47 protein-coding genes are annotated in these 50,904 nt (G+C 68.9%); 27 read left to right on the forward strand and 20 right to left on the reverse strand.

Annotated features, from left to right (window positions below; translation table 11 throughout):
- Nucleotides 1–43: 43 nt before the first annotated feature.
- Nucleotides 44–772 (forward strand): ABC transporter permease, encoded by a 729-nt coding sequence (locus HV742_RS28710; protein WP_083037075.1) that lies wholly within the window; start codon nucleotides 44–46, stop codon nucleotides 770–772.
- Here HV742_RS28710 and HV742_RS28715 read toward each other — a convergent pair.
- On the reverse strand, nucleotides 769–1,359 hold the full coding sequence (locus HV742_RS28715; RefSeq protein ID WP_175147005.1) for a surface-adhesin E family protein: 591 nt from the start codon (nucleotides 1,357–1,359) through the stop codon (nucleotides 769–771). The two genes, HV742_RS28710 and HV742_RS28715, sit on opposite strands and share 4 nt — an antisense overlap.
- A 149-nt stretch (nucleotides 1,360–1,508) precedes the next feature.
- On the opposite strand from HV742_RS28715, the gene HV742_RS28720 reads away from it, so the two are divergent.
- Nucleotides 1,509–2,882, forward strand: a complete 1,374-nt coding sequence (locus HV742_RS28720) for a hypothetical protein (RefSeq protein WP_175147006.1) — start codon at nucleotides 1,509–1,511, stop codon at nucleotides 2,880–2,882.
- Nucleotides 2,883–2,917: 35 nt separating this feature from the next.
- On the opposite strand, the gene HV742_RS28725 is transcribed toward HV742_RS28720, so the two are convergent.
- The gene (locus HV742_RS28725; RefSeq protein ID WP_054416941.1) at nucleotides 2,918–3,607 is read right to left on the reverse strand and encodes a GntR family transcriptional regulator; all 690 of its coding nucleotides are present in this window, start codon (nucleotides 3,605–3,607) and stop codon (nucleotides 2,918–2,920) included.
- Between the two features lie 161 nt (nucleotides 3,608–3,768).
- Here HV742_RS28725 and araD point away from each other — a divergent pair, with 161 nt between their 5' ends.
- From araD to HV742_RS28740, 3 genes are all read left to right on the forward strand, one after another.
- Nucleotides 3,769–5,499, forward strand: coding sequence for an L-arabinonate dehydratase (araD, locus tag HV742_RS28730; protein WP_175147007.1), 1,731 nt, complete (start codon nucleotides 3,769–3,771; stop codon nucleotides 5,497–5,499).
- Nucleotides 5,500–5,546: 47 nt separating this feature from the next.
- Nucleotides 5,547–6,257, forward strand: a complete 711-nt coding sequence (locus HV742_RS28735) for a ribonuclease activity regulator RraA (protein ID WP_006385340.1) — start codon at nucleotides 5,547–5,549, stop codon at nucleotides 6,255–6,257.
- 64 nt (nucleotides 6,258–6,321) lie between these two features.
- Nucleotides 6,322–7,311 (forward strand): Bug family tripartite tricarboxylate transporter substrate binding protein, encoded by a 990-nt coding sequence (locus HV742_RS28740; protein ID WP_063581780.1) that lies wholly within the window; start codon nucleotides 6,322–6,324, stop codon nucleotides 7,309–7,311.
- Between the two features lie 72 nt (nucleotides 7,312–7,383).
- On the opposite strand, the gene HV742_RS28745 is transcribed toward HV742_RS28740, so the two are convergent.
- Both HV742_RS28745 and HV742_RS28750 read right to left on the reverse strand, forming a co-directional pair.
- The gene (locus HV742_RS28745) at nucleotides 7,384–8,358 is read right to left on the reverse strand and encodes a tripartite tricarboxylate transporter substrate binding protein (protein ID WP_175147008.1); all 975 of its coding nucleotides are present in this window, start codon (nucleotides 8,356–8,358) and stop codon (nucleotides 7,384–7,386) included.
- 13 nt (nucleotides 8,359–8,371) lie between these two features.
- Complete coding sequence (locus tag HV742_RS28750; RefSeq protein WP_175147009.1) at nucleotides 8,372–9,274, reverse strand: dihydrodipicolinate synthase family protein; 903 nt, start codon at nucleotides 9,272–9,274, stop codon at nucleotides 8,372–8,374.
- Between the two features lie 277 nt (nucleotides 9,275–9,551).
- Between HV742_RS28750 and HV742_RS28755 the strand changes: the two genes are divergently transcribed.
- Nucleotides 9,552–10,274, forward strand: a complete 723-nt coding sequence (locus HV742_RS28755) for a GntR family transcriptional regulator (protein WP_421436969.1) — start codon at nucleotides 9,552–9,554, stop codon at nucleotides 10,272–10,274.
- 211 nt (nucleotides 10,275–10,485) lie between these two features.
- Here the strand turns inward: HV742_RS28755 and HV742_RS28760 are convergent, their stop codons facing one another.
- Entirely contained in the window at nucleotides 10,486–11,472 is a 987-nt protein-coding gene (locus HV742_RS28760; RefSeq protein ID WP_049073987.1) for a Bug family tripartite tricarboxylate transporter substrate binding protein, read from the reverse strand.
- An 82-nt stretch (nucleotides 11,473–11,554) separates the two neighbouring features.
- Complete coding sequence (locus HV742_RS28765) at nucleotides 11,555–12,679, reverse strand: muconate/chloromuconate family cycloisomerase (RefSeq protein WP_175147010.1); 1,125 nt, start codon at nucleotides 12,677–12,679, stop codon at nucleotides 11,555–11,557.
- Between the two features lie 107 nt (nucleotides 12,680–12,786).
- On the opposite strand from HV742_RS28765, the gene HV742_RS28770 reads away from it, so the two are divergent.
- Nucleotides 12,787–13,671, forward strand: a complete 885-nt coding sequence (locus HV742_RS28770; RefSeq protein WP_049073985.1) for a LysR family transcriptional regulator — start codon at nucleotides 12,787–12,789, stop codon at nucleotides 13,669–13,671.
- An 82-nt stretch (nucleotides 13,672–13,753) separates the two neighbouring features.
- On the opposite strand, the gene HV742_RS28775 is transcribed toward HV742_RS28770, so the two are convergent.
- The 3 genes from HV742_RS28775 to HV742_RS28785 form a co-directional block, all read right to left on the reverse strand.
- Nucleotides 13,754–16,891: a CheR family methyltransferase gene (locus HV742_RS28775; protein WP_175147011.1), complete on the reverse strand. Its 3,138-nt coding sequence runs from the start codon at nucleotides 16,889–16,891 to the stop codon at nucleotides 13,754–13,756.
- Between the two features lie 148 nt (nucleotides 16,892–17,039).
- On the reverse strand, nucleotides 17,040–17,708 hold the full coding sequence (locus tag HV742_RS28780) for a class I SAM-dependent methyltransferase (protein ID WP_054475074.1): 669 nt from the start codon (nucleotides 17,706–17,708) through the stop codon (nucleotides 17,040–17,042).
- 179 nt (nucleotides 17,709–17,887) lie between these two features.
- On the reverse strand, nucleotides 17,888–19,045 hold the full coding sequence (locus tag HV742_RS28785) for a TGL-type protein-glutamine gamma-glutamyltransferase (RefSeq protein ID WP_175147012.1): 1,158 nt from the start codon (nucleotides 19,043–19,045) through the stop codon (nucleotides 17,888–17,890).
- A 295-nt stretch (nucleotides 19,046–19,340) separates the two neighbouring features.
- Between HV742_RS28785 and HV742_RS28790 the strand changes: the two genes are divergently transcribed.
- Nucleotides 19,341–19,949 (forward strand): class I SAM-dependent DNA methyltransferase, encoded by a 609-nt coding sequence (locus tag HV742_RS28790; RefSeq protein ID WP_059270327.1) that lies wholly within the window; start codon nucleotides 19,341–19,343, stop codon nucleotides 19,947–19,949.
- A gap of 25 nt (nucleotides 19,950–19,974) precedes the next feature.
- On the opposite strand, the gene HV742_RS28795 is transcribed toward HV742_RS28790, so the two are convergent.
- Nucleotides 19,975–20,550: a hypothetical protein gene (locus tag HV742_RS28795; RefSeq protein WP_175147013.1), complete on the reverse strand. Its 576-nt coding sequence runs from the start codon at nucleotides 20,548–20,550 to the stop codon at nucleotides 19,975–19,977.
- Between the two features lie 318 nt (nucleotides 20,551–20,868).
- The gene (locus HV742_RS28800; RefSeq protein WP_175147014.1) at nucleotides 20,869–21,807 is read right to left on the reverse strand and encodes a LysR family transcriptional regulator; all 939 of its coding nucleotides are present in this window, start codon (nucleotides 21,805–21,807) and stop codon (nucleotides 20,869–20,871) included.
- Nucleotides 21,808–21,947: 140 nt separating this feature from the next.
- On the opposite strand from HV742_RS28800, the gene HV742_RS28805 reads away from it, so the two are divergent.
- Nucleotides 21,948–22,346 (forward strand): RidA family protein, encoded by a 399-nt coding sequence (locus tag HV742_RS28805; RefSeq protein ID WP_054416951.1) that lies wholly within the window; start codon nucleotides 21,948–21,950, stop codon nucleotides 22,344–22,346.
- A gap of 84 nt (nucleotides 22,347–22,430) precedes the next feature.
- On the opposite strand, the gene HV742_RS28810 is transcribed toward HV742_RS28805, so the two are convergent.
- Together HV742_RS28810 and HV742_RS28815 are read right to left on the reverse strand one after the other, a co-directional pair.
- Entirely contained in the window at nucleotides 22,431–23,972 is a 1,542-nt protein-coding gene (locus HV742_RS28810; RefSeq protein ID WP_175147015.1) for a hypothetical protein, read from the reverse strand.
- Between the two features lie 248 nt (nucleotides 23,973–24,220).
- The gene (locus tag HV742_RS28815) at nucleotides 24,221–24,787 is read right to left on the reverse strand and encodes a hypothetical protein (RefSeq protein WP_049073977.1); all 567 of its coding nucleotides are present in this window, start codon (nucleotides 24,785–24,787) and stop codon (nucleotides 24,221–24,223) included.
- Between the two features lie 305 nt (nucleotides 24,788–25,092).
- On the opposite strand from HV742_RS28815, the gene HV742_RS28820 reads away from it, so the two are divergent.
- The gene (locus HV742_RS28820; RefSeq protein ID WP_064525336.1) at nucleotides 25,093–25,926 is read left to right on the forward strand and encodes a DUF4189 domain-containing protein; all 834 of its coding nucleotides are present in this window, start codon (nucleotides 25,093–25,095) and stop codon (nucleotides 25,924–25,926) included.
- 83 nt (nucleotides 25,927–26,009) lie between these two features.
- On the opposite strand, the gene HV742_RS28825 is transcribed toward HV742_RS28820, so the two are convergent.
- Nucleotides 26,010–26,936: a LysR family transcriptional regulator gene (locus tag HV742_RS28825; protein WP_175147016.1), complete on the reverse strand. Its 927-nt coding sequence runs from the start codon at nucleotides 26,934–26,936 to the stop codon at nucleotides 26,010–26,012.
- A 93-nt stretch (nucleotides 26,937–27,029) separates the two neighbouring features.
- On the opposite strand from HV742_RS28825, the gene pcp reads away from it, so the two are divergent.
- The 17 genes from pcp to HV742_RS28910 all read left to right on the forward strand — a co-directional run bounded on the left by pcp (nucleotide 27,030) and on the right by HV742_RS28910 (nucleotide 43,749).
- A complete protein-coding gene (gene pcp, locus HV742_RS28830) occupies nucleotides 27,030–27,677 on the forward strand; it encodes a pyroglutamyl-peptidase I (RefSeq protein ID WP_024068945.1) in 648 nt (215 codons plus the stop codon).
- 13 nt (nucleotides 27,678–27,690) lie between these two features.
- Nucleotides 27,691–28,578: an alpha/beta fold hydrolase gene (locus tag HV742_RS28835; protein WP_175147017.1), complete on the forward strand. Its 888-nt coding sequence runs from the start codon at nucleotides 27,691–27,693 to the stop codon at nucleotides 28,576–28,578.
- Nucleotides 28,579–28,791: 213 nt separating this feature from the next.
- Nucleotides 28,792–29,817: a Bug family tripartite tricarboxylate transporter substrate binding protein gene (locus HV742_RS28840; protein WP_081335367.1), complete on the forward strand. Its 1,026-nt coding sequence runs from the start codon at nucleotides 28,792–28,794 to the stop codon at nucleotides 29,815–29,817.
- 105 nt (nucleotides 29,818–29,922) lie between these two features.
- Nucleotides 29,923–30,762 carry a transporter substrate-binding domain-containing protein gene (locus HV742_RS28845; protein WP_054416957.1) on the forward strand — a complete coding sequence of 280 codons (840 nt, stop codon included), beginning with the start codon at nucleotides 29,923–29,925 and terminating at the stop codon, nucleotides 30,760–30,762.
- 34 nt (nucleotides 30,763–30,796) lie between these two features.
- A complete protein-coding gene (locus HV742_RS28850) occupies nucleotides 30,797–31,657 on the forward strand; it encodes a transporter substrate-binding domain-containing protein (RefSeq protein ID WP_049073966.1) in 861 nt (286 codons plus the stop codon).
- 61 nt (nucleotides 31,658–31,718) lie between these two features.
- Entirely contained in the window at nucleotides 31,719–32,963 is a 1,245-nt protein-coding gene (locus HV742_RS28855) for an aminotransferase class I/II-fold pyridoxal phosphate-dependent enzyme (RefSeq protein WP_175147018.1), read from the forward strand.
- Complete coding sequence (locus HV742_RS28860; protein WP_054416961.1) at nucleotides 32,960–33,697, forward strand: amino acid ABC transporter permease; 738 nt, start codon at nucleotides 32,960–32,962, stop codon at nucleotides 33,695–33,697. The genes HV742_RS28855 and HV742_RS28860 overlap by 4 nt, the downstream gene beginning before the upstream one ends.
- Complete coding sequence (locus HV742_RS28865) at nucleotides 33,687–34,505, forward strand: amino acid ABC transporter permease (RefSeq protein ID WP_054504219.1); 819 nt, start codon at nucleotides 33,687–33,689, stop codon at nucleotides 34,503–34,505. The genes HV742_RS28860 and HV742_RS28865 overlap by 11 nt, the downstream gene beginning before the upstream one ends.
- On the forward strand, nucleotides 34,492–35,343 hold the full coding sequence (locus HV742_RS28870) for an amino acid ABC transporter ATP-binding protein (protein WP_175147019.1): 852 nt from the start codon (nucleotides 34,492–34,494) through the stop codon (nucleotides 35,341–35,343). The genes HV742_RS28865 and HV742_RS28870 overlap by 14 nt, the downstream gene beginning before the upstream one ends.
- A 25-nt stretch (nucleotides 35,344–35,368) precedes the next feature.
- Nucleotides 35,369–35,995: a cysteine dioxygenase family protein gene (locus HV742_RS28875; protein WP_175147020.1), complete on the forward strand. Its 627-nt coding sequence runs from the start codon at nucleotides 35,369–35,371 to the stop codon at nucleotides 35,993–35,995.
- Nucleotides 35,992–37,197, forward strand: a complete 1,206-nt coding sequence (gene metC, locus HV742_RS28880; RefSeq protein ID WP_175147021.1) for a cystathionine beta-lyase — start codon at nucleotides 35,992–35,994, stop codon at nucleotides 37,195–37,197. The genes HV742_RS28875 and metC overlap by 4 nt, the downstream gene beginning before the upstream one ends.
- Nucleotides 37,198–37,319: 122 nt before the next feature.
- Nucleotides 37,320–37,667 carry a VOC family protein gene (locus tag HV742_RS28885; RefSeq protein WP_054417062.1) on the forward strand — a complete coding sequence of 116 codons (348 nt, stop codon included), beginning with the start codon at nucleotides 37,320–37,322 and terminating at the stop codon, nucleotides 37,665–37,667.
- Between the two features lie 40 nt (nucleotides 37,668–37,707).
- Nucleotides 37,708–38,637, forward strand: a complete 930-nt coding sequence (locus HV742_RS28890) for a CysB family HTH-type transcriptional regulator (protein WP_054504216.1) — start codon at nucleotides 37,708–37,710, stop codon at nucleotides 38,635–38,637.
- 178 nt (nucleotides 38,638–38,815) lie between these two features.
- Complete coding sequence (locus tag HV742_RS28895; RefSeq protein ID WP_175147022.1) at nucleotides 38,816–41,023, forward strand: rhodanese-like domain-containing protein; 2,208 nt, start codon at nucleotides 38,816–38,818, stop codon at nucleotides 41,021–41,023.
- A gap of 256 nt (nucleotides 41,024–41,279) precedes the next feature.
- The gene (locus tag HV742_RS28900; RefSeq protein ID WP_223308532.1) at nucleotides 41,280–42,155 is read left to right on the forward strand and encodes a sulfurtransferase; all 876 of its coding nucleotides are present in this window, start codon (nucleotides 41,280–41,282) and stop codon (nucleotides 42,153–42,155) included.
- Nucleotides 42,156–43,469 (forward strand): YeeE/YedE family protein, encoded by a 1,314-nt coding sequence (locus HV742_RS28905; protein WP_437340608.1) that lies wholly within the window; start codon nucleotides 42,156–42,158, stop codon nucleotides 43,467–43,469.
- A 55-nt stretch (nucleotides 43,470–43,524) separates the two neighbouring features.
- Nucleotides 43,525–43,749: a hypothetical protein gene (locus HV742_RS28910; protein WP_175147023.1), complete on the forward strand. Its 225-nt coding sequence runs from the start codon at nucleotides 43,525–43,527 to the stop codon at nucleotides 43,747–43,749.
- A gap of 36 nt (nucleotides 43,750–43,785) precedes the next feature.
- Here the strand turns inward: HV742_RS28910 and HV742_RS28915 are convergent, their stop codons facing one another.
- The 6 genes from HV742_RS28915 to HV742_RS28940 all read right to left on the reverse strand — a co-directional run.
- The gene (locus HV742_RS28915) at nucleotides 43,786–44,439 is read right to left on the reverse strand and encodes a PepSY-associated TM helix domain-containing protein (RefSeq protein ID WP_175147024.1); all 654 of its coding nucleotides are present in this window, start codon (nucleotides 44,437–44,439) and stop codon (nucleotides 43,786–43,788) included.
- Complete coding sequence (locus tag HV742_RS28920) at nucleotides 44,436–45,554, reverse strand: YncE family protein (RefSeq protein ID WP_175147025.1); 1,119 nt, start codon at nucleotides 45,552–45,554, stop codon at nucleotides 44,436–44,438. The genes HV742_RS28915 and HV742_RS28920 overlap by 4 nt, the downstream gene beginning before the upstream one ends.
- Before the next feature lie 2 nt (nucleotides 45,555–45,556).
- Complete coding sequence (locus HV742_RS28925; protein WP_175147026.1) at nucleotides 45,557–47,962, reverse strand: TonB-dependent siderophore receptor; 2,406 nt, start codon at nucleotides 47,960–47,962, stop codon at nucleotides 45,557–45,559.
- A 127-nt stretch (nucleotides 47,963–48,089) separates the two neighbouring features.
- Entirely contained in the window at nucleotides 48,090–49,079 is a 990-nt protein-coding gene (locus tag HV742_RS28930) for a FecR domain-containing protein (protein ID WP_175147027.1), read from the reverse strand.
- Nucleotides 49,049–49,564 carry a sigma-70 family RNA polymerase sigma factor gene (locus HV742_RS28935; protein ID WP_175147028.1) on the reverse strand — a complete coding sequence of 172 codons (516 nt, stop codon included), beginning with the start codon at nucleotides 49,562–49,564 and terminating at the stop codon, nucleotides 49,049–49,051. Before HV742_RS28935 ends, HV742_RS28930 begins: the two co-directional genes overlap by 31 nt.
- A 247-nt stretch (nucleotides 49,565–49,811) precedes the next feature.
- Nucleotides 49,812–50,904, reverse strand: a 1,093-nt coding sequence (locus HV742_RS28940) for a phospholipase A2 family protein (protein WP_217482430.1), incomplete at its 5' end; no start/stop codon positions are given.

Here is a 50,904-nt window from a genome sequence, read left to right on the forward strand (position 1 = left end):
GTCCCCGCCACGCGCGCGGCGCGACGGCGCGGCCGCGCGCGCCGTGCTGGGCCTGGGCGGCCTGGCGGCGCTGTTGGGGCTGTGGTGGCTGGGCACCGAGGTGCTGGCGCCGGCCGGCGGCATGGCGCGGCGCTTTGCGCCTGGCGCCACGTTCGCGAGCCTGTGGCAGTTGCTGACCGGCTCCGACCTGCCGCTGCACGTGCTGGTCAGCCTGCGCCGCGTGGCCGTGGGACTGGGGCTGGCGCTGGCCATCGGCGTGCCGCTGGGCCTGGCCATCGGCAGCTACCGGCGCCTGGAGGCGGCGTTGTCGCCGGCCATGCAGTTCCTGCGCATGATCTCGCCGCTGTCATGGATGCCGATCGCGGTGATGGTGTTCGGCGTGGGCGACGACCCGGTGTATTTCCTGCTGGCGTTTGCCGCGGTCTGGCCCATCGTGCTGAACACCGCCGCCGGCGTGCAGCAACTGGACGCGCGCTGGCTGCAACTGGCGCAGAGCATGGCCGCGACCCGCTGGGAGACGCTGCGCCATGTGATCCTGCCGGGGGTGCTGGGCCATATCCTGACCGGGGTGCGGCTGGCCATCGGCATCCTGTGGATCGTGCTGGTGCCCTGTGAAATGCTGGGCGTGTCGGCGGGGATGGGCTACTTCATCCTGGATACGCGCGACCGGCTGGCCTATTCGGAGCTGATGGCCATGGTCTTGCTGATCGGCGCGCTCGGCTTCGCGCTGGACGCCGCGGCGCGGGCGCTCTACCGCTATTGGCGCGGCTAGGGCGTGGCATCCCGGCTCGCCGCCGTGCCCTGGGGCCGGGCGCGGCGGCCGTCGGCCGGGCAGATCACGGTGCGCAGCGAGCGCTGCACGGGATCGCGCACCACCGGCGCGTTCGTCATGCCGGCCACGGGCAGCGATTCCACCAGGCTGCCGGTGGCATTGGGACCGGCAAAATGCTGGGTCTCGGTGACGGTGTAGGTATTGTTGCTGCAATTCATGATCACGGCCTGCGTCACCGAGCCGTAGGGCTGGCCGTTGGTCTCCGAAACCCGGGGTTGCGCATAGAACCAGGCCACCGTCGCCAGCATCACCACCGGCCGTTCGGACAATTGCGTGATCGAGGCGCCGTCGTAGAACACGCCCGGCATGCTCTGCGGCGCCAGCGGCTGCCAGTCCGAGCCGTTGACGGACGCGGGCGCGGCGTCTTCGGCCTGGTGTGGCGGGCCGCCGACGTCGCACGGCCGCGCGTTGCCGTCGCGCTCCGTCAGCGGCGCGCAGCCGCCGGCCGCCGTGACGGCCGGCTGGGCCCAGGCCGATCCCGCCAGCATGGCCAGGATCAGGGTGTGTAGCGCGTGCCTTGCTGTCATGAGGGCGTTTCCCGAGCGGCTTCCGTGTCAGTGTGGCCCCAGTATAGAGAAAGATCCGGTCATGACCGGCGCGCGGGTATAGTCTCGTCCGTCCGGACGCCAACGTGGCCACACGCCGCGGCAGTCCGGTTCCAGGAGAAACGAGCACGATGAATATCAGGGGGTTCGCCGGCGTGGCCGCGATTGCCGCGACCGGCCTGCTGGCCTACGGCCTGCACCAACTGGTGCCGGAAGGCCAGCCATTGACGCGCAGCGAGGTCATCGGCGAACTCGACGGCCCGCCGCTGGCCGGCTATTCCCGCACGCGCCTGTACCGCTATGGCGATCACCAGTACCTGACCGGACAGTTGATCTCGGGTGACCGCGAGCTGGCCGGGCTGGGTCGGGCACCGGTGCTGGATGCGCTGGTGCCGGCCGCGGCCGGCGGCGACCGTCCGCCCGCGCCGGCGGCGCAGACGCCTGAGGGCGCGCCGGCCAGCGGCCGGGCGCAAGCGCTGCTGCGCAGCGGGGCGGCCGCGCGCGAGGTCCGCAACCTGATCTATGGCGGCCGCGACAACGGCCGCTACGCGCTGCTGGGTTCCATCGGCGGCGATGCTGGCGTGACGCTGATCGGCACGCCTGGCCAGGCCCTGTACCTGGTCACCGGCACCTTGCGCCGGCCGGCCGAGGGCGAGCAGCCGCCGGCCCGGGAGGTCTTGCGTTCCGACGACCAGGGCGCCAGCTGGCGCCGGGACCCCGAGGTGGCGCTGGGCGCGCCGCAGCGCCACACCATGTTCCTGAGCGACGCGCGCGCCCTGGCGCTGGCGGAAGGCGCCGATGGCGAACGTTTGCTGGTGAGCGAAGACGGCGCCCGGCGCTGGTCGACGCTGCGGCTGCGCGAGCAGGTCTGGCCCGACAGCGACAGCTATGGCAAGGCCTTTTCCGAACACGCGGACAGGGCCGGCGCCGGCGAACGACTGGCCTACGGCTGGTCGCTGTATCCGGTGGCGGCCGATCGCGCGGTCGGCTGGAGCTGGCGCGACCGCGTCGCGCCCGGTGGCGGCGCGCGGCGCATCGAGACCCGGCGCTTCGAGGTGCGGTTGCAGGACGGCGCGCCGCCGGCGTTCCGCATCACCCCCGACGTGGCCCCGGTGCCGGCGCAGGACCCGCTATCGTGGCCGGTGCTGGGCCAGCCGGTGTACGCCACGCACGGCAACCGCATCTTCCGCCTGGAGCCGGACCAGGGCAACTGGCACGAACTGGCCGCCACGCCAGACGTGCGGGGCCGGCCCACGTGGATCGGCCAGGCCTGGTTCGGCCGCCAGGGCTGGGTGGTCCAGACCTACGCGGATCATCTTTTCTCATTCGGCGATTACACCCGCACGTACTTCTACACCCGCGACCAGGGTCGCCACTGGCGGCCGTTCCAGCTCTCGCCCGACCAGGAACGCGGCCTGCTCGGCCTGGACGCGGCCGGCGAGGGCGTGCTGGTGCATGCCGTTCGGGACGGCCGCACGCTGATCGTGCGCTATGCGCTGGAGTAAGGCGGCGCGGTGACTCCACGCGCCGGCCATCCGCTTCAATCGGCCAGCACGTAGTCCGGATAGCGCTTGCAGATCTCGGCCACCTGGCTGAGCGTGCCCGACAGGTGCTCGCGCAGCGCCTGCTGCGCGCGCGGCGCGTCGCCCGCGGCGATGGCGTCCAGCACGCGCTGGTGGTCGTCCATGATGCGTTCGGCCTTGCCGGCTTCCGGCAGGTGCAGGCGGCGCAGGCGGTCGACGTGGCCACTGTAGCGCTGCTCCATGTCCCACAACGCGGTAACGCCGGCGGCCATGTGCATGTCGCGGTGGAAGGCCTGGTCGGCTTCCATGAATTGCGGGTACTGGCCGGCGGCGTGGCAGGCGCGCTGGCGCTCGATGCTGGCCTGTAGCTGCTGAATCAGCAGGGGATCGGGCTTCTGCGCCAGCAGATGCACGATTTCGAGTTCGATCGACCGCCGCAGGAAGTGCGCCTGGCGCGCCGCGGCGATGTCGATGCGGCTGACCACGGTGGTGTGCTGCGGATAGATCTCGACCAAGGCTTCCTCGGCCAGTTTCATGAGGGCGTCGCGGATCGGCGTCTGGCTCAGGCCGTAGGCCTCGGCCAGCATCACGCGCGACAGCGGCGCGCCCGGCGCCAGCTCCAGGGAAATGATCTGTTCGCGCAGATGTTCGAAGACCTGCGGCGCGGCATGCCGCGAGCGGTCCAGTCTGAGCTTGTGGCTAGGCATCGGGCGAAATTCGGTAAAGGTCGATCGTGGACGGGGCGGTGGTGGAACCGCAGTGTAGCGGGTTTTCACCTAGCTGACGCACTAATGTATTAGTGTTTAAATGGCCTCGTCAACGATTTTGTCTCCTTCATTTCCTCGCACCCCAGGACCCGCACCCGCCTATGAAACGCACCTACGAAAGCCTGCGCAGCGCCGCCTGGATGGCCAAGGACGACCTGCGCTCGTTCGGCCATCGTTCCCGCATGATGCAGATGGGCTACGGCCCCGACGACTGGGCCGGTCGCCCGATCATCGCCATCATCAACACCTGGTCCGACCTGAACCCCTGCCACAGCCACTTCAAGCAGCGCGTCGAAGACGTCAAGCGCGGCGTGTTCCAGGCCGGCGGCTTTCCGGTGGAACTGCCGGCCATCTCGGTGTCGGAATCGTTCGTCAAGCCCACCACCATGCTGTACCGGAACATGCTGGCGATGGAGGCCGAGGAGCTGTTGCGCAGCCACCCGGTGGACGGCGCGGTGCTGCTGGGCGGCTGCGACAAGACCACGCCGGGCCTCTTGATGGGCGCCATCAGCGCCGGGCTGCCCTGTGTCTACGTGCCCGCCGGCCCGATGCTGCGCGGCAACTGGAAGGGCAAGATCCTCGGTTCCGGCTCGGATGCCTGGAAGCTGTGGGACGAGCGCCGCGCCGGCAAGATCACGCAGGAACAATGGACCGAGGTCGAAGGCGGCATCGCCCGCAGCTACGGCACCTGCATGACGATGGGCACGGCCAGCACCATGACCGCCATCGCCGAGGCCATCGGCATGACCCTGCCGGGCGCCTCGTCGATCCCGGCGGCCGACGTCAACCACATGCGCATGTCGGCCGAATGCGGCCGCCGCGTGGTCGAGATGGTGTGGGACGACCTGACGCCGCAGCGCATCCTGTCGCTGGCCTCGTTCAAGAACGCCATCAACGTGGCCATGGCCATGGGCTGCTCCACCAACGCCATCATCCACCTGGTGGCCATGTCGCGCCGCGCCGGCCATCCGGTGGGCCTGGACGACTTCGACGCCGCCAGCCGCAAGGTGCCGGTCATCGCCAACATCCGGCCCAGTGGCGACAAGTATCTGATGGAAGACTTCTTCTATGCCGGCGGCCTGCCGGCGCTGATGTCGCGCCTGGAAGGCCACCTGGACCTGTCGGCCATGACCGTCACCGGCAAGACGCTGGGCGAGAACATCGCCGGCGCCGAGGTCTACAACGACGATGTCATCCGCAAGCTCGACACCGCCATCTACGATGAGGGCGCGCTGGCGGTCCTGCGCGGCAACATCGCGCCGGACGGCTGCGTCATCAAGCCCAGCGCCTGCGCGCCGCAATACCTGCAACACACCGGCCCGGCGCTGGTGTTCGACGACTATCCCAGCATGAAGGCCGCGGTCGACGACGAGAACCTGGACGTCACCGCCGACCACATCATGATCCTGCGCAACGCCGGCCCGCAGGGCGGCCCCGGCATGCCGGAATGGGGCATGCTGCCGATCCCCACCAAGCTGGTCAAGCAGGGCGTGCGCGACATGCTGCGCCTGTCCGACGCCCGCATGAGCGGCACCAGCTATGGCGCCTGCATCCTGCACGCCGCGCCCGAGGCCTACATCGGCGGCCCGCTGGCGCTGGTCAAGACCGGCGACCTGATCACCGTCGACGTGCCGGCCCGCCGCATCCACCTGAACGTCAGCGACGAGGAACTGGCCGCGCGCCGCGCCGCCTGGACGCCGCCGCCCAAGCGCTACGAGCGCGGCTACGGCTGGATGTACTCGCAACACATCCTGCAGGCCGACGAGGGCTGCGACTTCGACTTCCTCGAAACCAGCTTCGGCGCGCCCGTGCCGGAACCGGAAATCTTCTGAACCCGCCATCCCCTGAATCGCTTTCCCTGGAGTTTTCCGTGTCAGACATGAATCCCGCCACCCGCGCCAAGCTGGCCGGCATCAGCACCGCTACGCTGTGCACCGCCTTGTTCAAGCGCGGCCTGCGCAACCAGTTCATCCAGGACGTGCGGCCGCTGAACGCGACGCTGCCCAACATGGTCGGCCCGGCCTTCACGCTGCGCTACATCCCGGCGCGCGAGGACCTGAACAGCATCAAGGTGTTCGAGGACCGCGCCCATCCGCAGCGCGCCGCGGTCGAGACCTGCCCGCCCGGCGCGGTGCTGGTGATGGACAGCCGCAAGGACCCGCGCGCCGCCTCGGCCGGTTCGATCCTGGTGACCCGCCTGATGAAGCGCGGCGTGGCCGGCGTGGTCACCGACGGCGGTTTTCGCGACTCGCCCGAGATCGCCGAGCTCGGCTATCCCGCGTACCACAACCGGCCGTCCGCGCCGACCAACCTGACGCTGCACCAGGCGCTGGACATCAACGCGCCCATCGGCTGCGGCGACGTGGCCGTGTTTCCCGGCGACATCGTGGTGGGCGACCGCGAGGGCGTGGTGGTGATCCCCGCGCACCTGGCCGACGAGATCGCGGACGAAGCGGTGGAGATGACCGCGTTCGAGGACTTCGTCACCAGCCAGGTGCAGGCCGGCGCGTCGATCCTGGGCCTGTATCCGCCCACCGACCCGGCCACCAAGGACAAGTTCGCCGCCTGGCGCAAAGAACAGGGCCGTTGAGCCCTGGCGCCGGCCGACCGGCCGGCGACCCATGCCTATAAAACACAGAGGGCAGGAGACAAACATGAACAAGCAACGTCGCAGCGCGCTGGCCGCGCTGCTGGCAGGACCGCTGCTGGGCGCGTGGGCGCTGCCGGCCGCGGCCGCCGAGTGGCCGGCGCAGAAGCCGATTTCCTACGTGGTGCCGTTTACCGTGGGCGGCTCCACCGATGTGGTCGGCCGCGTGCTGGCGCAGAAGCTGGGCGACCGGCTGCACCAGAACGTCATCGTCGAGAACAAGCCCGGCGCGGCCGGCGGCATCGGCGCCACCTACGTGGCCAAGGCCGCGCCCGATGGCTACACGCTGTTCGGCGGCACCATCAGCACCCATGCCATCAACGCCAGCCTCTACAAGAACCTGAAGTACGACCCGGTCAAGGACTTCGAGCCGGTCTCGCTGATCGCCTATCTGCCGAACGTGCTGCTGGTCGATCCGAACCTGGGCGTGAACTCGGTGGCCGACCTGATCGCGCTGCTCAAGAAGGATCCGTCCAAGCGCACCTTCGCCTCGTCCGGCGCCGGCACTTCCACCCACCTGGCCGGCGAATTGTTCGCCAGCATGATCGGCGTGCCGCTGACGCACGTGCCGTACAAGGGCACGCCGCCCGCCATGGTCGACGTGTCCTCGGGCGCGGTGACGTTCATGTTCGACCAGATGACCGCCGCCTTGCCGCTCTTGCAGACCGGCAAGCTCAAGCTGCTGGCCGTCACCACCAAGGACCGCATCTCGCTGGCCCCCGACGTGCCCACCATGCAGGAGGCCGGCGTGCCCGGGTTCCAGATGGCCTCGTGGCAGGCGGTGTATGCGCCCAAGGGCACGCCCAAGCCCATCCTCGACAAGCTCGCCGCCGAGATCGCCGTGATCGTGAAGGAACCCGACGTGCAGGAAAAGCTCGGCAAGACCATGGGCATGGAACTGGTCGGCAGCACGCCCGACGAACTGCGCGCCCTGATGGCCACGGAAATTCCGCGCTGGGCGGAGGTGGTGAAGAAGTCGGGGGCGACGGTGGAGTGATGGCTCGTCAAGACCTGATTCCCACCCCGGCCTGGAGCCGGGGTTTTTGTTTTCCGCGTCCGGATTCCCGCGTCAGGGTTTCAGGTTCAGCTTCGGCACCAACGCATTGAAGGCCTGTTCCTGCCGCGCCACGTCGGCCGCGAATTGCGGTTGGTCGGCGTATGACGGCGTCAGGTTCTGCTTGCGCATCAGGGCCTGGAAGTCCTGCGACTGCGCCACCTGGCGCGCGGCGTTGCGCCATTTTTCGATGGCGTCGGCCGGGGCCGACTTCGGCAGGCCGATGCCGCGCCAGACGCTGAACTGCAGGTCGGCGCCGCGTTCCTTCATGGTCGGCACCTCCGGCAGGGTGTCGAGCCGCTTCGGCGCCATCACGGCCAGGGTGCGCAGCTTGCCGGTGTCCACGTGCTGCTGCAGTTCGGCATAGGCCACCGTGGTGGCCTGCACGTCGCCGGACAGCAGGCCCATGATGGCCGGGGCCGAGCCCTGGTAGGGCACGTGCACGAACTTCACGCCGGTCTGCTCGCCCAGCGCCGCGGCCGCCATGTGCGGCACGGTGCCGATGCCGGCGTTGGACACCGCCACCCGTTCCGGATTCTTCCGCGCGTAGTCGAGGAATTCCTCCACCGTCTTCCACGGCGCGTCGGCGCGCACCGTGACCGATGACGGATCGTCGGTGAAGCGGGCGATCGGCTGGAAGTCCTTGACGGTGGTCTTGCCGATGCCCATGAGCGGCACCACCAGCATTTCCGGCGTCATCAGCACCAGCTTGTAGCCGTCGGGCTGGGCGTTGGCCACGTACGACCAGCCGATCGAGCCGCTGGCGCCGGGTTTGTTGATGACCACGGTCGGTTGCGCCAGCAGGGGCGGCCGCACCGCCTCGGCGATGGCGCGGGCGGTGTTGTCGCTGCCGCCGCCGGGCTGGTAGGCGACCACCAGCTCCATCGAGCGGCTGGGATAGTCGGCCGCCATCGCGGCGGGGGCGGCCGCGACGCAGGCCAGGAAGGAGAGGGCGCTGAAGGCCAGCGCGGGCAGGCGGGTGCGGGTCATGGTGGCTCCGGTATCAGTAGCCCAGGGCTGAAAGATCCGCCAGTGTCTGGCGGGTGATGGCAAGGGTGCGTTCGCGTTCGGTGCCGGCCAGGTCCAGGCGCGGCGGCTTGACGGTTTCGGCGCTGCCGGTGATCAGGTGCTCGGCCAGCTTGATGTGCTGCACCAGCTTGACCACCGTGTCCAGGTGGAACAGCGGCGTCAGCGCCGCGTACAGCTTGCGGGCGCGCTTGAAGTCGCCTTCGACCGCCAGCCGCAGCAGGTCCACCGACGCTTTCGGCACGGCGTTGGCCATGCCCGAGACCCAGGCGGTGACGCCCAGCGCGGCGCTTTCCAGCACCAGGTCGTCGACGCCGCAGACCACCGCCAGGCGGTCGCCGAAGCGCGTGATCAGGTCGGTCACCCGGGTGGTGTCGTAGGATTCCTCCTTGATGGCGACGATGGTCGGCTCCTCCAGCAACTGCGCCACCAGGTCCGGCGTCAGGTCGACGCCGTAGCCGCGCGGGTTGTTGTACAGCAGGATCGGCAGGGGGCTGGCCTGCGCCACGCTGCGATAGAACGCCACCGTTTCGCGCTCGTCCGACTTGTACGTCAGGCCGGGGAATACCATCAGCCCATCGACGCCGATCTGCGCCGCCTGGCGCGCGAAGGCCGCGGCGCGCGCGGTGCCGGTCTCGGCCACGCCCGACACCACCGGCACGCGGCCGCGCACGGTCTCGACCGCGATGCGCAGCACCTCCAGCTTTTCGTCGGGCGCGAGCTGGGCGTTTTCGCCCACCATGCCCATCATCACCACGCCGCCCACGCCGTTGGCGATCAGGCGCTCCAAGCCCTGGCGGATGGCGTCCGCGTCCAGCGAGAAATCGGGCTTCAGTTTGGTGGTGACCGCGGGAAATACGCCTTGCCATTGAATGCTCATGCTGCCGCTCCTGTTGCGTGATCCGCCCGGCTTGTATTGTCGGGCTATTGATTGGATATTGGATCCAAAATAAAAAAGCCAGAAAAACGAGGCGCACGGCCTCGAACCATCGCCCCGGCAAGGGCGCGGATTTATGTTGGATCATGGATCCAATATACTCACATTAAACGGGTTCCGGACACCGGCTGTCTCTCGGGGTTTTCCTGGGCGTGGGGCAGGTGGAGCGGATCCGCCGCCGTCCGGCGTCCGCCGGGCGGAATCCTCCACCGGATGTGACGTGTCCCAGAATACCTCTCCCGCCAGCGCCACCCAACCCCGCGCCGCCGCCGGATCCGCCGGCCGCCTGGTGCGCAAGACCGCCGTCGACCTGGTGGTCGACGAATTGCGCGACCGCATCCTGTCCGGCGCGATCGCGCCGGGCTCCGCCCTGCGCCAGGAACTGCTGGCCGAGGAACTGGGGGTGAGCCGGCTGCCGGTGCGCGAGGCGATCCGCCAGCTCAGCGCCGAAGGCCTGGTGGACATGATCGCGCACCGCGGCGCCTACGTCTCGATGCTGTCGCGCGCCGAAGTGCAGGAGTTCTTCGACATCCGCCTGCGGCTGGAACCCTGGCTGCTGCGGCTGGCGGTCTCGCAACATACGCCCGACGAACTGGACGAGGCGGCGCGCATCGTGGCGCGGATGGACAGCGCCGAACCGCAGCAGTGGGGCCGCTTGAATTGGCAACTGCACGAGCTGCTGTACCGCGCGGCGCAGCGGCCGGCGGCGCTGGCCATGGTGCGCGCGCTGCATGAAAAATCCGAACGCTATTTCCGCTTCCAGATCGTCAACGCGCCGATCCGCCAGCAGGCCCACGACGAGCACAGCGCCCTGATCGCATTCTGTCGCCAGGGCCGCGCCGGCGAGGCCGAGGCGGCCCTGGAACACCACATCGCCGAAGCCGCCGAGCAGATCCTGGCCATTGTCGATCATCTGCTGGATACGACGGCCGCGCCGGCCTGAGCGCCGATCGCCTGCCTCCCGTGATTGCGATGGCGGGGCGGCAATCGCGATGACAGGGGCGGGCGCCAGCAGGTCCGAAGATCGCCAGGCCATAGCGTGCCACGCGCCGGATTTCCGGCCTCGCCAAAAAAACGCCGGCCCGGAATGACTTCCAGCCGGCGTTCGTGACGTTGCGGGTGTGCGCGACGCCCGGTTCGAGTCCGCGCGGGACTCAGTTGATCTTGATATTGCGTTCCTTCACCAGCACCTTCCACTGCGCGGTTTCCTTGGCCAGGTAGTCACGAAGTTCGTCGGGCGTGCCGCCGATCGGTTCGGCGCCGATCGAGTCCAGCGTCGCCTTGACCTTGGGCTCGTTCAGGGCCTGGCGCATGGCCGCGTTCAGCTTGGCCACGACCTCGGGCGGCGTGCCGGCCGGCGCGAAGGCGGCGAACCAGGGCATCAGTTCGTAGCCGGGCAGGCCGCTTTCGGCCACGGTGGGCACGTTGGGCAGGGCGGCCGAGCGCTTGGCGGTGGTCACCGCCAATGCGCGCAGCTTGCCGGCCTCGATGTGCGGCTTGGCCGACGTCACGCTGTCGAACATGTAGTCCACCTGGCCGCCCAGCAGGTCGGCGATGGCCGGGCCGCTGCCCTTGTAGGGCACGTGCAGCATGTCGATCTTGGCCATGGACACGAACAGCTCGCCCGCCAGGTGGATCGAGGTGCCGACGCCGGCCGAGGCGTAGGTGTAGTGGTTGGGCTGCGCCTTGGCCTTGGATATCACTTCGTCCACGCTCTTCACATCGTTGCGCGCGGGGTTGGTGACCAGCACGTTCGGCACCACCGCCAGCAGCGAGATCGGCGCGAAGTCCTTGATCGGGTCGTAGTTCAGGTCGGCGTACAGCGCCGGGTTCACGGCCATGCCGTTGGCCACGATCAGGATGGTGTAGCCGTCCGGTTTGGAACGCGCCACGCTGGCCGCGCCAATGTTGCCGCCGGCGCCGGCGCGGTTCTCGACGATGAACGAGGTGTTCAGTTGCTTGCCCATCGACTCGCCCAGGGTGCGGGCGATGCTGTCCATGGCGCCGCCCGGCGGGAACGGCACGATCCACTTGACCGGCCGGTCGGGATAGCCGTCGGCCATCGCGCCGCTGGCGGCGCCGAGCAGGGCCAGGCCCATGCAGGCCCGGGCGAGGTGTTTGAAAGCGTGGCGCAAAACCATGTCGTGTCTCCGTGTGCTTGAATTATTTTTCCGCGCGCCGATGCGTGGCCGGCGCGCGGGAACAACCGTGGGGCAGGGCGCGTCAGCGGTCCCTGCGGTAGAAAGCCAGTTTGTCTTCGTCCAGTTCCAGGCCCAGGCCCGGGCCGGTGGGGATCACCATCTCGAAATCGGCGTAGCGCGGCGGGTTGGCGACGATGTCGTCCTTGAGCAGCAGCGGGCCGAACAGCTCGGTGCCCCACGACAGCCGCGGCAGGCAGGCAAAGCCATGCGCCGAGGCAATCGAGCCGACCGAGCCTTCCAGCATGGTGCCGCCGTACAGCGACATGCCGGCGGCGTCGCCGACGGCGGCGGTGCGCAGCATTTCGTGGATGCCGCCCGACTTGGCGATCTTCAGCGCCAGCACGTCGGCCGCGCCCAGGCGCGCGATGGCCAGCGCGTCCTCGGGGCCGTTGACGGCTTCGTCGGCCATGATGGGCACCACGAAGCGCGCCGCCAGCCGCGCCATGCCGGCCAGGTTGGCGCGCGGGATGGGTTGTTCGATCAGGTCGACGCCGGCCGCTTCCAGACGCGCGATGGCGCCGGCCGCGTCGGCCTCGTTCCAGGCCTGGTTCACGTCCACCGTGACGCGGGCGCGCTCGCCCAGCGCCTGCTTGATGCGCGACACGTGGGCCACGTCGTCGGCCACGGCGCGGCGGCCGACCTTGAGCTTGAAGGTGTTATGGCGGCGGCTGGCGAGCAGCGATTCGGCTTCCTCGATGTCGCGCGCGGTGTCGCCGCTGGCCAGGGTCCACAGCACCGGCAGGCTGGCGCGCACGGCGCCGCCCAGCAGGGTCGAGACCGACACGCCCAGGCGCTTGCCCTGGGCATCGAGCAGCGCGCTTTCCAGCGCCGACTTGGCGAAGCGGTTGCCGCGCGCCACGGTTTCCAGGCGCCGCATGGCGGCGTGGATGTTGGCCGCGTCCAGCCCGGCCAGCGCCGGCGCCAGGTAGGTGTCGATGGCCAGCTTGATGCCTTCCGGGCTTTCCTCGCCGTACGACAGGCCGCCGATGGTGGTGGCCTCGCCGATGCCCTCGATGCCGTCGCTGCAGCGCAGGCGCACGATCACCAGCGTCTGGCGCTGCATCACGGCCATGGCGAGCTGGTGGGCGCGGATGGTCGGCAGATCCACCAGGATCGCCTCGACCGAGTTTATCGTTACCGGATTCATACTTTCCAGAGCAGGTTCTTCAGGTGACGTGCAGTATCGCTTGCGTTAGATCGCCAAGTCCAAGACTATATGGGTCTCCATTTATACCTTCAGGGTTTGGATAAACCATGGAACTCAGGCACCTGCGCTACTTCCAGGCGGTGGCGCGCGAGGGCAGCTTCACCCGCGCCGCCGAAGCGCTGCACATGGCGCAGCCACCGCTCAGCCGCCAGATCCGCCAGATGGAAGAGGAACTGGGCGTCGCGCTGTTCGAACGCACCACCCGCGCCCTGCGCCTGACCGAGGCCGGGCGCTTCCTGCTGGAACAGTCGCGGCTGCTGACCGCGCGGCTGGACGAAGTGCTGGAGGGCACGCGCCGGCTGGGCCAGGCGCGGCGGCGCTGGTTCGGCATCGGCTTCGTGCCCTCGACGCTGTACGGCTTCGTGCCGGAGCTGATCCGGCAACTGCGCGGCGCCGACGCGCAGGTCGAGGTCGGCTTGATGGAGATGACCACGCTGCCGCAGCTGGAGGCGCTCAAGGCCGGCCGCATCGACCTGGGCATCGGCCGCATCCTGCTGGACGATCCGGCGATCGAGCGCCGCGTCCTGATGACCGAGCCGCTGATGGCCGCCGTGCCGCTGCGCCATCCGCTGGCCGGCTGCGACAGCGTCTCGGTCGACCGGCTGGCGCAGGAGCCGTTCGTGCTGTATCCGGCCCGGCCGCGGCCCAACTTCGCCGATCATGTGCTGGATCTGTTCCGCGCCGCGGGCCACGCGCCGCAGGTCGCGCAGGAGGCCAACGAGCTGCAGACCGCCATCGGCCTGGTGGCGGCCGGCCTGGGGGTGACGGTGGTGCCGGCATCGGTGCAGCGCCTGCAACGGCGCGACGTGGCTCACGTGCGCATCGACGCCGAGGCCTTCGTGTCGCCGGTGATCGCCAGCTATCGCAAGGACGACGCCTCGCCGTTCCTGGCGCAGGCGCTGGCCCTGGCGGCGCAATTGGCGAAGGGGTAACCAGCGGAGGCGGGCCGGTCGCGGCGGGTCGGCAAGGCGATCGGGCTGTCCGGGCTGAGGGATTTCGGCGGGCGCTGCCGCTTCAGGCCGGACCTGGCGGCTCGGCCGCGCCAGTGTCGTTTTCCAGGGGCACTTCGATGTGGCAGGCAATGCCGTCCTGCCGGAATGCCAGCGTGGTCTTGGCGGCCAGGGTGAACCCCAGCGCGTGCTCGATCAACTCGCGGCCATAACCGCGGCGGCTGGCGTCGGGCGCCACCGGCAGGCCGGTTTCGACCCAGTCGAGCACCAGCACTTCCCGGCTGTCCTGGCGGGCCAGGCGCCATTGGATGTCCAGGCGCCCGGTGTCGTAGTTCAGGGCGCCATACTTGACCGCGTTGGTGGCCAGTTCATGGATGGCCAGCGCCAGCGTCTGGATCCGGTCCGCGCGTAGCGGCACGGGCGGACCGGCAAGCGAAATCTGGTGGCCGTTGCCGACGGCCTCCAGTTCACGGCGCATCATGTCGTGGAATTCGATGCGCTCGCCGCCGGTTTCTCCCAGCAGGCCCTGAACGCGATCCAGGGCGGCGAGCCGGGTGTCGAAGCGCTTGAAGGGTTCACCTTCGCCCAGCGTGCGCCGGGCCACGTTCTTGACCAGCGCCAGCAGGTTGCGGGTGCGGTGCTGCAATTCGGAGATCAGGATGCGATGGCGCCGTTCGACGCGGGTGATCTGGGTGATGTCGATGAAGGTCACGACCACGCCGTCCACCCGGCTGTCGCTGCCGCGGTAGGGCACCAGCCGCAACAGATAGTGCTTGCCGTCCAGCGTTCCGGCGATGCGCCGTTCGATCGGCTGATAGCGGTCGTAGACGTGCTGGATGTCACTGGCGAACGAGGGCAGGTCGAAACGGCTGGCCAGATCGGTGATCGGCCGGCCGCAGTCGCTGGGCAGGATGTTGAACACGTCGCCGACCGCGGGGGTGAAGCTGCGGATGATCAGATCGTGGTCCAGGAACAGCGTGGCGATGGCGGTGCTTTCGAACAGGTTGTGCAGGTCGCTGTTGCTGCGGTCCAGCTCGTCGACCTTGCCATGCAATTCGCCATTGACCGTATGCAGCTCTTCATTGAGCGATACCAGTTCTTCCTTGGAGGCTTCCAGTTCCTCGTTGGTCGATTGCAGTTCCTCGTTGACGGACAGCAGTTCCTCGTTCGAGGATTTCAGCTCTTCCAGGGCGGTTTCATATTCCTCGATCATCGATTGCAGGCGCTCGCGCGTGTCGCGCAGCTCGGTTTCCATGTGCTGGGCGGCGCCTTGCCGCAACGCATGCGCATGGACCTGGGCTTCTTCGCGCGTCAGGACCGGCCCCTGGTCGGTGAACAGCACCAGGTACAGCGGTTCCGTGTCGTGGCGGGCGGCCAGCGGCTCGACGGTCAGCGACACGCGCTGCACGCGGCCCTCGTCGTCCTCCACCGCGACGTCGCGGCGCACCGCCGGCATGCCGTTCTCGACCGCGGCGTGCAGCAGGGTGCGCAGATCCAGCCGCAGGCCCTTGCGCGCCAGCGTCAGGATCTGGCGTGTGGGCGCGCCGGCGGCCGCCTCCAGGTATTTGCCGGTGCGGCCCGAGTAATAGACGATGTCGCCGTCCCGATTGACCAGCACGTGGGCGGGCGCATGCTGCGCCAGCACCTGGGCATCGACCGCCTGGCGCAGCGCGGCGGCGCCGGGTTGCGGGCGCGGAGGGCCCGCGCTGGGCTGGCCGCGGGACTGCAGGGATGCCAGCGGCAGCGCGGGCCGGGGCGGCGGGGCAATGTCGGCGCGGCGCTGGAAGATGCGGTGCCGTTTCTCGACCGGACTGAACAGTTCGCTGAACTGGCTGACGTTCTCGGACATGCCCAGGAACAGGTAGCCGCCGGGCCGCAGCGAATAATGGAAGGTGGGAATGACCTGCTTCTGGATCTCGCCGCCGAAGTAGATCAGCAGGTTGCGGCAGGAAATCAGGTCGATGCGCGAGAACGGCGGGTCGCGCAGCACGTTGTGCGGCGAGAAGATGCACAGTTCGCGCACCTGTTTGTTGACCACGTAGCCGTCGCCGTCGGCGACGAAATGGCGGTCGCGCCGCTCCTGCGGCATGCTGTCGAGCAACTGGCCGGGATAGCGCGCGGCCCGGGCCACGGCCAGCGCGCGGTCGTCGATGTCGGTGGCGAACAGCTGGATCTGCGGCGTGGCCGCCATGCTGTCCATGTGTTCACGCAGCAGGATGGCCAGGGAATAGACTTCTTCGCCGGTGGCGCAGCCCGGCACCCAGATGCGCACCGATTCGGACGTGCCACGGTTTTCCAGCAGCTTCGGGATGATCTGGCGCTGCAGCGACTCGAACGCCTGGGCATCGCGAAAGAAATTGGTCACGCTGATCAGCAGGTCCCGGAACAGCGCGCTGGCCTCCTGCGGGGAGACTTTCAGGAACTCGACATAGGCCTCGAGGCTGCCGATCTGGTTCACGTGCATGCGCCGCTGCACGCGGCGCATGAAGGTCCTGTTCTTGTAGCCGCTGAAGTCATGGCCGACCCGCGCGCGCAGCAGATTGCTTATTTCGAGTCCGGCCGCATCCAGCCGCACCGCGCCGCTGGCCTGCGTCCCGGTCGTCGCGTCCGGCAGCGTGGGCAGGCCCTGGGCGAACTCCACCAGGCGTTTTCCCATCTCTTCGGCCGGCAAGGCGAAGTCGACCAGGCCGCTGGCGATGGCGCTGTCCGGCATTTCCGGATTGCGCGGTCCATAGCCGTCGGCGGCCTGCGCCAACGTCAGGCCGCCGTGTTCCTTGATGGCCTTGATGCCCAGCGTGCCGTCGGAATTGCCGCCGGACAGGATCACGCCGGCGGCAAAATCGCCGCAATCACGCGCCAGCGCGGAAAAGAACAGGTCGATGGGCCTGCGTCCGGGCAGATCCGCGGGACGCTTGAGCACCCGCAGGCGGCGATGGCTCACGGACATGAGCGCATCGCGCGGCAGCACGTAGACGCTGTTGATCTCGATCTGCTGGTTGTCGACGGCGGTCAGCACCGGCAGCGAGGTGTAGCGCGAGACCACCTCGGACAGATGGCTTTCGCGCGAGGGGCTCAGATGCGTGACCACCACGAACGCCACGCCGGGCGCGGGCGGGATACCGCGGAAAAAGCCTTCCAGCGCCTCGACGCCGCCCGCGGACGCGCCTACCCCGACGATGGGGAATTCCGGTGTGAGGGTCATGGTTGTGCGCGCCGGCCGTACCGGGCGGATGAGAGAGGTGGCAGCATCATGCCGACAGTAACACGGGCGTGCGCCTTTTGTGCTTCCCCCAATCCGCGCCGTTGTGTTCCCGGTTTCCTGTCCATGGCCCTGGACCCAAGGGGGCGGCTCACGTTTTGCGGCAGAGCCAGCCCTGGAATGTCAGCGCGGCGTAGAACCGCTCGATATCGGTGAAGCCGGCCTCGCGCAGGATGGCTTCGTCTGCCTGCGGCGCCAGCACCGGCAACTTGTCGCGCATTGCCCGCATGCCGTTTTGGGCCTGTTCGGCGGGCACGCCCGCGGCGGTCACGAAGGCGGCATTGCGGGCCAGCCAGGCATCGCGCCGTTCGGGTGGAAAACTGTGGTGCACCGCGATGAAGGGCGCGCCGGGCTTGAGCCGGCGGCTGATTTCGCGAACGGTCCGAAGGCGTTCGGGCGCTGCCAGGAAATGCAGCGTCAGCAGGCAGGTGGCGCCGTCGAAGGGGCCTTCGGGCGCGTCGTCGATATAGCCCTGGTGCAGCGCCGCGCGCGGGGCCAGATCGCCCAATGTGGCGATGGCCTGGCGCAGCATGTCAGCCGACGGATCGACGCCGTCCAGGCGCCAGCCTGGCCGCGTCTCGGCCAGGGCCTTCAACTCCAGTCCGCCGCCGGCGCCGAGCACCAGGAGGCGGCCGTCGTCCGGCGTCAGCTCGGCCATCAGCAGGCCGATCATGCGGTGCAGGTCGCGCAGGCCGGGGACGTGGCGCGCGACCCGTTCGGCGTAGTCGTCCGAGGCGCCGGGCGTATTGGTGAAGGACATCGATGACTCCGGGCGGGACGGCGGCCAGGGCGGCGCGCCGTCATCATGAAACATATGATGTTGCATGATAGCGTCGGCGTCAAGCGGCGACGACCGCGATTGGCCTGGTGGCGGCCGGCCAGGGGGTGGCTCAGGGGCTGCCGCCCGCAGAGGAGTTCAAACCGAGCGGCTTGGGGGAATCAGGCCGCGATGGAGAGCGCCCGCGCCGCGCCGGGAAAGTCCGGCAGCACGATGTCGCAATGGCCGGGGCGCACCCAGCGCACCCGCTCGCGGGTGGCGTCGATGCAGCCGCCTTCGGCGTACACGCCCTGCGGGTCGCGGATCCGCATCATGCGTTCAAGGATGACGGCGGTGGCCTCGGGGTCGGCCAGGGTTTCGTGCACGCGTTCCTTGACGATCTGCTCGTCGATATGGCGCTTGCCAGCGGCGTCGGTGCGCAGGCCGTGGCGCCAGTGGTAGATCTCGACGCACTTGGACGTCAGCGTGTACGGCGCGCCGCGTTCCCAGAAATTGTTGAACAGGCCGCCGCCCAGGTAGAACACCCAGGACCCTTCGTAGCCTTCGACGTCCGACGATTCGGCGTCGGGGTTGCGGAACCAGAGCCGGTCGCCCGGCACGTAGAAGCGCTGCGGCAAGGGCGCGTCGAGCGCGCCGTATTCGTGCAGGAAGGTGTCGTGGAAACTGCCGGACATGACCGCGCGCGTTTCCCATTGGCGCTGCAGCCGGCGGCCGAGCTCGGGGTTGGCGGTCTGCAGTTCCTGCGCGATGCCGAGCACGGTGACGTATTCGGTGGCGCGGTAGCACGAGAACGAATACAACTGGCCCGAGGCCTCGGGCTGGGTGGCCTTGCGCAGTCCGTCGATCAGCGAGCGGCCCGGCAGCACCGTGAACCCGCGCGCCTCGTCGTAAGTCCAGTAGTCCTCGGGCCGCTCGGCGTGTTCGGTGTCGAAGGCCAGCGCGGTCTTGCCGGCGGCCTGCACGATGTAGCGGCGGATGCGCACGGCCGAGGCCAGTTCCGCCACGCTGGGGAAGTCGAAGGCGACCGGGCTGGCCAGCATCGCCAGCACGATCTCGCGGTCCAGGTCGGCTTCGTTGGCGTCGGTGCGCAGGCTCAGCGCCCGCGCCACGCCGGTGGTGTCGTGGTCGGGCAGGTAGCTGGCGGCGAAACCGGGCGTGAGCGCGGCGTGCACGCCGGTGGCGCCGGCTCGCGCCTGGCAATTGGCGGCGGCGCGCAGCCCAAGGTTGGACAGGAAGTGTTGCGTCATTTCCAACGCGTCGGCGGCGTGGATGACAATTCCGCCCGGATCGGGACAGGGCTGCTGCGGGGATGACGGCATGGAATACGAACCGGAAGGCAACGGACAGACTATGGATAAGCGCACACGGGGCCGAGTTCCCGTCAAGCTGCAAAGGCGCGTGAATATCTGTTTCAGGTCGTGCGCGCCCGTGGAAGCCGTCCCGTGGGGTCTGATTGATTGTAGGGGTGATGCCTTAATATCAGCTGTATGAATATGGCTCGCCAGCCGCATGATTGTCACGGCGCTGTCATGCGCGAGGGCATCCGGCGCCTGGCATGACGGGCCGGCACGGTGCCGGTCCGAGACTGGATTGACGTCGGGAGGCGACGCGCAGATGACCCATCCCTTGTCCGCCGGCGTGATGGCCTTGTATCAGACGCATGCGGCGGCGTTCGAGCGCGACCGCGGCGCCGCGTTGATCGAGCGCGCCTGGCTGGCCGACTTCCTGGCGGCGTTGCCGACGGCCACGCCGCGGGTGCTGGACATCGGCTGCGGCACCGGCGTGCCGATCGCCGGCCACCTGATCGAGCACGGCTGCCGGATTACCGGTGTCGATAGTTCGACCGCATTGCTGGCGCGCGCCGCCGCGCGCTTTCCCGAACAGGCGTGGATCGCCGCCGACATGCGCCAGCTGCCTTGCGCCGGGCCGTTCGACGGCCTGATCGCGTGGCACAGTTTCTTCCATCTGTCGCCCGAGGACCAGCGGCCCATGTTCGCGCAGTTCCGGCGCCTGGCCGCGCCGGGCGCGGCGCTGATGTTCACCAGCGGCACGACCCTGGGTGAGGCCATCGGCCGGCTCGACGGCCAGCCGCTTTATCACGGCAGCCTGGACAGCGCCGAATACCGCGAGCTGCTCGCGGCCAACGGCTTCGAGGTATTGCGCCACGTCGAATGGGACGCTGCTTGCGGCAACGCGACGGTGTGGCTGGCCAGGCGGACCTGAGCCGGGCGGGCGAGGGGCCGTCAGGTCATAGATGCGGATCGCGCAGGATCGCCCGGATCCTGAGGAAGGCGTAGGCGGCGCAGCCCAGCGCGATCAGCACCACGAGCCAGGCATACGCCTTCTTGCGCTGCTTGGTGGACCAGGCTCTATCGTAGGTGGCCACCGGATCCCACAACACCTTGCCGTCCATCTGGCGCAGCCCATAAACCCTGATGGGCACGTGCACGCTGAACATCTGGCCCTCGTAGACGTTCTTCAGGTCGTCCGGCTCGCGGTCGGTCAGCAGTTCCAGGGTCCGTGGCAGGACGAGGCCGGTCACAACGGCGCCCGCCTCGAACGCCACGTCGGGATAGTCGTTCGAGAAATAGCAAAGAGGCCTGTAGCCGCTGTTCTGCCGGGAGCTGGCGGTCCGCGAGTAGGGGCATACGGCCAACTTGTCCACGCGCACGGCGATGGCGTGCAGCGTGGCGGGATCGGGCGGCAGGTACGCCTTGTTCGCGGCGTCGAAGAGATCGCGGGACAAAATCAGTAGCATCAGGCAGAGGAACAGCGCATTCAGCGGGCGCTTGAAGCGCGCCTTGATCTCGCTCCATTCGCTCATTGGCGTGGCCTCGCGGCGCGCGGCGCCAGCGCCGCCGGGGCGGGGCGGGACTTGGCGCGGCTGCGCATGCGGATGGCGTGTGTGTCCAGGTTCATGGCCCCTCGGTTCCCGGTATTGTTGCTGGCGGGTGAATGCTAGCGAATTTCCGAGGGCGCGGCGGGGCAAGGTTAAACATAACGTTGGTCGATGTTTCAAATTGCCTGGCGGCGGGCTACGATTTGCGGCCGCGAGACCGCGGCTGGCAAGCCCCGCACGCAGGGGCCATGGCCAACAGGGCCAACGCATAAGGTCCTGGCTGGATTGCGGCCGGAAACAGTATCAACCAGCAACGCCCGCCCGGCCCGCGCCGCTCACCGGCGCATGCTCCGCCATCAGTTCCGCCACCCAGTCAATGAACACCCGCAGCTTGGCGCTGACGTGCCGGTTGGGCGGGAAGGCGATGTACAGCGGCATCGAATCAAGCCGCCAGTCCTCGAACAGCGGCACCAGTTCGCCGCGCGCCGCGTGGTCGCGGGCCATGTAGTCCGGCAGCCACAGAATGCCCATGCCGGCCAGCCCCGCCGCCAGGTAGGCGTTGCCGTCGTCCACCGCGACCACATAGCGTCCGTGCGCGTGGACGCGTTCGTCGCCGCGATGCATGGCGTAGGGCAGGGGCTTGCCGCTGCGCGACCAGAGGAAGCCGACGATGCGGTGGTGGCTGTCCTCGAGGTCGCGCGGATGCGCGGGCGCGCCGGCCCGTTGCAGGTAGGCGGGCGCGGCATACACGCGCAATTGCAGGTCGCCGACGCGCCGCGCCATCAGTGACTGGTCGGTCAGTTCGCCGCCGCGCACCACGCAGTCGACGTTTTCGCCGATCACGTCGACGATGCGGTCGCTCACGCCCATGTCGAGCTGGATATCCGGATAGCGCGCGTGGAAGGCGGGCAGGGCGGGCACCAGGATCATGCGCGCCAGCGGGCTGGGCACGTCGACCCGCAGGCGCCCGCGCGGCACGGACGCGGCCACGGACAGGCTGGTTTCGGCGTCGTCCATGTCGGCCAGCAGCCGCAGCACGCGCTCGTAGTAGACCGCGCCGTCGGCGGTGACGTTGACCTTGCGGGTGGTGCGGTTGAGCAGGCGCACGCGCAGCCGCGCCTCCAGTTGTTGCACCAGTTGCGTGACGCTGGTCTTGCTCATGTGCAGCGTCTCGGCCGCTTTGGTGAAGCTGCCGGTTTCCACCACGCGGGCGAAGGCCTGCATTGCGTCGAAACGGTCCATCGCCACTCCAGGGGATCAGGGGATTGTTTGCATTTTACAAACAGTGATGGACAAGCTTGCCCGTTTATCGGCGGCGGCGCCGTCCGTACAGTGCCTGCATCATCAATACGGGCTTTAAGGCCCGGGACAGGAGAATGAGTATGGCAACGCGTGATGTGGTTTTTCCGGCCGGGCGCCAGGCGCTGTATGAACGCAACCGCTATTCGCCCGCGGTGCGGTCGAATGGCTTTCTGTTCGTGTCGGGCCAGGTGGGCAGCCGCGAGGACGGCTCGCCCGAACCCGACCTGCAGGCGCAGGTGCGGCAGGCGTTCGACAACCTGAACGCGATCCTGAAGGCGGCGGGCGCCAGCTTCGAGGACGTGATCGACGTGACGGTGTTCATGGTGGATCCGGCGTCCCGCTTCGAGACCATCTGGCAGGTGGTGCCGGAATACTGGGGCCCGGCGCCGCATCCGACGCTGACGGCTGTGGGCGTGACCTGGCTGTACGGCTTCGATTTCGAGATCAAGGTGATCGCGAAACTGCCGCGGGACGCCTAGCCGGCCCTGGCGGCGGGGCAAGAAAAGCGACGGGGCAGGCCGGCGGGATCGCCGGGCCTGCCCCGTTTTGCGTGCCTCGTCGTATCAGCCGCGCAGGCGGGCCACGGCTTGCGCCAGGTCTTCCTGCTTGCGGATCAGGGCGGCCTCGACCTGATCGCGCGGAGTGCGGGTGTCGTCGCGGTGGCCGGTCAGATCGGCCGCGCGCAGCAGGCCCATCAGGTCCTCGGTGCGGGTCTGGGTCGTGGGCGTGATGCGGCTCTGGTCGACCAGCTTGCCCTTGACGAACTTGCTCACCAGGGTGGACATCGTGCTGGATTCGGTGAACGAGGCCTGGGCCAGTTCGCCGTCTTCGTAGGCGATGTCGGTGCGGTTGCTGTAATCGTCGCGGATCTGGTGGAACGCGTAGTTCTGCGACTCGGGATCCGTGGTCAGGTTCAGCTTCTGATCGGGCGTGAGCGCGCGGTGGAAGCTGGCGTTCAGCGACGATTGCTGCTGTTGCGTGATCGCCAGGTCCAGTTGCGGGCGGCCGCTGGAAGTGGTGTTTTGCGAGGTCTCGTACGAGAAGGTGTCGAATTCGCGCGGTTGCAGCGGATTGGAGGCGACCGGCGCCTGGTTGATCGAGGCGGAGAAGTCGGCCAGGCCGGACAGCATGGTGCGATGCACTTCGGCCGGCATGCCCAGGCGCGTCGTGGTGGTGCCTTGCGGCGCCCAGTCGCCGTAGCTCTTGTGCAGGTCCGAGAAGCCGGACTTGAACAGGGCCATCAGCGTGGCGTCGCCTTCGCCGCGCTTCTGGGCGCTGTCGAACTTGCTCAGGTAGCTGTTGATCGCGGCCGTCTGCTGCTGGGCGCTGCCGAACTGGCTGGGCTTGCTGGCGTCGACGTTGATCTGGGCCGAGCCGGCCACGGTCTTGACCGTCAGCGAGCGTTGACCCGCATCGGCCTGGAAATTGAAGCTGACGCGGTCGGGGCCCTCGGCGCCGACCGTGGCTTCCAGCGACACCGACGACAGCACGCTGGTATTGAACTTGGCCAATGCGCCCAGCGCCAGCTTGGGCGGCACCGAGGCCAGGCCGTCGACGGCGTCCTGGAACGATTTGGACAGGCCGGCGATGGCGCTGCGTTCTTCTTCGGTGAGCTTGGCATCGCCCACGTCGATCTGCACGCCCAGGCCCTTTTCATTGCTTTCCAGGGTCACCGTGACCTTGGCGCCGCTGGCGGTGGTGATGCGCAGCGCGACCGAGTTGTCGGCCACGGCCGCGCCCTGGGGCGCGGCGATGCCGTCCACCGGGGCGGCGGCGCGGGACGACGGGATGGACAGCGAGAAATTACCGCCATCGTTCTGCATGCGGCCCAGCAGGGCCGCGGCCAGGCCCTTGAACTGGCCGGTCAGCGACGAGGCGCGGACGTTGTCGGACATTAACGAGGACAGGGCATCCGGGGCCTGGACCTGGCCGGCGGCGACGGATTCGGGCGAATAGGTCAGCACGTTGGCCGGCTGGCCCAGCGTCACCGAGGTGGACGCGGGAATGTCGGGGCTGCGGTTGACGGTGGTGACGCGGGACACCCCGGTCGCCGGCGCCTGCGGGGCGATGACGAGCGGCGGGGTGTAGCTGGAGATCGTGGTCATGTCAGTGGTATTCCTGGCGGGCAACAACTGCCCAATGAGGCTTGCCGGGGAGTATCACCATGACTAACGGCGGGCGCGACGGAAAATTAATCGGCTGGTGTTATTTATTTTTGCTTTTTTGGAGTTATTTATATTCAGTTAAATGACAGTTTTTGGAATGATTTCCAAAATAATGTCGACAAAATAAATGCCGTGCGCCGCGATTATCGGCCCGTGCGGGCGGCGCATGTCTCGCGCCGCCTCGCGCCTTATTTCACGACATAGTTCTTCGCTTCATTTTCACCGGCCCATTTACGCAGCGCGGCGATGAATTCCGGGCAGACATTGCCGTCGACGGTGGAATCGATGATGACGCTGTCCTTCATGCGCATCAGCACCTTGCATTCATAAATGCGGGTGCGGCCCTGGTAGTAACCGCTGCTGCTTTGCTGGAATACCGGCGTCGCGGCGCTCGTGTTGGTGGCCGGGATCATGCCGACGACCTGCTGGCTGGTGCCGGTCGTGACCCATTCCTGGTAGGGCGCGGCCTGGTAGTCGGACCACTCCAGCTCCATGGTGTTGCCCACCGCCCGTTTCCGGGACGGCTCGCCCAGCGCCGCGATGGCGTCGTTGATCGAGCGGCCCTGCATGTTGCGGGCGACGTTGACGCTGGGAGAGAACGACAGGCCCTCGGAAAAGACCCGGCTGAGCGAGGGCAACGACGAACTGCCGCCGCTGGGCATCGGCGCGCATCCGGCCAGGCTGGCGGCGGCGATCAGGCTGGCGGCCAGGCGCAGCGTCGGACGGCGGGCGGAAAGGGGCAGGGGGAAGATCATGGCTTGCGGTCGGCGCTCCGTGTCGGTCGGGCGCGGCGGCTGCGATTGCGAGCCGGGCGCCAGGCGTTTTGTTTCTCTTCGTGACAGGCCGGGGTGGCCAGCCCTGCGACGGGAGAATGATTGCAGACTGACAGCCTGCTTACGAAATGTCCGCCATTTTTACCGATAAACGGGGCCAGCTTCCTTGCGCCAATGGTGAAATTTGTTACTCAATATGCCCGCGTCGTATTGGCAAAGGGGACGGACCGGCCGAGCCGCTTTGCTAAGATCGTGGCCGCTGAATCCACCCGATCCGGACACCGACCATGCTATTTGCCCGCTTTTCCCCGACTATCCGCGCGGCGCTCGGCGCGCTGGCGTTGATGGCCGGCCTGTTCGCGCCGCAGGCGCATGCCGACAAACTCTATGGCGGCATTGCGACGGATGGCAAACACGCCAAGATCTATTGGGCGCTGCCCGAGGATTCGGAAAAGGCGGCCGAAGCGGCGGCGTTGGCGGCCTGCCGCAAGGGCGGCGGCAAGGACTGCAAATCGCTGAGCTGGTTTTCGGACAGTTGCATGACTTATGCCCGCAATACCTCGAACGACTTGTTCCCCGGCAACAGCGTGTCGCCGGAAATGGCGGCCAAGAAGGCGATCCGACGCTGCACCGCCGGCAGCCCCAACGGCAAATGCTGGTTGACCACGATGCCGCTGTGCGTCGGGCCGGGCTACAGCGCGCAGGACATGGAAGCGGCCAGAAGGGCCACGCCCGCCGAGCTGGAAGCCCTGTCCGCCAAGCTCAACGACCGCGAATACTGGGGCGCCGTCGCCGAGAAGGACTCGGGCGACCTGACCTACTCGGACGGCTACCCCAATGAGAAGGACGCCCTCAACCAACTGCTGGAATGGGATGAATGCACCGGCTGCACCAAGGTGCTGACCTACCGCGACACCTGCGTCGGCATGGCCTGGGCCAAGGGCGTGAAGGGGCGCGGCACCAGCTACACCGCGCTCGATCCCGACCCGAAGGCGGCGCGCGATGCGGCGCGCAACACCTGCAGCGCCAAGAGCGGCCTGCCCAATTGCGTGGCGATGGTGCGCTGCTCGGGCCGTCCCTACATCAGCGGCTATGCCGGCGAGGACGAAAAAGCCAATTGAGATCGCCATGAGGCGGCAGCGCGCCGCCCGGCACGGCAAGCCGGCTCCCGTACAGGGGGCCGGCTTTTTTCATGGGCGCCCGGTCAATCCGCCAGCCGCGCGGCGGCGTCGCGCACCACCTGTTGCAGCCACGCCAGCGCCGCGTCGCCGGGCGCGCGCCGGCTGCACACCATGTCGATATCGAAAGGGCCCGGGTCGACCTCGGGCGGCAGCGGCCGCAGCGTCAGTCCGGGGCCGGCCAGCCGCAAGGCGGCGCGCCGCGCCAGCGTGGCCACCAGGTCGGTGCCTTGCACCGCGTGTGGCAGCGCGACGATGTGGGCGAAGGTGCAGGCCACCCGGCGCCGCTGGCCCAGCCGCGCCAGGCTGGCGTCCACCACCCCGCGCGCCGAGCCGTCGTCGCTGGGCGTGAACAGCGCGTGCGGCAGCGCCACGTAGCGCGCCAGGTCCAGCTTGCGGCCGCGTAGCGCCGGATGCTGCTTGTCGGCGATGCAGACGAAGTGTTCCTGGTATAGCCGTTCGCGCAGCATGCGCTTGGGCGGCGCCAGGTGGCCGCCGATGGCCAGGTCGACGCTGCCGTTGTCCAGTTGCTCGTAGAGGGCGGCGCGGTCGAGCCGCGCGATGCGCAGGTCGATGCCGGGCGCGTCGCGCCGCAGCGCCGCGACGATGTGCGGCACGATCACCACGTCGGCGTAGTCGCTGGCCGCCACGGTGAAGCGGCGGCCGGCGGCGGCCTGGGGATCGAAGCCGGCGCCTTGCGTCAGCGCCTGGCGGATCTGGTCCAGCGCCGCGCTCACGGCCGGCATCAGCGCGGCGGCCTTGGGCGTGGGCTGCATGCCGTCGGCGGTGCGCAGGAACAGCTCGTCCTGGAACAGCAGGCGCAGGCGGCCCAGCGCGCTGCTGACCGAGGGCTGGGCGCGGTTGATGCGCTGGCCGGCCAGGGTCACGTTGCGAGTGTCGTAGAGCGCCTCGAAGGCGACCAGCAGGTTCAGGTCGACGGCGGAAAGATTCATGCCATCAATAATACGAATAGCGATTATGGATTTCAACAATTCCATGGCGCGGTCCTACCATGGCTGGCAGCAATGGAATCGAAGGACTGCGCAATGACGACCGTACTGATTACCGGCATCGAACCGTTCGATGGCGAAACCCTGAATCCCTCCTGGGAAGCCGCGCGGCGGCTCGATGGCGCGCAAGTGGCCGGCGCCACCCTGGTGGCGCGCCAGCTGCCGTGCGTGATCGGCAAGGTGGTGGGCGTGCTGCGCCAGGCCATCGAGGACACGCAACCGGACCTGGTGATCTGCCTGGGCCAGGCGGGCGGCCGCAGCGACGTGTCGATCGAACGCGTCGCGATCAACGTGGTGGACGCGCGCATCCCCGACAACGAAGGCCGCCAGCCGATCGACGAACCGGTGGTGGCGGGCGGCCCGGCGGCCTATTTCTCGACCTTGCCGATCAAGGCCATCGTGCGCGACCTGCGGCGCGCGGGCGTGCCGGCGTCGGTGTCGTCGACGGCGGGCACCTACAACTGCAACACCATCTTCTACGGCCTGTCGCACTATATCGCCACCGAGCGTCCGGCGTTGCGCGGCGGCTTTGTGCACGTGCCGTACCTGCCGGAGATGGCGGCCCATCATCCCGGCCAGCCCAGCCTGGCGCTGGAGACGCTGATCGAAGGCGTGAAGGTGATGGTGGCGACTTCGCTGGCTGTCACGGCGGACGTCAAGGAAGGCGGCGGCGCGCTGCATTGAACGGAGACGGACGATGGATACTTTCAAGGACGCCGACGCCTTCGCGCTGGACGGCGTGCCGTTCCGCCACCGGCAGGTGCGGGTGGACGGCCTGGGCTATCACGTGGTGGAAGGCGGCGCCGGGCCGGCGCTGATCCTGCTGGCAGGGTTTCCGCAGAGCTGGTACGCGTGGCGCCGGGTCATGCCCCTGCTGGCGCCGCATTTCCGCCTCTATGCGGTGGACCTGCCCGGGCAGGGCGACTCGGACAAGCCGCTGGACGGCTACGACACCCGCGCGGCGGGCGAGCGCCTGCGGGCGCTGTTCCACACGCTGGGGCTGACGCGCTACGCGCTGGCCGGGCACGACATCGGCGCCTGGATCGCCTATCCCTACGCGGCGCGCCACGCCGACGAGGTCGAACGCCTGGTACTGCTGGACGCCAACATCCCCGGCGTGACGCTGCCCGCCAGCTTCGAGCTGGGACCGGACAACTGGAAGCGCTGGCATTTCCTCTTCAACACCGTGCCGGACCTGCCCGAAGCGCTGCTGCAGGGACGCGAGCGGGTGCTGGTCGAGTGGTTCTTCAGCCGCAAGACCGCCAACAAGCCGGGCGTGTTCAGCCGCGCCGACCTGGATGAGTACGAGCGCGTGTACCAGACGCTGGGCGGCTTGCGCGGCATGCTGGGCTATTACCGCGCGGCGCACCAGTCGGCCGAGCAGAACCGGGCGCTGCGCGAGACGCCGTTGACGCAGCCGGTGCTGGCGCTGGGCGGCGAACACGGCAGCGCGCCCGATCTGTACGAGGCGCTGGGGCCGCTGGCGCGCGACCTGCGCGGCGGGGTGCTGGCCGATTGCGGCCACTATCTGCCGGAAGAGCAGCCCCGCGAACTGGCGCGGCGCATGCTGGCGTTCCTGGCGTAGCCGCGCGCGACCGCCGCGGCAGACGGCCGCCCCGGAAAACGGCGGCGCGGCAAACGACGGACACGGCGAGGGTCCGCCCCGGGCGAAGGGCCACCCCGGCGAAGGGCCGCCCCGGCAAGGGCCGCCCCGGCATTTCCACATTGCGCATCGGTATTTGTCCGGCGCGCGGCGCGCTCCTATCCTGGCCTGCTTGGAATTTCCGCAGGGAGCAGGATGATGGGCAATCGACGCAGATCCGTACTGAAGGCCGCGCTCGGCCTGGCCGGCGGCGTGGTGGTGGGCGCGGGCTTGTTGAGCAACATGACCGGCGCCGCGCCGGCCGCCACCGACGACGCCACGCGCTATCCGAGCCGGCCGGTCAAGCTGATCGTGCCGATCGCGGCCGGCGGCAGCGCCGACAAGCTGGCGCGCACCGTGGCGCAGAAGCTGAGCGAGAAGTGGGGGCAGAGCGTGGTGGTGGAGAACCAGCCCGGCGCCAGCAGCGCTATCGGCAATGCCGCGGTGGCGCATGCGCGCGGCGACGGCTACACGCTGCTGCTGGGCGGCGACGCCTTGTCGCTGAACGCGCTGCAACCCGGCAAGCCGCTGTACGACCCGTTGCGCGATCTGCGCGGCGTGACCAAGGCGGTGGTCAATCCGCAGTTGCTGGTCGTGCGCCCGGGCCTGGGCGTGAAGACCTTCCAGGAATTCGTGGCGCTGGTGCGCAGCCGGCCCGGCGAGATCTCGCTGGCGCTGCCTGGCGGCAATGGCAGCCTGCAGCACCTGGCGGTGGAACTGCTCAACGAACGCATCGGCGCCAAGACCAACCAGATTCCCTATCCGGGCGGCGGGCCGGCCACGCTGGATGTGCTGGGCGGCCATGTGGACGCCATGCTGATCACGCTGGCCGCCGCCACCGAGAACGTGCGCTCGGGCAAGCTGGTGGCGCTGGCGGTGACCACGCCGTACCGCTCCAAGGCGCTGCCCGAGGTGCCGACCATGCAGGAGGCGGGGCTGGCCGACTACGCGGTCGAGAGCTGGCAGGGCTTCGTGGTGCCGGCTTCGACGCCGAGCGCGCTGGTCGAGCGCATCCATCGCGACGTGGTGGCCGTGCTGCGCGAACCGGAGACCGCCACGCTGCTAGAGAACCTGGGCTTCGCCATCGCCGCCTCGACGCCCGAAGCGGTCGACCAGACCGTGCGCGACGACATCGCCACCTATCGCCGCGTGATTGCCACGGCCGACGTCAAGCTCCAGTAGACGCGCCGCAACAGCGGTTTCATATTCATATCTGAAAGTCTTCTTTGTGTTGTGCGGCGCCGGACCGCAGCATAGAACTTCGTTCAATGCCTACGACACAACAACATGAAGACTCGCAATATCTCCGGCCGTATCCTGCAGGCGGCCGTCGCGCTGGCCCTGGCGGCCGGCGCCACCGGCGCCCACGCCGACGCCACGCTGGACAAGATCAAGGAACGCGGCACCGTCACCATCGGCGTGCTGGCCAACGGCGGCGTGTTCGGCTCGATCGACCCGGCCACGCAGCAGCTGGTCGGCTGGAACCCCGACCTGGCGCGTGAACTGGCCAAGGGCCTGGGCGTGAAGGCCGAGCTGGTGCAGGTGCAGACCGCCACCCGCACCCAGTTCCTGATCTCGGGCAAGGTCGATCTGCTGATCGCGTCGATGGAGCTGAATCCGGAGCGCGCCGAGATCCTGGGCTACGCGCCGACGCCGTTCTTCCGCGTGGGCGGCGCGGCCGCCACGCGCAAGGACAGCGGCATCGCCAAGTGGGAAGACCTGCGCGGCAAGCCGGTCTGCGTGTCGCAGGGCAGCAGCTTCGCGCGTCCCTTGCAGGCCGACTACGGCGCGGTGGTCAAGGGCTACAAGAGTTCTTCGGACTCGCTGCTGGCGCTGCGCGGCGGCCAGTGCGTGGCGGCGGTGCACGATTCGACCCTGATCCATCCGCTGTTGCGCACCAATCCCGAATGGGCCGACTACCACGCGCCCATCGCCACGGAAGTGCTGCCGGCCAATTCGGTGGTGTGGACCCGCAAGGGCGAGGCCGACACCATCGCCGCCGTCGACAAGGTGATCCAGGGCTGGCACCGCAGCGGCTGGCTGATCGCCACCGAGAAGCGCCTGGACATCCAGCCGCCGCAGCCGCTGCTGCAGGAACTGCACGACAAGTACAAGCAGGGCAGCTGAGCCTCGCGCCGCCCGCCCGTGTTGGAAAAGACCGATGAATAGACAAGCAATCAAGTGGGCCGCCGCGCTGGCGCTGGCGGCCCTGGCGACGGCGGCGCACGCCGACGCCACTCTGGACCGCGTCAAGCAGCGCGGCAAACTGGTGGTGGGCGTGGACGGGGCCAGCCCGCCGTTCGGCCTGCTCGATCCGGCCACTGGCAAGGTGGGCGGCTTCCAGACCGAGCTGGGCGGCGATATCGCCCGGCGCCTCGGCGTGACGCTGGAGACGGTGCCGGTGACGGCCGCGACCCGGGTGCAGTTCCTGCAGGCGGGCAAGGTCGATCTGCTGATCGCCAACATCCAGTGGACCCAGGAACGCAGCGAGATCCTGAGCTATGCGCCGACCCCGTACAACCTCGTGGGCGGAGCGGCCATGGTGTCCAAGCGCAGCGGCATCAAGCGCTGGGAGGACCTGAAGGGCAAGGTGGCCTGCGTGTCGCAGGGCAGCAATTTCGCCAAGCCGCTGCAGGAGACTTACGGCGCGGTGGTCAAGGGCCTGCGCAACATCCCTGAATCGCTGCTGGCGCTCAAGGGCGGCAGTTGCGATGCGTCGGTGCACATCCAGCCGGCGCTGTACGAGACGCTGCACGGCCCCAATGGCAAGGAATGGGACGGCTTCGAACTGGCCACGCCGGACCAGTTGATCCCGTCGCCCACGGTAATCTGGACCCGCCGCAACGAGGCCGATACCCGCGCCTTCGTCGATGGCGTGATCCGCGACTGGCACAAATCCGGCCTGCTGGTGAAAGAGGCCGACAGGTTCGGCGTGCCGGCCGATTACCTCAAGCAGGCCAACGCCGACGCGCAGGCCGGCAAGTTCGACAGCGCTCCCCCCGAGGCCCAGGCCAAGCCATGACGACGGCCGCCAGTGACACGCTCGATCCCCTGAACCTGATGAATCCCGGAAAGGTCCTGTCATGACTGAATCCCTGTTTCCCGGCGTGTTCGCGCGCCGCGTCCGTGGCGTGGAGCTGTCGCCGATTGCCGCGGCCGGCGCGCGCGCCGCGCGGCTGGCGGCCGAGGGCCGCTCGATCGTGGTGCTGACCTCGGGCGAGCCCGACTTCGACACGCCCCAGGCCATCAAGGACGCCGCCGCGCTGGCGCTGGCGCAAGGCCAGACCAAGTACACGCCGACGGCCGGCACCGCCGCGCTGCGGCGCGCCGTGGCCGATGACTACCGCCAGCGCCACGGCCTGCCGACCGAGTCGGCCAACGTCATCATTTCCAACGGCGGCAAGCAGGTGATCTACCTGGCCCTGGCCGCCACGCTCGACGAGGGCGACGAGGTGATCGTGCCGACGCCGTACTGGCCCACCTTCCTGGATTCGGTGCGGGTCAACGGCGGCACGCCGGTGCTGGCGCCGACGGCCCCGGCCGGTGGCTTCAAGCTCACACCGCAGGGCCTGCGCCAGGCGCTGACGCCGCGCACCAAGTGGCTGATCCTGAATTCCCCCGGCAATCCGTCAGGCGCGGTCTACAGCGAGGCCGAGTTGGCGGCCTTGGCCGCGGTGCTGCGCGAACATCCGTCGGTGCTGGTGCTGTGGGACGAGATGTACGAACAGATCTGGTTCGACGAGGCGCCCACGCACTTGCTGCGCGCCGCGCCGGACCTGGCGGGGCGCACGCTGGCGGTCAACGGCGTGTCCAAGGCCTACGCCATGACCGGCTGGCGCATCGGCTGGGGCGTGGGGCCGGCGGCGCTGATCGGCGTGCTGGAGGCGGTGCAGTCGCAGGTGTCGTCGGGCCCCAGTTCGCTGGGCCAGGCCGCCGCGCTGGTGGCGTTGCAGGGCGTGGCCGACGACTTCGTCGAGAACGCGCGGCTGGCCTATGCGCGCCGGGCGCGGGTGATCGTCGACGGCCTGGGCGCGGTGCCGGGCCTGAGCGTAACGGCGCCGCGCGGCTCGTTCTTCGCCTGGATCGGCGTGGCCGGCCTGATCGGCCAGGTCAGGCCCGATGGCGCCGTGATCGCCGACGATGGCGACGTGGCCGACTGGCTGCTGGAGGCCGAGGGCGTGGCGGTGGTGCGGGGCGCGGCCTATGGCTTGTCGCCGTACCTGCGGCTGTCGTTCGCCGCCTCGGACGCCAAGGTGGCGGAGGCTGTCGCGCGCATCGCCCGCGCGGTCGCGGCGCTGCGGCCGGCGGCGCTGGAGGCGGCCGCATGATCGAACAGGCATTGCAGGCCTGGGTGCATTTCTTCAAGCCCCTGGGCCTGAACTACGGCTTCGTGCTGGATCCGGGCGAGCTGTCCGCCTTCGGCCACGGCCTGCTGGTGACGCTGCAATTGTGCGCCTGGACCATTCCCGTCAGCCTGCTGTTCGGCGTGCTGATCGCGGCCGGGCTCACCAGCGGCCGGCCCTGGCTGGCGCGGCCGCTGCAGGCCTTCGTCGAGCTGACCCGCAACACGCCGACGCTGGTGCAGCTCTATTGCGCCTTCCTGGTGCTGAACATGCTGATCACGCAGAAGCTGGGCGGCGGCAGCCCGATCACGCCGTTCATGTGGGTGGTGATCGTGGTGGCGCTGCACAAGGGCGTGTTCCATGCCGAGGCGCTGCGCGCCGGCATCGAGGCGGTGCCGTCGGTGACGCTGGAGGCGGCGCGCTCGCTGGCCTTCTCGCGCCGCCAGATCCTGACGCAGGTGCAGCTGCCGCTGGCACTGCGCTTCGCGCTGCCGGCGCTGGTCAACAACCTGGTGGACCTGGTGAAGATGACCGCGATCGCCTCGGCCATCGCGGTGGGGGATGTGACCTACGAGTCCATCATGATCTGGTCGCACCGCGACAACGTGCTGGAACTGCTGCTGCTGATCCTGCTGTATTTCGGCCTGCTGACCTGGCTGGTGAGCGTGGGCGGACGCTGGCTGGAAGCGCGCTTGAGGATGCCCGGCTATGGCCAATGAACTGGTATTGAATGGCGCTGCCGCGCATCGCGCCGGCGGTGGCTGGCGGGCGCTGCTGCGTGATCCGTGGGTGGTGCTGCTGCTGGCGCTGGTCGCGCTGGGCGTCGCCTGGGCGCTGACCGACAGCGCGCCGGCCGCGGTGCGGCACCTGTGGCACTGGTCGCCGGCGCTGCTGCGCGGCCTGGGCATGAACGTGCAGATCAGCGTGCTGGCCATGGCGCTGGGCACGGCTGCCGGGCTGGTGGTGGGCGCGCTGTCGCTGTCGCCGTCGGCCCTGCTGCGGCGTCTGACGCGGATCTACGTGCTGGCATTCCGCAACGCGCCGATCCTGGTGCTGGTGTACTTCACCACCTACGTGTTCCCGTTCGAACTGAACCTGGGCGGCTGGAACCTGCCGTTCCCCGACTGGATCAAGGTGGTGATCGGGCTGGGCCTGCCGGCCAGCGCCAACGTCGCCGAGATCTTCCGCGGCGCGATCCAGTCGATCCCCGAGGCGCAGTGGGAGGCGGCGCAGTCGCTGGCGTTCCGGCGCGCGCAGATCTTCCGCATGATCGTGCTGCCGCAGTGCGTGCGGCGCATGCTGCCGTCGTGGATGAACCTGTACGCCAGCATCACCATGAGCACCTCGCTGGCCTCGCTGGTCGGCGTGCACGACCTGGTCGACACCGCCACGGTGGCCAGTAACACGGTGGCGCGCAGCGACTTCACCATCCTGGTCTATTTCACGCTATTGGCGCTGTTCTTCGCCTATTGCTATCCCATCGCGCGCTGGACGCGCCATCTGGAACGACGTTATGCGCATCACTGACAGCGGCGGCCACGCCGCGACCGACACCCCGCTGGTGAGCCTGCGGGACGTGCACCTGGCATTCGGCCAGACCGAAGTGCTCAAGGGCATCGACGTCGAGGTCCGGCCTGGCAACGCGGTGTCCATCATCGGCCCGTCGGGCTCGGGCAAGTCCACCATCCTGCGCTGCATCACCGGCCTGCTGCGGCCGCAGCGCGGCGAGATCGAGGTCGGCGGCGTGCGGGTCGACGCGCTCAAGAGCGAATCCGAACTGATCGCCCTGCGCAAGCGGGTCGGCTTCGTGTTCCAGCAATACAACCTGTTCCCGCACCTGAGCGTGCTGGAGAACCTGGTGATTTCGCCCATCAAGGTCAACAGCCAGCCGCGAGCCCAGGCCCAGGCGCTGGCGCGCGAGCTGCTGGCCAAGGTGCGCATGGACCACAAGGAAAACGCCTACCCGGGCGAACTGTCGGGCGGCCAGCAGCAGCGCGTGGCCATTGCCCGCGCGCTGGCCCTGCGGCCCGAACTGATCCTGTTCGACGAAGTGACCTCGGCGCTGGATCCGGAAATGGTGGGCGAAGTGCTGACGGTAATACGCGACCTGGTGCAGGACGGCCTGACCTGCGTGCTGGTGACGCACGAAATGCGCTTTGCCCAGGAGGTGAGCGACACGGTGTACTTCACCGAAGCCGGCCGCATCGTCGAGCACGGTCCGCCGGCGCGCATCTTCGGCCGGCCGGACAGCGAGCGCACCCGCGCCTTCCTGCAACGCGCCTCGGCCGAGCCGCCCGCGCGGCGCGCCCAGGCCGATCCGATCGATGCCTACCTGACCTTTGACCCGCTGCGCCTCGCAGTGTGATGCCTTTCCGCAACCCGGAGCCGACATGACCGCCGAATCTTCCGTTACTCTCGAACGCCGCCAGCAGGTGCAGGACGCCCTGGCCGACATCCGCGGCCTGCTGGCCGCCGCGCCGCTGACGCGCGACCTGCTGGCGCGGATTACCACGCGCCTGGAGCAGCTGGCGCAACAGCGCGCGCTGTTTCCCGCCACCGAATTCGCGCCGCCCGCGCCGGGGCAGGGCGTGGGGGCCTCGACCCGCTACCGCCTCAATCCCGACGACGCCGCCGGCGAACCGGCGCTCTACCTGAACTCGATCAACCCGGGCAAGACCACCTTGCCGCACAACCACACCACCTGGGCGGTGATCGTGGCGCTGTCGGGCCAGGAGCTGAACCGCGTCTACCGCCGCAGCGACGACGGCTCGCAGGCCGGCCGCGCCACGCTGGAACAGGTGCGCGAAGTGGTGGTGCAGCCGGGGCAGTCGGTGTCGTTCCTGCCGGACGACATCCACAGCATTCACGTCACCGGCGATGCGCCGACCCTGCATTTTCACCTGTATGGGCAGCCGCTGGAGACGCTGTCGGGCCGCATCGGCATCGACCTGGCCACCGGCGAGATCGTCAACTACAACGCCACCCAGATGAAGCCGGGCCAGGAGCAGCGCGCATGAGCCTCGATCACGCCCACGTGCAGACCCGGCTGGTGCATGCCGGCAGTCCCGACCTGAAGCAGGGCGCCGGCCCGGTCAACGTGCCGGTGGTGCGCACCAGCACCGTGCGCTTCGCCGATACCGCCACCCATGCCGCGCTGAACGCGCAGCGCGCCGCCGGCGAACGCATCGCCACCTACGGCCGCCACGGCCTGGACACGCACCAGGCGCTGGAAGCGGCGGTCGCGTCGCTGGAAGGCGGCCATCGCAGCATCCTGGCGCCATCCGGCCTGTCGGCCATCGTGCTGGTGCTGCTGGCCACGCTGGCGCCGGGCGAGCACGCGCTGGTGTCGGACAGCGTCTATTCGCCGGTGCGGCGCGTCGACAAGGCGCTGCTGCAGCGCTACGGCATCGAGGTCGAATACTTCTCGCCCGGCCGCGACGATCTGGCCGAACGCTTCCGCCCCAACACGCGGCTGCTGTACCTGGAGTCGCCCAGCTCGCTGCTGTTCGAGGTGCTGGACCTGCCGGCGCTGGCGGCCCAGGCGCGCAGCCGCGGCGTGGTGGTGGCCACCGACAACACCTGGAGCGGCGGCCTCTACTATCAGCCGCTGGCGCTGGGCGCCAACATCTCGATCCAGGCCGCCACCAAGTACCTGGCCGGCCATTCAGACGTGATGATGGGCGTGGTCACGGTCGACAGCCCCGAGCTGGCGCGGCAGGTCGGCGCCACCTACGACGCGCTCGGCCTGGCGGTGGGCGCGGACGATGCCTACCTGACGCTGCGCGGCCTGCGCACGCTGGACGTGCGCCTGGCGCGCCACCACCAGAACGCGCTGAGCGTGGCCGAATACCTGTCGCGCCATGGCGATGTGGAACGGGTCTTTTACCCGGCGTTGCCGCAGGATCCGGGCCATGCGCTGTGGCGGCGCGATTTCAGCGGCGCCAGCGGCCTGGTGTCGTTCGCGTTCAAGGCCGGCCAGCCGGGCGCCGCGGCGCGCTTCATCGACGCGCTGCGCTATTTCTCCATTGGCGCGTCCTGGGGCGGCTACGAGAGCCTGGCGCTGGAGGCGGCGCCGGAACGGCTGGCCGAGCACAGTGTGTGGCAGGGCGGCCATGAAGTGGTGCGCCTGCACATCGGCCTGGAGCATCCGCTGGACCTGGTCGAGGACCTCGACCGGGCCTTCGGCGCGGTCCGCGACGGCCTGCGCCGCAGCGCCTGACGCATATGCAAATGACTGCGTTTCCTTAGGGATTCTGATTATGTAGAAGCAATTACAACCTCTTTGTCCGGTTGTACCCCCGGGGTCTAGAATTTGCCTTGTTCCACGGTTGGCGGCAGGGCATGTCTTCTATTTCTTCGATCGGATCGGTACAGCTTTCCTTCGCGGCGCGGCAACTGGATGCCGTGCGCGAGTTCTACCGCGGCACCCTCGGGCTGGATGAGATGCCGGTCCCGGACGGGCGCCTGCTGTTCGCCCTGGGCGACGCGACCCTGTCGCTGTCGCCGGTGGCCGAGGTCAACCGCGAGGTGCGGGCCGACTATCTGGCGATCCGCACCCACGCCTACGACGACATTCTGCTGCGCCTGCGCGACGCCGGCTTTCATCCGGTCTGTTCGCTGCCCGACGCCTCGCCGCGCGTCATGTACGTCAAAGATCCCAGCGGCAATCAACTGGCATTTCTCGGCTAGGCCTCGTGCTCGGCTCCCTCACACAGGCCTCGGCGATTCCATGAACTTCCAGCAACTGCGTTCCGTGCGCGAGACCGTGCGCCGCGATTTCAACCTGACCGACGTATCCGAAAGCCTGCACACTTCGCAGCCTGGCGTCAGCCGCCAGATCCGCGAACTGGAGGAAGAGGTCGGCGTCGACATCTTCGTGCGCTCCGGCAAGCGGCTGATCGGCCTGACGCCGCCGGGCGAGCAGATCCTGCCGCTGGTCGAGCAGATCCTGCAATGCGCCGACAACATCCGCCACGCCGGCGCCGAATACGCCGACAGCCGCAAGGGCGTGCTGTCGATCGCGGCCACGCATTCGCAGGCGCGCTACGCCTTGCCGCCGGTGGTCAAGGAATTCCGCCAGCGCTATCCCGAGGTGGTGCTGCACCTGCACCAGGGATCGCCCAAGCAGGTCTCGGAGATGCTGCTGGAGGGCGAGGCCGACATCGGCGTGGCGACCGAGGCGGTGGCCGACTATCCCGGCCTGCTGAACCTGCCGTGCTACCGCTGGAGCCACAGCGTCATCGTGCCCAAGGGGCATCCGCTCGCCGCGGTGGACGGCGGCATCAGCCTGTCGCAGCTGTCGCGCTATCCCATCATCACCTACGGGCGCGGCTACACCGGCCGGGCCCATATCGACGAGGCCTTCGCCCGCGCCGGCATCACGCCGGACATCGTCATGACGGCGATGGACGCCGACGTCATCAAGACCTATGTCGAGCTCGAACTGGGCGTGGGCATCGTGGCCGCCGTGGCCTGGGACGCCGAGCGCGACACGCGGCTGTGCGCCATCGACGCCCGCCACCTGTTCGAGATCAACCTGACGCGCCTGGCGATCCGCCGCGGGGCGTGGCTGCGCGGCTATGCCTTCCACTTCATCGAGATGTTCGTGCCGACGTTGACGCGCGCGGTGGTGGACCAGGCGCTCAAGGGCGAAGCCTGAGACCGGGCGAGGGCGCGCGGCTGCGTGGCCTGCGCGCGTGGCGCGGTGCCGCTCCGTGCCGTCCGGCCGGCGGGCGCGCATCGCCGGCCGCATAACCATAGACGCATTTCTACGTTGTCCGCGCCCGGTCGTGGACGTAGGCTGATCCGGTTCTTCAACCCCAGGAATTCCGGATCCCATGAGCACCCATCCCGACGCGGCCGCCGCCGCTTTCCGCCACGATACCGAACGCGCCCGCGCCGTGCGCGACTTCATCGCGCAGGTCAAGGCGCTGGCGCCGGACCCCGCGCGCGCCACGCCCGAACAACTGGCCCCGGTGGCCCGCCTGCTCGAAGCGCTCGGACGCCGCGCGGAATTGTTTCCGGCCGAGGCCTTCGCCGTGGTGCCCGGACGGCCCACCTCGATCTACCGCCTGGCCGAAGACGCCGACGGCGGCTACGCGTTGTACCTGTCGCTGGGCGAGCCCGGCAAGGCGCAGCCGCCGCACGACCACACCACCTGGGCCATCATCGCCGGCGTCTCCGGCAACGAGCGCAACGAGGTCTATGCGCGCAGCGCCGGCAATGAGCCCGGGCGCGACGTGCTGACCCACGTGCGACGGGTGGACGTGGCGGCGGGCAATTCCATCGTGCTGGGACCGGCCGACGTGCACACCATCGAACTGGTGGGCGACGCGCCCGGCGCGCACCTGCATTTCTACGGCCTGGCGCTTGACCGCCTGCACGGCCGCGTGGTGTTCGAGAGCACCGCCGGCGGCGCCTACCGCACCTTTTCGCCGCCGGCCGCGATTTACCATGCGCGCCTGTCGCCCGCCGGGTTGCAGGAAGCGCTGCGCGGCGAGGCGGAGATCGCCGTGCTCGACGTGCGCGAAGCCGGCCGCTACGCCCGCCGCCACCTGCTGTACGCAGTGCCGGCGCCGCTGTGGCGCCTGGAAGTGCTGGCCGACCGCCTGGTGCCGCGCCGCGACACGCGCATCGTGCTGGTGGACGACGACGAGACCCTGGCGCATCAGGCCGCCGCCAAGCTGACGCGCCTGGGCTGGACCGACATCTCGGTGCTGGCCGGCGGCACCGACGGCTGGGAGCGGGAAGGGCGCGAACTGTTTTCGGGCACCAACGTGCCCAGCAAGGCCTTTGGCGAAGTCATCGAACACGAAAAGCACACGCCGTGGATCGACGTCGACGAACTGCACGAGCGGGTCGCGCGCGGCGACGACATCGTGGTGGTCGACAGTCGCACGCCGGAGGAATTCCACAACTTCACGCTGCCGTTCTCGCACAGCCTGCCGGGCGCCGAGCTGGTGTACCGCATCCGCGAGCTGGCGCCGGATCCCAAGACCTTCGTGGTGGTGAACTGCGCCGGCCGCACGCGCAGCATTGTCGGCGCGCAGACGCTGATCGACGCCGGCATCCCGAACCGCGTCGCGTCGCTGCGCAACGGCACCATGGAATGGCTGCTGTCCGGCCGCGAGCTGGCCTATGGCCGTCAGGCGGCGCTGCCCGAACCGTCGGCCGACAGCGCCGCCGCCGCGCGCGAGCAGGCGCGCGGCGTGGCGCAGCGTGCCGGCATCGGCCATATCGACGCGGCCACGTTGCGCGCCTTCGAGGCCGAGCAGGGCACGCGCACGCTGTACAAGTTCGACGTGCGCACCCGCGAGGAATACGAAACCGGTCACCTGCCGGGCTGGCGCTGGGCGCCCGGCGGCCAACTGGTGCAGGCCACCGACGAGTACCTGGCCACCCGGCGCGCGCGCGTGGTGCTGGCCGACTGGGACGGCGTGCGCGCCCAGACCACCGGCGCCTGGCTGGCGCAACTGGGCGCGGTCGAGGTCTACCTGTACCAGCCGCCGGCGCTGGCGGCGCTCGAACGCGGCGCCGAGCCGCGCCGCGTGCTGCGGCACCGGCCCGACGTGCCGGCGTTGCGGCCGCAGGCTTTGCAGGCGGCTATCGACGCCGGTTCGGCGGAGGTCTACGACATTGAATCGCGGTTGGCCTACGAGCGCGGCCACGTGCCCGGCGCGCGCTACGCCGCGCCGGATCGCCTGCAGGAGTTCCTGCCGGCCGACACGCAGCGGACGATCGTGTTGACGTCGCCCGACGGCGTGCTGGCCGCCGTGGCGGCGGCCGAGCTGGCCTGGCGCACCGGCCGCCCGGTGCGCTACCTGCTGGGCGGCACCCGCGCCTGGCAGGCGCAGGGCCTGCCGCTGGCGCAGGGCGCCGACGGCGTGCTGACGGGCGACGACGACCAGAGTATCAGTCCGTACCTGTTCGACGATCTCTCGGCGCGCGACCAGGGCTTTCGTGACTACCTCGATTGGGAACTGGGGTTGGTGGCGCAACTGGAGCGCGACGGCAGCGCGGATATCCGGCTGATCGCGGCGGCATAAGCGCGGCGGCGCGCGAGCGATGGGCGGCCGGCACGGTGCCGCCGGACGCCCATCGCCTGCCTGCGCGGCCGCGCCATTTGCGCCTGGCGCCGCGATCTGCGCGTCGCGGTAATCAGGTTATGACCACTTAATTGTTCCTGACTGTAAGCTGAACAAATATGCTCCGGTTTCCCAGGCCCGATCGTGCCTGCTTCCGGAGAACGTGATGTCCCTTTCCAAATTGCTGGCGGGCGCCTTCGCCGCGCTGGCCGCGCTGATGGCCTTTCCCGCCACGGCGCAACATGCCAAGTACCTGGTCACCACCGAGTGGCTGGAGAAGAACCTGAACGACCCCAAGGTGCGCGTCATCGAGGTGAGCGTCAACCCCGGCCTGTTCGAGCGCGGCCACATTCCGGGCGCCAGCAACGTCAACTGGCACACCGACCTGGTCGACACCGTCAACCGCGACATCGCGCCGCCCGCGCAGTTCCAGGCCCTGTTGCAACGCACCGGGGTCAACAGCGACAGCACCACGGTGCTGTATGGCGACAACAACAACTGGTTCGCCGCGTGGGGCGCCTGGATTTTCGACATCTATGGCATCGAGAACGTCAAGATCCTGGACGGCGGCCGCAAGAAATGGGAAGCCGAGGGCCGGCCGCTGTCCAACAGCGTGAAGATCCCCGCCGCGGGCAACGCCCGCCCGAAGGACGCCAACACCGCGTTGCGCGCCCACCTGCAGGACGTACTGGCCGTGGCGCGCAAGGACAAGGCGGGCGTGCTGGTCGACATCCGCTCGGCCGATGAATACAACGGCAAGATCTTCGCGCCCAACGGCGTGCCGGAACTGGCCGTGCGCGCCGGTCACGTGCCGGGCGCGGTCAACGTCACCTGGAGCAAGCTGGTGGCGGAAGACGGCACCTTCAAGTCGGCCGACGAACTGCGCGCCATCTACCAGGCGGCGGGCGTGGACGGCAGCAAGCCCATCATCACCTATTGCCGCATCGGCGAACGCTCCAGCCATTCGTGGTTCGCGCTGCGCAAGCTGCTGGGCTACGACGTGCGCAACTACGACGGTTCGTGGACCGAGTATGGCAACAGCGTCGGTTCGCCGATCAGCAATCCGTCCGGCACCGTGTGGGGCAAGACCTGAGTGAGCGCCCAGGCAACTCCCGCGTCGCCGGCTCCGCCGCCGACGGCGTTGACGGCGTTGACGGCGGGCGCGGTCCCGCCGGACGTCCCGGCGATCGCCAATGCGGCGGCCGTGGCGCTGCTGGCCGCCATCGGCGCGGCCGCCTGGTGGCTGGCGTCGCAGCCCGAGGGTGGCCGCGGTTTGTCCCTGTCGCTGCTGCTCGGCGCCGCCTTCGGCGTCGTGCTGCAGCGTTCGCGATTCTGCTTCTACTGCATCGCGCGTGACGCGATCGAACGGCGCGACCCGGCCGGCGCCTATGCCGTGCTGGTGGCGCTGGCGGTGGGCACGCTCGGCTACCACGCGGTGTTCGGCGCGTTCCTGCCCATCCCCGGGGCCGAGCGCCTGCCGCCCGGCGCGCACATCGGGCCGGTCAGCCTGGCCCTGGTGGCCGGAGCGTTCGTGTTCGGGGTCGGCATGCGCATTTCGGGCTCCTGCATCAGCGCGCACTTCTACCGCCTCGGCGAAGGCGCGCTGGCGTCGCCGTTCGCCTTGCTGGGCGCCGGGCTCGGCTTCGTGCTGGGCTTCGCGTCGTGGAACACCTTGTACCTGGCCATGATCCAGCAGGCGCCGGTGGTGTGGCTGCCGCACCACCTCGGCTACGGTGGCACCGTGCTGCTGCAAGTCGCGTTGCTGGCGTTGCTGGCGCTGGGCCTGAGCCGGCTCTGCCGGCGCGTGCCGGCCGCGCGCCAGGCCGATGGCGCGCCTGACGGCGCCGCCATCCGGCCAGCGAATGCCTCCCAGCACGCGGCGAACGACCCGGCCACGCCGCCGTCCTCGCCATGGCAAGCCGTGCTGCGGGACCGCTGGCCGCCCGCCGTCGGCGGCCTGCTGGTGGCCTTCATCGGCGTCATCGCCTACCTGCGCATCGCGCCGCTGGGCGTGACCGCCGAACTGGGCAGCGTGGCCCGCACCGCCGCGTCCGCGGCCGGCGCGCTGCCTCCACGCCTGGAGGGGCTGGACACCTTCGCCGGCTGCGCCACCGTGGTCAAGCAGGCGCTGCTGTCCAACAACGGCGCCTTCGTGCTGGCGTTGGTGGCAGGCGCCTGGGCCGCCGCGCTGGCCGCCGGCGCGTTCCGGCCGCGTTTGCCGACGGCGCGTGAGATCCTGCGCAACTTCACCGGCGGGGTGCTGATGGGGTGGGGCGGCATGACCGCGCTGGGCTGCACCGTCGGCACCTTGTTGTCCGGCGTGATGGCGGGCGCCGCCTCGGGCTGGATCTTCGGACTGGCTTGCGTGGCGGGGATCTGGGTGGCGCTGAAGCTGCGCCCGACTTGAACCGGGAGGCCAGCGCAGGGCCTGGCAGCCGGGCCTGGGATTCATTCCGCAGGAGTTGATCTGCGATCCGGCTGGCACCTATCTCGCGATGATCTATTGGGACCAGCCGATGGATGTCACGAACCGTCCGGGCGGCTTGGCCATGCTGGATATCGCGACGGATACCTGGACCGCGATTTCCCTGCCGTCGTGGCGGGATGCGGAAATCATTCCGGTGAACACAAGTGCGAGCGGCGTGGATAACGGCGCAAAGGGGGGATTGATCATTTCGAGGAGCTAGCGCGGACGCGCATGGTCGCCGCCGCCTGATCCCGCCTCAGGCCCACGATTGCGCCACGGCCGCCAGGCACGCGATCACCGAAGCGAACGCAATGGCCAGCCCGATCAGCTTGCGCTTTTCCAGCTCGGTCCAGAGCAGCACGCCGGTCAGGCACAGCGCGATCAGCGCGCCGCCGATGGTGTCCGACAGCAGCACCCAGGCCACGCCGGTGCCGTTGGCGCGATGGAAATTCTGGACCACTCCCCACCAGCTGGCGCTGCTGCGGCGGGCGCTGGCGGCGCCGCTTTGCGGCCAGAATTCCACCTGCACCTGATAGCCCGGCGCGCGGAACAGCGCCTGCCAGCGCTCGGGCTGGCGCGCGGAGACATCGCCCCAGCGCACATCCTGCGCCGCTTCCTTGCGGATGCGTTCGACGGGCTTGTCCAGCTTCAAGGCCTGCTGCAACCAGCGGCCCACCGCGGCGTCGGTTCGGGGCAGATCGGCGGGCGCCTGCAATTGCAGGGTCTCGACCACGGGCCCGGGCATGTCGATCTTGAGCACGGCCCGATGGTTCTGCAGGATGCCGCTGGCGCCGAACAGCAGGCCCAGCAGAGCGCCCCACAGGCCGAGCCAGCCGTGGGCCTTGCGCAGCGCCTTCAGGTATTGGCCGCGGCGCGCGGGCGGACGCGGGCGGGCGGCGGCGGCGGTCATGGTTGGGCGTCGCGCAGGCGCAGCGCGGTGATGGTGAAGCTGTCGGCGACGAAATGGCGTTGGGCCTCGCCGCCGTGCGCCGGATACACCTCGGTGTCGTCCATGCTGAACAGGTAGGCGATGCCGTGGGCGGCGTCATAGGCCATGTTGTGGGCCCAGGGACGGGTGCCGACCGAGGCGAGGCGCCGCAGTTGCCCGGCGGGGCGGGCGTCGTGGATCCACAGTCGAGCGTCGGCGCCGCTCGGGGCCAGCAGCCAGCCGCGCGCGGCGTCATAGGCCAGGGCGTTGATGTCGCGACCGGACTTGGCGCTGGCCAGGAGCGCGCCGCTGTCCGCGTCCAGGCTCAGTACGCGCGGTTCGGCGCCGCGGCAGGCGACGAACAGACGCTTGCCGGCCGGGTCCGCCGCCAGGGCGCTGGGGCGCGGGCACTGGGCCGGCTGCCATGAACGTATCAGCGTCATGCGGCGCAGGTCGATGACGGCGATGCGACCTTCGTCGCGCAGCGGCAGCGCCACCAGGCCCGCGCCCAGCAGGACCGGCGCATCGAGCTTGGCGGCCGGCAGGTCGAGGCTGGCGCGTATACAGTCGCAGGCCGGATCGAGCCGATAGATGCGCGAGATGTTTTCGCGGCGGCCGCTGGTCACCAGCACCTGGCCGCTGTCGGGGTCATGCAGGAGATTGTTGAGGTTGCCGATCTCGACCGGCACGTGCCGCAGCACGCGGCTGTCGGAGGCCCGCAGCACGAGCACGCTGCCGTCCATGCCGGCCACGTAGAGCCGGTCGGCGGCGGGCACGGCGACGACGGCATTGGCGCCCTCGGTGCCGGGGATCGGGGCGCGCGCCTGGCGGCGGGCGGTGTCGTAGACGGTCAGGCCGTTCTCCCGTCGTGCCAGGAGCAGTTCAGCGCCGTCTTGCGCCAGCGTGGCGAAGCCCCAGCTGTGACCGCTGCCGGGCAGCGTGGTGGCGCTGCGCTCGGCGATGATGGGATCGCCCGGCGCGGCGCGGGCGGCGCCGGCCGCGGTCATGGCGATCAGGGCGGCGGCCAGGAGGGCCGGCAGCGTCGCGGTGCGCCGGCGCGCCAGCGACGCCGCCCGCACGCAAGCGGATTGCTTCATGTTCAGAACTCCACCCGGGTCGAGAGCACAAACTGGCGCGCGTCGCCCATGGAAATGAAATATTGGTTGGCGCTCGACGTGTAGTAGGTGCGGTCGAACAGGTTGTTGACGTTGAGCTGGAACTGCACATTGCGGCCGGCAATACGGGTGTCGTAGGTGGCGAAGGCGTTGACCACGGTGTAGGCCGGCAGCTCGAAGGAATTGGCCGAATCGCCGGGACGGGTGCCGACGTAGCGCGCCGCGGTGCCCAGGCGCAGGCGGCCCGCGCCCACCTGGCCGGCGTTATAGACCAGCGCCACCGAGCCGGTGTGGCGCGCCACGTTCCACAGCCGGTTGCCCTGGTACTGCGGATCGTCGGTGGTGCGGGCGTCGAGATAGGCATAGCTGGCCATGAAGTCCCAGCGCGCCGACAGCGAGCCGCTCACGTCCAGCTCGACGCCGCGCGAGCGCGCCGCGCCGCTGGTGCGCCAGTCGGTCAGCTTGGTGACATCGTTGTATTGCGACACCAGCACGTTGCGCTTGCGGATGTCGAACAGCGCCAGCGTGCCGGTGGTCTGGCCCGGCATGTCCCATTTCAGGCCCAGCTCCCACGACTTGGCCTGTTCCGGCGCCACGCCCGAATCAATCACCGTGCCGCTGGTCAGCGGGGCGATGGTCGAGGTGGGCTTGAGCGATTCGGTGTAGCTGCCATACAGCGACACCTCGGGCGTCCATTTGTAGACCAGGCCGGCGCGCGGCAGCCACTTGCCGCCCTCGATGTCGGTGTTGGTCTTGAACGGCCGGCCGCGCCCGGCCAATTGCTCATAGTGCTGGTAGCGCAGCCCGCCCACCAGGATCCAGCGCTCGCCCAGGTGCAGCGAGTCCTGCAGGAAGAACGAGGTGGCGCGCAGTTTGTCGGTCTGGTCGCTGTCGCTGGCGACCACGGTGCTGCCGGGATCCTGCTGATCGTAGACCGGGTTGACGTAGCTGAAGGGCTTGGACAGGTTCTGCCGGATCAGGTCGGAACGGAAGATCTTGCGGCGCTCGTAGTCGGCGCCGACCTGCAGGTCGTTGCGCAGCCCGCCGATATCGATGCGGCCATCGACGTAGCCGATCACGTAGTGATCGGTGGAGAGCGCGCCGCGGGTGCCGTCGTTGCTGCGCTTGATGGTGCCGGCCACCGGATCGATCGCGGTGGTGCGCACCTGGTTGGCATCGTAGCGTTCCTGGTTCCAGCTGTAGCCCAGGTGCGCCTTCCAGTGGTCGGTGACGCGCTGGTCGACGGTGACCTGGGCCAGCTCGGTGCTGCCCCACATGTTGTTGTACGGCTCGTCCAGGCGGCGGCGCGAGGGAATGTCCAGCGGTTTGCCGGTGGTGGGGTCGAGCGCGGTGCCACGGTCGAACGGGTAGCGGTAGTCGCGATGCTCGTACGACGCCACGATCTGCGTGTCCTCGCCGTACCAGGCGAGCGATGGCGCCACCAGCGTGTCGCGGCGGCGGCCGAAGTCGCGCCAGTAGTCCTCGTTCATGGTGTCGACCACCAGGCGGTAGGCCAGGCGCGAGTCGCCGATCGGTCCGGTGCTGTCGAGCGTGGCGCCGGCGCCATCGCGGCCGTGCGCGTAGGTGGAACCGGTCAGCGTGATGGCGTGATACGGCGTCAGCTGCGGCCGCTTGCTGACGATGTTGATGACGCCGCCCGGGTCCATGATGCCGTACAGCAGCGAGGCGGGTCCCTTCAGCACTTCGACCGTGTCGGCGGCGGCGTTCAGGCCGCGGCCCTGTACCAGCGGCATGCCGTTGTGCATGATCGAACCGTCGCGGTTGGCGCCGAAGCCGCGTTTCATCAGCGTGTCCTGCGTGCCCGCCAGGGTGTTGCCCTGGGTGATGCCGCTGACGTTGGCCAGCGCATCGTCCAGGTTGCGCGGGCGCTGGTCGCGCAGCACCTGCGCGGGCACCACGTTGATGGCTTGCGGCTGGTCCAGCACCGCCAGCGGCGAGCGCGTCACCGAGGCCACCGGTTCCGGCTGGTAGGCGCCTTCGGCGGTGGTCGCGCCCAGCACGGTCACCGGTTCCAGCTGGGCGGCATTGTCGCCACTGGCCGCCGGCCGCACCGTGTAGACGTTGTCCGGGCGCCGTTCGGCGCGCAGGCCGGTGCCGTCCAGCAGCCGGCCGAAGCCCTGGTCCACGCTGTAGGCGCCGGACAGTCCGGCGCTCTGCTTGCCGGCGACCAGGCGCCCATCCAGCGATAGCGTCACGCCGGCCTGGGTGGCGAACTGGCTCAAGGCCTGCGACAAGGGGCCGGGCGAAACCTGAAAGCCGGCTGGCGCCTGCGCCTGGACCGGGGTGGCGGCCAGCATGGCGAGCGGGGCGGCCAGCGCGGCGGCGAGGGCGCGGGCCAGGAGCGGGGAGCGGAAGGGAGGGACGTGCATGGGATTCCTTGGCGGCGGACGCGCGAAACGCGTCGTACATCCGGCATGCCAAGCGAAAAGAAAAAAGGGGAACTGGAAATCCGCCGCTGTTACAAAAAAAGGCCTGTCGCGCCGGGGCGATGTCCGGTCAGGCGGCTTCCAGCCTGACCCAACCGGGCAGCACGCGGCGGGCGCGCACCGGCAGGGTGGTCTCCAGCGCGCGCAGGATGCGGTCGGTGTCGGCCAGCGGGAACACGCCCACCAACGGCAGCTGCGCGACCTCCGGCGTACAGGTGACGAAGCCGCGCCGGTAACGCGCCAGTTCGGCCGCAAAACGGGCCAGCGGCAGGCCGTCGGCTACCAGCTCGCCCCTGGTCCAGGCGTCGCGGGCGCGGTCGAGCGGTTCGGCCGCGTCGATGACGCGGCCGCTGAAGCCGGTGCGCGTGCCGGCCTGCGCGATGTGGACGGGGGCATCGTCGGGCCGGATCTCGACCGCGCCGGCGTAGACATCGAGCCAGGCGCGGCCGCCGTCGCGCAGTACGGCAAAGCGGGTGCCCAGCGCCCGCAGTTGCGCATAACCCACATCCAACAGGAACGGCCGGGCCGGCGCGCGCGGATCGGGATGGGTGTCGATCAGGGTTTCGCCGTCAACCAGCACCACGCGGCGCGCCTGCGCGTCAAAGCGCAGATTGACCGCGCTGGCTGTGTTCAGCCACAGCCGCGAGCCGTCCTCCAGCGTGGCCTGGCGGGTCTGGCCGACATCGGTGCGCAGGTCAGCCAACTGACGGCGGGTGGCGGGCTGATTCCAGGCGGCGGCGCCCAGGCCGCCGACGCCGGCCAGCAGCATCAGCGTGCGCAGCGCGCGGCGGCGGCCGCGTCCGGCGCCGGTGAGGGCCTGCAGCGCCGGCTCGCCGGCCACGGATTCGAAGCGCGCGCTGATCGCCGCCACGGCGTCCCAGGCGCGGCGGTGTTCCGGCCGGGCATCGAGCCAGGCCTGCCATTGGCGGGTGTCGTCGGCGCTGGCGCGCTCGTCGCCCAGGCGCGCGAACCAGTCGGCCGCGGCTTCGAGCACGCGGCGGTCGGGCAGGGCGGATAGCGCGGCCGGCCTCACCAGACGCCGTCCGCGATCAGCAGGCATTGCAGCATCACCTGCGCCATGTATTTCTTCACCATGCGCTCGGACACGTCCAGGCGCTGGCCGATCTCGGCATAGGTGTAGCCGCCCAGTTGCGCCAGCAGGAAAGCCTCGCGGGCGCGGGCCGGCAGGCGCTGCAGCATGGCGTCGATCTCGACCAGCGCTTCCAGCACCAGCGCGCGCCGCTCGGGCGAGGGCGCGCAGACCTCGGGGCGCTGGGCCAGGGCTTGCAGATAGGCGTGTTCGAGATCGCGGCGGCGCCACAGGTTGACCATCAGGCCGTGGGCGATGCGGGCGAGGAAGGCGCGCGGTTCGCGCAGGCCGGGCGTGTCGCGGGCGGCGATCAGGCGCACGAAGGTGTCCTGGGCCAGATCGGCGGCGTCGTGGTCGTCGCGCAGGCGACGCCGCAGCCACGCGGTCAGCCAGGCGTGGTGCGAGCGATAGAGCGTGTCGACGGCGTGGGGAGCCGGGAGGTCGCCGGGCGGCACGGATGCTCCAAACCGAAAAATAATGGGAATGGTTCCTATTATAACTATTTGGGACTGGAATTGCAGCGCGGCCGTCCAACGTGGAGGGCGCGAATCGGGTCACCAGCCAGCGTCGTAGATGCCATCCACAAGTGTGGCGTAGTCAGGATCCATGATCGAATTGTCCACGAGCATCGCCGTATTGCATGCTTCGGCCGCCAAGTCCTGTCCGTGCGCGTCAAGACTTTTGATCGCATGAGGATGTGCGTCAGAGAAGACTATCGCAAAAATAGCTCATATATTTATCTAAGTCCGGCCTGTCACAATCGAACGAGTCCCATTTTGGGTTGATCCACTCGTCCGCAGGATTCCCTTCGACCACGATAGACGGCGATGGCAATCCCATCAGGTCGCCTGGACCTTCGGGTTCCACTACCTCGGCGAAATAGCGGGGAGTGGAGGCGTCCCCCGATGGTTCCATCGTCTCTGTCGGAAAATCAGGGCCATCCACCAGACCGAAATCCCCCGGAAATATTGGCCATTCGTCTCCGAACCACGTCGCGATACTACCAGCCGAAGCGGGGGGCATTTTTTCCGTAAACTCGGGCGGCGGCAGAGCGCCAGCAGACCAGGGGGGAATCGTAACTGGCGCGGATGCTCCAACTTGCACGAACACTGAACCATCGTCGAGGGTTGTAGTTATCGTTTCGCTTCCGGCAATAACCGCGCCGTCATGCAGAGAAGTGATGCTGTGGATCGCTGGATAGGCATCCTTGTAGTAAGTTATGGATGCGCCCTGCCGGTTGCTTCTGGCGATGGTCAAAGTGAACAGCACGTACGACATGGATTCGACATGCCCCTCACGATCAAGGCCCATCACGTTCCCGTGATAACTTGAACCGCTCATGGTCGTCCCGAACTGGTCTGTGTAGATAAGGCTGTCGATACCGCCGAATCCCATTTCGACGGATGCCATCAGGTCGCCAAAGGCACGCTTCACCAATTGGTAGCCGAGGGCGGGAAGATCGAAATTCCAGATTTTCTCGGCAAAGGCGAAGGCCATCAGTTTGCTATAGGTCTGCTCAACTTCCGGCAGGCTTTGCTGATCCAGTTGAGAGAGCCTCGCCATCAGGGCTATGTCGGCCTTGAGCTTTTGCATGGCTTCGTCCGGCTGACCTTTGGCATCAAAATAGGCCAGATCGTGATCCTTGCACATCGCATCCAGCGGACTCTCCTCCGTGGTTCCATCAACTCCCGGGCGTTTGAACACCGCTCCTCGAACAAGCTCGTCCCGACTCAGTTCTCCACCGCGCTGCCCCGCGGACCAATCGGGCCCGCACCAATTGCCGTATATGGGAACA

It is taken from the genome of Achromobacter ruhlandii (assembly GCF_902859695.1).
GTDB lineage: Bacteria > Pseudomonadota > Gammaproteobacteria > Burkholderiales > Burkholderiaceae_B > Achromobacter > Achromobacter ruhlandii.

Excerpts from the sequence above, each read along its gene's own strand:
- HV742_RS28770 (WP_049073985.1), top strand. The coding sequence starts at position 12,787 with ATGGAACTCAGGCACCTGCGCTACTTCCAGGCGGTGGCGCGCGAGGGC.
- HV742_RS28855 (WP_175147018.1), top strand. The coding sequence starts at position 31,719 with ATGACTGAATCCCTGTTTCCCGGCGTGTTCGCGCGCCGCGTCCGTGGC.
- HV742_RS28930 (WP_175147027.1), bottom strand. The coding sequence starts at position 49,079 with ATGCCTGCTGATCGCGGACGGCGTCTGGTGAGGCCGGCCGCGCTATCC.
- HV742_RS28860 (WP_054416961.1), top strand. The coding sequence starts at position 32,960 with ATGATCGAACAGGCATTGCAGGCCTGGGTGCATTTCTTCAAGCCCCTG.
- HV742_RS28805 (WP_054416951.1), top strand. The coding sequence starts at position 21,948 with ATGGCAACGCGTGATGTGGTTTTTCCGGCCGGGCGCCAGGCGCTGTAT.
- HV742_RS28750 (WP_175147009.1), bottom strand. The coding sequence starts at position 9,274 with ATGAGCATTCAATGGCAAGGCGTATTTCCCGCGGTCACCACCAAACTG.
- HV742_RS28845 (WP_054416957.1), top strand. The coding sequence starts at position 29,923 with ATGAAGACTCGCAATATCTCCGGCCGTATCCTGCAGGCGGCCGTCGCG.
- HV742_RS28745 (WP_175147008.1), bottom strand. The coding sequence starts at position 8,358 with ATGACCCGCACCCGCCTGCCCGCGCTGGCCTTCAGCGCCCTCTCCTTC.
- HV742_RS28765 (WP_175147010.1), bottom strand. The coding sequence starts at position 12,679 with ATGAATCCGGTAACGATAAACTCGGTCGAGGCGATCCTGGTGGATCTG.
- HV742_RS28925 (WP_175147026.1), bottom strand. The coding sequence starts at position 47,962 with ATGCACGTCCCTCCCTTCCGCTCCCCGCTCCTGGCCCGCGCCCTCGCC.
- HV742_RS28835 (WP_175147017.1), top strand. The coding sequence starts at position 27,691 with ATGGATACTTTCAAGGACGCCGACGCCTTCGCGCTGGACGGCGTGCCG.
- HV742_RS28715 (WP_175147005.1), bottom strand. The coding sequence starts at position 1,359 with ATGACAGCAAGGCACGCGCTACACACCCTGATCCTGGCCATGCTGGCG.
- metC (WP_175147021.1), top strand. The coding sequence starts at position 35,992 with ATGAGCCTCGATCACGCCCACGTGCAGACCCGGCTGGTGCATGCCGGC.
- HV742_RS28795 (WP_175147013.1), bottom strand. The coding sequence starts at position 20,550 with ATGAGCGAATGGAGCGAGATCAAGGCGCGCTTCAAGCGCCCGCTGAAT.
- HV742_RS28735 (WP_006385340.1), top strand. The coding sequence starts at position 5,547 with ATGAATCCCGCCACCCGCGCCAAGCTGGCCGGCATCAGCACCGCTACG.
- HV742_RS28920 (WP_175147025.1), bottom strand. The coding sequence starts at position 45,554 with ATGAAGCAATCCGCTTGCGTGCGGGCGGCGTCGCTGGCGCGCCGGCGC.
- araD (WP_175147007.1), top strand. The coding sequence starts at position 3,769 with ATGAAACGCACCTACGAAAGCCTGCGCAGCGCCGCCTGGATGGCCAAG.
- HV742_RS28875 (WP_175147020.1), top strand. The coding sequence starts at position 35,369 with ATGACCGCCGAATCTTCCGTTACTCTCGAACGCCGCCAGCAGGTGCAG.
- HV742_RS28815 (WP_049073977.1), bottom strand. The coding sequence starts at position 24,787 with ATGATCTTCCCCCTGCCCCTTTCCGCCCGCCGTCCGACGCTGCGCCTG.
- HV742_RS28825 (WP_175147016.1), bottom strand. The coding sequence starts at position 26,936 with ATGAATCTTTCCGCCGTCGACCTGAACCTGCTGGTCGCCTTCGAGGCG.
- HV742_RS28820 (WP_064525336.1), top strand. The coding sequence starts at position 25,093 with ATGCTATTTGCCCGCTTTTCCCCGACTATCCGCGCGGCGCTCGGCGCG.
- HV742_RS28870 (WP_175147019.1), top strand. The coding sequence starts at position 34,492 with ATGCGCATCACTGACAGCGGCGGCCACGCCGCGACCGACACCCCGCTG.
- HV742_RS28885 (WP_054417062.1), top strand. The coding sequence starts at position 37,320 with ATGTCTTCTATTTCTTCGATCGGATCGGTACAGCTTTCCTTCGCGGCG.
- HV742_RS28810 (WP_175147015.1), bottom strand. The coding sequence starts at position 23,972 with ATGACCACGATCTCCAGCTACACCCCGCCGCTCGTCATCGCCCCGCAG.
- HV742_RS28895 (WP_175147022.1), top strand. The coding sequence starts at position 38,816 with ATGAGCACCCATCCCGACGCGGCCGCCGCCGCTTTCCGCCACGATACC.
- HV742_RS28865 (WP_054504219.1), top strand. The coding sequence starts at position 33,687 with ATGGCCAATGAACTGGTATTGAATGGCGCTGCCGCGCATCGCGCCGGC.
- HV742_RS28740 (WP_063581780.1), top strand. The coding sequence starts at position 6,322 with ATGAACAAGCAACGTCGCAGCGCGCTGGCCGCGCTGCTGGCAGGACCG.
- HV742_RS28720 (WP_175147006.1), top strand. The coding sequence starts at position 1,509 with ATGAATATCAGGGGGTTCGCCGGCGTGGCCGCGATTGCCGCGACCGGC.
- HV742_RS28760 (WP_049073987.1), bottom strand. The coding sequence starts at position 11,472 with ATGGTTTTGCGCCACGCTTTCAAACACCTCGCCCGGGCCTGCATGGGC.
- HV742_RS28725 (WP_054416941.1), bottom strand. The coding sequence starts at position 3,607 with ATGCCTAGCCACAAGCTCAGACTGGACCGCTCGCGGCATGCCGCGCCG.
- HV742_RS28800 (WP_175147014.1), bottom strand. The coding sequence starts at position 21,807 with ATGGACCGTTTCGACGCAATGCAGGCCTTCGCCCGCGTGGTGGAAACC.
- HV742_RS28915 (WP_175147024.1), bottom strand. The coding sequence starts at position 44,439 with ATGACCGCCGCCGCCGCCCGCCCGCGTCCGCCCGCGCGCCGCGGCCAA.
- HV742_RS28850 (WP_049073966.1), top strand. The coding sequence starts at position 30,797 with ATGAATAGACAAGCAATCAAGTGGGCCGCCGCGCTGGCGCTGGCGGCC.
- HV742_RS28780 (WP_054475074.1), bottom strand. The coding sequence starts at position 17,708 with ATGTCCTTCACCAATACGCCCGGCGCCTCGGACGACTACGCCGAACGG.
- HV742_RS28900 (WP_223308532.1), top strand. The coding sequence starts at position 41,280 with ATGGCCTTTCCCGCCACGGCGCAACATGCCAAGTACCTGGTCACCACC.
- pcp (WP_024068945.1), top strand. The coding sequence starts at position 27,030 with ATGACGACCGTACTGATTACCGGCATCGAACCGTTCGATGGCGAAACC.
- HV742_RS28890 (WP_054504216.1), top strand. The coding sequence starts at position 37,708 with ATGAACTTCCAGCAACTGCGTTCCGTGCGCGAGACCGTGCGCCGCGAT.
- HV742_RS28790 (WP_059270327.1), top strand. The coding sequence starts at position 19,341 with ATGACCCATCCCTTGTCCGCCGGCGTGATGGCCTTGTATCAGACGCAT.
- HV742_RS28775 (WP_175147011.1), bottom strand. The coding sequence starts at position 16,891 with ATGACCCTCACACCGGAATTCCCCATCGTCGGGGTAGGCGCGTCCGCG.
- HV742_RS28785 (WP_175147012.1), bottom strand. The coding sequence starts at position 19,045 with ATGCCGTCATCCCCGCAGCAGCCCTGTCCCGATCCGGGCGGAATTGTC.
- HV742_RS28840 (WP_081335367.1), top strand. The coding sequence starts at position 28,792 with ATGATGGGCAATCGACGCAGATCCGTACTGAAGGCCGCGCTCGGCCTG.